Annotated in this window: 50 protein-coding genes, 1 tRNA gene, 1 other RNA gene and 2 pseudogenes (1 of these 54 running past the window's edge); 24 read left to right on the top strand and 30 right to left on the bottom strand. The window is 56.3% G+C overall.

Annotated elements, in window-relative coordinates; genetic code table 11:
* The 5 genes from MED193_RS02840 to MED193_RS23040 all read left to right on the top strand — a co-directional run.
* On the top strand, positions 1 to 252 hold the 3' end of the coding sequence (locus MED193_RS02840) for a type I secretion system permease/ATPase (RefSeq protein ID WP_009808124.1). 1,521 nt of this gene lie to the left of the window's left edge; 252 of the gene's 1,773 nt are visible here — the last part of the coding sequence; the start codon falls outside the window, past its left edge; its stop codon occupies positions 250 to 252.
* On the top strand, positions 249 to 1,922 hold the full coding sequence (locus MED193_RS02835; RefSeq protein ID WP_009808123.1) for a calcium-binding protein: 1,674 nt from the start codon (positions 249 to 251) through the stop codon (positions 1,920 to 1,922). Before MED193_RS02840 ends, MED193_RS02835 begins: the two co-directional genes overlap by 4 nt.
* 14 nt (positions 1,923 to 1,936) lie before the next feature.
* Positions 1,937 to 3,265 (top strand): HlyD family type I secretion periplasmic adaptor subunit, encoded by a 1,329-nt coding sequence (locus MED193_RS02830; RefSeq protein ID WP_009808122.1) that lies wholly within the window; start codon positions 1,937 to 1,939, stop codon positions 3,263 to 3,265.
* Between the two features lie 4 nt (positions 3,266 to 3,269).
* Positions 3,270 to 3,683: a hypothetical protein gene (locus tag MED193_RS02825; RefSeq protein ID WP_009808121.1), complete on the top strand. Its 414-nt coding sequence runs from the start codon at positions 3,270 to 3,272 to the stop codon at positions 3,681 to 3,683.
* A 142-nt stretch (positions 3,684 to 3,825) separates the two neighbouring features.
* Positions 3,826 to 5,901: a vanadium-dependent haloperoxidase gene (locus MED193_RS23040; protein WP_254655425.1), complete on the top strand. Its 2,076-nt coding sequence runs from the start codon at positions 3,826 to 3,828 to the stop codon at positions 5,899 to 5,901.
* On the opposite strand, the gene MED193_RS02815 is transcribed toward MED193_RS23040, so the two are convergent.
* Positions 5,891 to 6,922, bottom strand: a complete 1,032-nt coding sequence (locus tag MED193_RS02815) for a HAMP domain-containing sensor histidine kinase (RefSeq protein ID WP_246059161.1) — start codon at positions 6,920 to 6,922, stop codon at positions 5,891 to 5,893. The genes MED193_RS23040 and MED193_RS02815 overlap by 11 nt on opposite strands.
* Positions 6,923 to 7,489: 567 nt before the next feature.
* On the opposite strand from MED193_RS02815, the gene MED193_RS02810 reads away from it, so the two are divergent.
* The 7 genes and pseudogenes from MED193_RS02810 (at position 7,490) to MED193_RS02775 (ending at position 14,533) form a co-directional block, all read left to right on the top strand.
* A complete protein-coding gene (locus MED193_RS02810; RefSeq protein ID WP_009808118.1) occupies positions 7,490 to 8,122 on the top strand; it encodes a response regulator transcription factor in 633 nt (210 codons plus the stop codon).
* 33 nt (positions 8,123 to 8,155) lie between these two features.
* A pseudogene (locus MED193_RS22505) lies at positions 8,156 to 8,380 on the top strand (transposase); the annotation flags it as partial.
* A 130-nt stretch (positions 8,381 to 8,510) separates the two neighbouring features.
* Positions 8,511 to 9,640 (top strand): IS3 family transposase gene (locus MED193_RS02800; RefSeq protein WP_085978290.1). Its coding sequence is split into 2 segments (ribosomal slippage): positions 8,511 to 8,775 and positions 8,775 to 9,640, totalling 1,131 coding nucleotides; the frame shifts between segments, so codons are not numbered across the junction.
* 368 nt (positions 9,641 to 10,008) lie between these two features.
* Positions 10,009 to 11,076, top strand: coding sequence for an integrase core domain-containing protein (locus MED193_RS02795; protein WP_039965793.1), 1,068 nt, complete (start codon positions 10,009 to 10,011; stop codon positions 11,074 to 11,076).
* Between the two features lie 163 nt (positions 11,077 to 11,239).
* Complete coding sequence (locus tag MED193_RS02790) at positions 11,240 to 12,787, top strand: FG-GAP-like repeat-containing protein (protein WP_039965792.1); 1,548 nt, start codon at positions 11,240 to 11,242, stop codon at positions 12,785 to 12,787.
* An 88-nt stretch (positions 12,788 to 12,875) separates the two neighbouring features.
* A pseudogene (locus MED193_RS02785) lies at positions 12,876 to 13,085 on the top strand (transposase); the annotation flags it as partial.
* A 318-nt stretch (positions 13,086 to 13,403) separates the two neighbouring features.
* A protein-coding gene (locus MED193_RS02775; RefSeq protein ID WP_085978289.1) for an IS3-like element ISRosp1 family transposase occupies positions 13,404 to 14,533 on the top strand; the annotation gives its coding sequence in 2 pieces (ribosomal slippage) (positions 13,404 to 13,635 and positions 13,635 to 14,533; 1,131 coding nt in all).
* Positions 14,534 to 14,662: 129 nt separating this feature from the next.
* On the opposite strand, the gene MED193_RS02770 is transcribed toward MED193_RS02775, so the two are convergent.
* The 10 genes from MED193_RS02770 to MED193_RS02725 all read right to left on the bottom strand — a co-directional run bounded on the left by MED193_RS02770 (position 14,663) and on the right by MED193_RS02725 (position 23,417).
* The gene (locus MED193_RS02770; protein ID WP_009808113.1) at positions 14,663 to 15,106 is read right to left on the bottom strand and encodes a nucleoside deaminase; all 444 of its coding nucleotides are present in this window, start codon (positions 15,104 to 15,106) and stop codon (positions 14,663 to 14,665) included.
* On the bottom strand, positions 15,103 to 15,996 hold the full coding sequence (locus MED193_RS02765) for a polysaccharide deacetylase (protein WP_039965789.1): 894 nt from the start codon (positions 15,994 to 15,996) through the stop codon (positions 15,103 to 15,105). The genes MED193_RS02770 and MED193_RS02765 overlap by 4 nt, the downstream gene beginning before the upstream one ends.
* 5 nt (positions 15,997 to 16,001) lie before the next feature.
* Positions 16,002 to 17,087 (bottom strand): ABC transporter ATP-binding protein, encoded by a 1,086-nt coding sequence (locus MED193_RS02760; protein WP_009808111.1) that lies wholly within the window; start codon positions 17,085 to 17,087, stop codon positions 16,002 to 16,004.
* Entirely contained in the window at positions 17,084 to 17,884 is an 801-nt protein-coding gene (locus tag MED193_RS02755) for an ABC transporter permease (protein ID WP_009808110.1), read from the bottom strand. The genes MED193_RS02760 and MED193_RS02755 overlap by 4 nt, the downstream gene beginning before the upstream one ends.
* Positions 17,881 to 18,744 carry an ABC transporter permease gene (locus tag MED193_RS02750; protein WP_009808109.1) on the bottom strand — a complete coding sequence of 288 codons (864 nt, stop codon included), beginning with the start codon at positions 18,742 to 18,744 and terminating at the stop codon, positions 17,881 to 17,883. The genes MED193_RS02755 and MED193_RS02750 overlap by 4 nt, the downstream gene beginning before the upstream one ends.
* A 71-nt stretch (positions 18,745 to 18,815) precedes the next feature.
* Positions 18,816 to 19,955, bottom strand: coding sequence for a PotD/PotF family extracellular solute-binding protein (locus MED193_RS02745; RefSeq protein ID WP_050757566.1), 1,140 nt, complete (start codon positions 19,953 to 19,955; stop codon positions 18,816 to 18,818).
* A gap of 148 nt (positions 19,956 to 20,103) precedes the next feature.
* Complete coding sequence (locus MED193_RS02740; protein WP_009808107.1) at positions 20,104 to 20,988, bottom strand: LysR family transcriptional regulator; 885 nt, start codon at positions 20,986 to 20,988, stop codon at positions 20,104 to 20,106.
* 73 nt (positions 20,989 to 21,061) lie between these two features.
* Positions 21,062 to 21,994, bottom strand: a complete 933-nt coding sequence (locus MED193_RS02735; protein WP_009808106.1) for a ribose-phosphate pyrophosphokinase — start codon at positions 21,992 to 21,994, stop codon at positions 21,062 to 21,064.
* Positions 21,995 to 22,046: 52 nt separating this feature from the next.
* Positions 22,047 to 22,667: a phosphoribosyltransferase family protein gene (locus MED193_RS02730; RefSeq protein WP_009808105.1), complete on the bottom strand. Its 621-nt coding sequence runs from the start codon at positions 22,665 to 22,667 to the stop codon at positions 22,047 to 22,049.
* A 12-nt stretch (positions 22,668 to 22,679) separates the two neighbouring features.
* The gene (locus MED193_RS02725) at positions 22,680 to 23,417 is read right to left on the bottom strand and encodes a BtpA/SgcQ family protein (protein WP_009808104.1); all 738 of its coding nucleotides are present in this window, start codon (positions 23,415 to 23,417) and stop codon (positions 22,680 to 22,682) included.
* A 306-nt stretch (positions 23,418 to 23,723) separates the two neighbouring features.
* Here MED193_RS02725 and MED193_RS02720 point away from each other — a divergent pair, with 306 nt between their 5' ends.
* Entirely contained in the window at positions 23,724 to 24,407 is a 684-nt protein-coding gene (locus tag MED193_RS02720; protein ID WP_039965787.1) for a DUF1989 domain-containing protein, read from the top strand.
* Between the two features lie 730 nt (positions 24,408 to 25,137).
* Here the strand turns inward: MED193_RS02720 and MED193_RS02715 are convergent.
* The 8 genes from MED193_RS02715 to MED193_RS02680 form a co-directional block, all read right to left on the bottom strand.
* Positions 25,138 to 25,227, bottom strand: a tRNA-Ser gene (locus tag MED193_RS02715).
* A 235-nt stretch (positions 25,228 to 25,462) separates the two neighbouring features.
* Entirely contained in the window at positions 25,463 to 27,994 is a 2,532-nt protein-coding gene (locus tag MED193_RS02710; RefSeq protein ID WP_009808101.1) for a DUF3772 domain-containing protein, read from the bottom strand.
* Positions 27,991 to 29,025 (bottom strand): cysteine synthase A, encoded by a 1,035-nt coding sequence (locus tag MED193_RS02705; protein WP_009808100.1) that lies wholly within the window; start codon positions 29,023 to 29,025, stop codon positions 27,991 to 27,993. The genes MED193_RS02710 and MED193_RS02705 overlap by 4 nt, the downstream gene beginning before the upstream one ends.
* Before the next feature lie 70 nt (positions 29,026 to 29,095).
* Entirely contained in the window at positions 29,096 to 30,220 is a 1,125-nt protein-coding gene (locus MED193_RS02700; protein WP_009808099.1) for an NUDIX domain-containing protein, read from the bottom strand.
* Between the two features lie 27 nt (positions 30,221 to 30,247).
* Positions 30,248 to 30,688, bottom strand: coding sequence for a TrgA family protein (locus MED193_RS02695; RefSeq protein ID WP_009808098.1), 441 nt, complete (start codon positions 30,686 to 30,688; stop codon positions 30,248 to 30,250).
* A gap of 77 nt (positions 30,689 to 30,765) precedes the next feature.
* Positions 30,766 to 31,989 (bottom strand): aminotransferase class V-fold PLP-dependent enzyme, encoded by a 1,224-nt coding sequence (locus tag MED193_RS02690; RefSeq protein ID WP_198133846.1) that lies wholly within the window; start codon positions 31,987 to 31,989, stop codon positions 30,766 to 30,768.
* 278 nt (positions 31,990 to 32,267) lie between these two features.
* Positions 32,268 to 33,263 carry an acryloyl-CoA reductase gene (gene acuI, locus MED193_RS02685; RefSeq protein WP_009808096.1) on the bottom strand — a complete coding sequence of 332 codons (996 nt, stop codon included), beginning with the start codon at positions 33,261 to 33,263 and terminating at the stop codon, positions 32,268 to 32,270.
* A gap of 30 nt (positions 33,264 to 33,293) precedes the next feature.
* A complete protein-coding gene (locus MED193_RS02680; RefSeq protein WP_009808095.1) occupies positions 33,294 to 34,397 on the bottom strand; it encodes a dimethylsulfoniopropionate demethylase in 1,104 nt (367 codons plus the stop codon).
* A gap of 280 nt (positions 34,398 to 34,677) precedes the next feature.
* Here MED193_RS02680 and MED193_RS02675 point away from each other — a divergent pair, with 280 nt between their 5' ends.
* The 4 genes from MED193_RS02675 to MED193_RS02665 all read left to right on the top strand — a co-directional run bounded on the left by MED193_RS02675 (position 34,678) and on the right by MED193_RS02665 (position 38,057).
* Positions 34,678 to 35,409, top strand: coding sequence for a FadR/GntR family transcriptional regulator (locus MED193_RS02675; RefSeq protein WP_009808094.1), 732 nt, complete (start codon positions 34,678 to 34,680; stop codon positions 35,407 to 35,409).
* A gap of 152 nt (positions 35,410 to 35,561) precedes the next feature.
* Positions 35,562 to 35,912: a transfer-messenger RNA gene (gene ssrA, locus MED193_RS22500) on the top strand.
* Between the two features lie 246 nt (positions 35,913 to 36,158).
* On the top strand, positions 36,159 to 37,445 hold the full coding sequence (gene chrA / locus MED193_RS02670) for a chromate efflux transporter (RefSeq protein ID WP_254655424.1): 1,287 nt from the start codon (positions 36,159 to 36,161) through the stop codon (positions 37,443 to 37,445).
* Positions 37,446 to 37,580: 135 nt separating this feature from the next.
* Positions 37,581 to 38,057 (top strand): SspB family protein, encoded by a 477-nt coding sequence (locus tag MED193_RS02665; RefSeq protein WP_009808092.1) that lies wholly within the window; start codon positions 37,581 to 37,583, stop codon positions 38,055 to 38,057.
* Positions 38,058 to 38,275: 218 nt separating this feature from the next.
* Here the strand turns inward: MED193_RS02665 and MED193_RS02660 are convergent, their stop codons facing one another.
* Entirely contained in the window at positions 38,276 to 38,893 is a 618-nt protein-coding gene (locus MED193_RS02660; RefSeq protein ID WP_254655423.1) for a hypothetical protein, read from the bottom strand.
* 213 nt (positions 38,894 to 39,106) lie between these two features.
* On the opposite strand from MED193_RS02660, the gene fumC reads away from it, so the two are divergent.
* Genes fumC through MED193_RS02645 form a run of 3 tightly spaced genes read left to right on the top strand, consistent with a single transcriptional unit; the run spans position 39,107 to position 40,919 of the window.
* Positions 39,107 to 40,501 carry a class II fumarate hydratase gene (fumC, locus tag MED193_RS02655; RefSeq protein ID WP_039966576.1) on the top strand — a complete coding sequence of 465 codons (1,395 nt, stop codon included), beginning with the start codon at positions 39,107 to 39,109 and terminating at the stop codon, positions 40,499 to 40,501.
* Positions 40,501 to 40,689, top strand: coding sequence for a DUF4169 family protein (locus tag MED193_RS02650; RefSeq protein ID WP_009808088.1), 189 nt, complete (start codon positions 40,501 to 40,503; stop codon positions 40,687 to 40,689). Before fumC ends, MED193_RS02650 begins: the two co-directional genes overlap by 1 nt.
* Entirely contained in the window at positions 40,686 to 40,919 is a 234-nt protein-coding gene (locus tag MED193_RS02645) for a ribbon-helix-helix domain-containing protein (protein ID WP_009808087.1), read from the top strand. The genes MED193_RS02650 and MED193_RS02645 overlap by 4 nt, the downstream gene beginning before the upstream one ends.
* Here the strand turns inward: MED193_RS02645 and MED193_RS02640 are convergent.
* The 3 genes from MED193_RS02640 to MED193_RS02630 form a co-directional block, all read right to left on the bottom strand.
* On the bottom strand, positions 40,910 to 42,298 hold the full coding sequence (locus MED193_RS02640; RefSeq protein WP_009808086.1) for a cytochrome P450: 1,389 nt from the start codon (positions 42,296 to 42,298) through the stop codon (positions 40,910 to 40,912). The genes MED193_RS02645 and MED193_RS02640 overlap by 10 nt on opposite strands.
* Positions 42,295 to 43,536 (bottom strand): hypothetical protein, encoded by a 1,242-nt coding sequence (locus MED193_RS02635; RefSeq protein ID WP_050757614.1) that lies wholly within the window; start codon positions 43,534 to 43,536, stop codon positions 42,295 to 42,297. The genes MED193_RS02640 and MED193_RS02635 overlap by 4 nt, the downstream gene beginning before the upstream one ends.
* A 206-nt stretch (positions 43,537 to 43,742) precedes the next feature.
* A complete protein-coding gene (locus MED193_RS02630) occupies positions 43,743 to 44,495 on the bottom strand; it encodes a cytochrome c biogenesis CcdA family protein (protein WP_039966573.1) in 753 nt (250 codons plus the stop codon).
* 115 nt (positions 44,496 to 44,610) lie between these two features.
* Between MED193_RS02630 and MED193_RS02625 the strand changes: the two genes are divergently transcribed.
* Positions 44,611 to 44,856, top strand: coding sequence for a sulfurtransferase TusA family protein (locus MED193_RS02625; protein WP_009808083.1), 246 nt, complete (start codon positions 44,611 to 44,613; stop codon positions 44,854 to 44,856).
* A gap of 63 nt (positions 44,857 to 44,919) precedes the next feature.
* On the opposite strand, the gene MED193_RS02620 is transcribed toward MED193_RS02625, so the two are convergent.
* From MED193_RS02620 to purC, 7 genes are all read right to left on the bottom strand, one after another.
* A complete protein-coding gene (locus MED193_RS02620) occupies positions 44,920 to 45,312 on the bottom strand; it encodes a DUF4440 domain-containing protein (protein WP_009808082.1) in 393 nt (130 codons plus the stop codon).
* Between the two features lie 94 nt (positions 45,313 to 45,406).
* Positions 45,407 to 48,547 (bottom strand): ribonuclease E/G, encoded by a 3,141-nt coding sequence (locus tag MED193_RS02615; RefSeq protein ID WP_009808081.1) that lies wholly within the window; start codon positions 48,545 to 48,547, stop codon positions 45,407 to 45,409.
* Between the two features lie 628 nt (positions 48,548 to 49,175).
* Entirely contained in the window at positions 49,176 to 50,513 is a 1,338-nt protein-coding gene (locus MED193_RS02610; RefSeq protein ID WP_009808080.1) for a sigma-54 dependent transcriptional regulator, read from the bottom strand.
* A gap of 34 nt (positions 50,514 to 50,547) precedes the next feature.
* Positions 50,548 to 52,320 carry an ATP-binding protein gene (locus tag MED193_RS02605; RefSeq protein WP_009808079.1) on the bottom strand — a complete coding sequence of 591 codons (1,773 nt, stop codon included), beginning with the start codon at positions 52,318 to 52,320 and terminating at the stop codon, positions 50,548 to 50,550.
* Between the two features lie 36 nt (positions 52,321 to 52,356).
* A complete protein-coding gene (purQ, locus tag MED193_RS02600; protein ID WP_009808078.1) occupies positions 52,357 to 53,025 on the bottom strand; it encodes a phosphoribosylformylglycinamidine synthase subunit PurQ in 669 nt (222 codons plus the stop codon).
* Positions 53,025 to 53,255 carry a phosphoribosylformylglycinamidine synthase subunit PurS gene (gene purS, locus MED193_RS02595; protein WP_009808077.1) on the bottom strand — a complete coding sequence of 77 codons (231 nt, stop codon included), beginning with the start codon at positions 53,253 to 53,255 and terminating at the stop codon, positions 53,025 to 53,027. The genes purQ and purS overlap by 1 nt, the downstream gene beginning before the upstream one ends.
* Before the next feature lie 110 nt (positions 53,256 to 53,365).
* A complete protein-coding gene (gene purC / locus MED193_RS02590) occupies positions 53,366 to 54,127 on the bottom strand; it encodes a phosphoribosylaminoimidazolesuccinocarboxamide synthase (RefSeq protein WP_009808076.1) in 762 nt (253 codons plus the stop codon).
* 307 nt (positions 54,128 to 54,434) lie between these two features.
* On the opposite strand from purC, the gene MED193_RS02585 reads away from it, so the two are divergent.
* From MED193_RS02585 to bmt, 3 genes are all read left to right on the top strand, one after another.
* Entirely contained in the window at positions 54,435 to 54,761 is a 327-nt protein-coding gene (locus tag MED193_RS02585) for a DUF1476 domain-containing protein (protein ID WP_009808075.1), read from the top strand.
* 224 nt (positions 54,762 to 54,985) lie between these two features.
* On the top strand, positions 54,986 to 56,953 hold the full coding sequence (locus tag MED193_RS02580) for a phosphatidylglycerol lysyltransferase domain-containing protein (RefSeq protein WP_009808074.1): 1,968 nt from the start codon (positions 54,986 to 54,988) through the stop codon (positions 56,951 to 56,953).
* A 164-nt stretch (positions 56,954 to 57,117) separates the two neighbouring features.
* On the top strand, positions 57,118 to 57,671 hold a 554-nt coding region (gene bmt / locus MED193_RS02575; RefSeq protein ID WP_009808072.1), incomplete at its 3' end, for a betaine--homocysteine S-methyltransferase.

Genomic DNA, 57,671 nt, shown 5'->3' with positions numbered 1-57,671 from the left:
GAGCGCGCGGTCAGCCATGCGATCCAAAGCATCCGTGACCGTGGCGGCATCGTGATCGTCGTAGCTCACCGCCCAAGTGCACTGGAGAACGTTGATCTGGTCGGTGTCGTCCAGGATGGCGCCCTCAGCCGTTTTGGCCCCAAATCCGAGATCATGCGGGTCAAGCCGGCATCCCCTGCCCCGACCCCTACGGCAGCCCCGACAGTGGAGCAGTCGCCAGTCGCTGCTGTTCGAGAAACTACAGGCGCATGATTGAGGTCAAGTCATCCAAAAAGGCCAAGACGCCGGGAACGGCGCGTCTTGAGGATATGGTGTCTTTACGGGAAACCGTATCGGCCATTCCCAAACGCAAGATCGGCATGGGCGTGACCGTGATGTTCGCTCTGATCGCCTACATCAAGACCTTGTTTGGCGGCTCTGAGGTTGCGGCGCAAGCCACGCCCGACACGCCCCTCGGGGCCGCCGATAACGCCGCGCCCATCTGCGAGACGGATAATTTGTCGGCCAACAACAGTGGTCGTATGTCTTATGGTAACGCCGAATTGTTTCGCACTAGTGACCGCAGCGGCCAGGATGGCGGTTTTGATGCCACCACGTTCGAGCGCGGCCCAAACTCTTCGGTGTTGTTGCCCGCAGATCTGTCACTTGAAAAATTTCAGGCGCCAAACATCACGGCGGCGGCAGTCAATCTGCAACCGACTTTTGCGCCTGCAAATCCCGGGGGCGGTGGTGAGGACGGTCTTTTCCCAGATACCGACATTCCTGCCGGAGGTGGTGGGCCGGCGGATCCTGGTGGTGGGGGTACAGAGATTACGTCACCGTTGCAGGAAGACGCAGAACCCGAAGAAGAAAAGCACGAAAGTGACGCAGACGTGGACTGCCATGATACCGCAGCCGCAGACTGTGGTGACAAAGTTGACCACTCAGATGGCCCCAACCCAGATGAGGAGGCATCCTGCGACGACGCCAAAGTTGATGAGTGTTGGTCGGAGAGCTGCGATCAGCACAACGCAGCAGATGACGACTGCCTGGATGATCCGGTCACGCCGCGCGGCGATGTTGTGTATGGTTTTGATACGCCTGATCATATTGGCGGCAGTGAAGATAATGACCTCGTCTATGGTGGCGATGGTTCCGACGTTCTTCTTGGGTATGGGGGCGATGACTTTTTGATCGGCGCAGCTGGCGACGACACCATCGACGGTGGTGAGGGTGATGACCGAATTTCCGGTGGCCATGGTGAGGATCTCCTGGCTGGCGGTGCGGGGGATGACATTCTTTCCGGCGGTGCGGATGACGATGTTCTTCGGGACGGTCATGGCGCAGACCGCCTGTTTGGTGACGCAGGCAATGACACGATTTACCTTGCTGATGATCTGGAAGCTGATCAGGTTTATGGTGGTGCGGGTGACGACATACTTGACCTGACTGCTGGTGATCGGGCAGCGCGTGTGGATGTAGCTGCTGGCACGGTCACGCGGGCTGACAGCCCCACCGATACCTTCGATGGCATTGAAATTTTCACAGCCGGTGACGGGGCAGAAGTTTTCGATCTGTCCGGGTTCTTTACGCCTGGTGCAACCAGTGTGTCTGAAACCGTGTTCCAGATCCGCAACTTTGGTCACGACGATACGTTGGTTTTTGCTGACGATATCCGTCTTGCTCTGTCCGACCTTCAACAGATTGATGACAGGCGCGATATCAAGAACGACGGCTCTGATTTTGAGGCGCGCATCACGTCCTTTGATCCGGAAGCTGGGGCTGAGGAGCACGGACGCCCTGGTTTCCGCCAAGGTGATCAGGATGAGCTGATGGTCCGCCGGATTGATCTGCGTCTCGAACAAGAGACGGACGTCACCGAAATCGAACTCTGGGTCACAAGTGACCTGGGCAACAAGCAATCAGACGACTTCACATCGTGAGCAGGAGAACGACCATGTCACGCAAGACCACAGACCCAAACGCCGCAAAGAACGCGATTTATTCCTTTCGCGGTCATGTGATCACTGGTATTTTCATGGCCGGGCTTCTGGTCGCCGCCGTGTTCGGGTGGGCAGCGAATTCCAATCTGGTCAGCGCGGTCGTTGTCAGCGGCGAAGTTTCCGTCGATCGCGACCTGCGCGTGGTCCAGCACCGTGATGGTGGTATCGTCAAAGACATTCCCGTCAGTGCCGGCGATCATGTCCGCAAGGGCGATATTCTACTCCGGCTTGACGACACTTCGGCCAGTACTGAGCGCGCAATCCTTCATGGGAAAATCGCTGAACTTGCCATTCGCAAAAGCCGGCTGGAGGCACAGCGCGATCTGCATGAGGAATTTTCGACGCCTTCAGGTCTTGATGAATTTATCGTGTCCCCTGCTGCGCTGCAGGCCATCTATGTGGGTGAGCATCGTATTTTTGAGGGCAACCTCTCGTCGTTCATCCGCCGCAAGGAACAGATCGACCTCGGAATCGAGCAGGTCCGCACCGAAATCGATGGCCTCGAAGCCCGCCTTGACGCCAAACAGGATGAAATCCTCCTGGTTCAAGCTGAGAGTGCGCGTGTTGAAGATTTGTCCGAGCGTCAGCTTACGGTACGCAACGTTGCCTTCTCTATTGAACGTGAAAATGTCCGGCTGCGTGGCGAACACGGAGAAATTCTGTCGGCATTGGGCCGCGCCCGCAGCCGCGTCAGCGAGCTCGAGCTGGAAATCCTCTCGATGCAGGAAACACTGCGCACCGATGCACAACGCGAATTGCGGGAGATCGAAACCCAGCTGTCGGAACTCACCGAAAAGCGTTTCGTCATCGAAGACACCCTGTCGCGCACCGCAATCCGCGCGCCGATCTCGGGACTGATAAACGATATGAACGTGAACTCTGTGGGCGGCGTCATTAGCCCCGCCGAAATTCTGGCCACGATTGTGCCCGAAGAGGCGGAACTGGTCTTTACAGCCCGCGTTCCGGCGGCGTCGATCGAACAGGTCGATACGGGACACGCGGCGCGGATGCGCTTTGTCGCCTTCGACCAGAACGAAACCCCAGAGATTGAAGGGACCGTGTCCTATGTTGCAGCTGCCGCGACAAGCGATCCGCAAATGCCTGGTGATTTCTACTCAATCAAGGTCGACGTGACGCCCGATCAGCTGGCCCGCCTCGGTGGCAAGGAGCTGCGCCCAGGCATGCCGGTCGAAGTCTATGTCACCACGGCCGAACGCACAGCCCTATCCTATCTCGTCAAGCCCTTCAGCGATCAGTTCGCGCGAGCCTTCAAGGAAAGGTAAACCCATGCTGCGCAATATTCTTCCAACTCTGGCACTTCTGGTGGCCTCATCTGCCACCGCTCAGGAGAAGAACATGACATGGAAGGCGCTTGAAGGTGACAGGCTGAATTTGAATGGCATGATTATCAACGTCCATGGCATCTCTTGCCCGCCACCAATCCTTGCATCTGGCATGAGCGCCAAGCGGCTTGCTAACACGTTTTTGCGCGGTGGTGTGGTGGTCTGTGCCACATCACTGACCGAGGATGGGAGCGAGTTCGTGGATTGTGCCAAACAAGGCAATAACGGACTCACGCTCAGTCAGATGTTGGTATTCAGCGATCTGTGCATACCGCTGCGCGATCAGGAATGCTTGCCGCTATTTATAGATGCGCTGCCGACTTATGCGCTGCCGCCGCCACGCCCGCGTGACGGTTGATCAGTATTTTCACAGAAAAGCTGACTCGCAACGTTGACAGCGGAGCTGTACAAGCCGGATAAACGGCTGAGATAAGAAAGGCGATAAGATGACTCTGGCTATGGACTGCAAAAAGCGAAATCGGGATATCGAGGAGGACAGCATGTCGGAAGAATCGTTTCAGATCAGTTTCACAAGAGACGGTGAGACACGTGTGATCACGCTTGAGGGTAGCCGCAAGGACTACGAATTCGAGTACGAAGACCTCGAACTTGAAATCGAAGCGCGTGAGGGGGATTTTGAATGGGAATTCGAGGATGTGGAGAGCTTCGAATTCCTGTCTTTCGGCTCTGAAGACGATCTGGTGGATTCTGGTGTTAGCAGCCCCGAACCTGATCGGGTCGTGACATTGTCTGGCCCCCTGCATGATTTCGATTTTCTGCTGCAGGATGGTGCGTTGGCGGTTCGCAATCGGTTTGATGGTGAGATTGAATCGCTTTCGGAATTCGATAGCTTCGTTGCGGGCGTGGAAACATTCCGGACGGCCGACATCTTGGCACAACTTGAACAACCTGGCCCCGACCTTTTGGCTGAAGGTGGCCCACGTCTGATGATGGTCAATACTCCAGAGGCCACTCCAAGCGTCATCTGGGATCAGATTTTGCAATCGATCATTGTCGAAAGCGGTGGCGGACCGACCAACGCGTCGCAATCCTTCTCGATTATGCATACCGCAATCTATGATGCGCAGGCCAGTTATGACCCGGTCGCACAACGTGTTTCCATCGATATCGAGGGCGACAATCTGGAGCTCTCAGCTCTGTCCGATGCCTCGGATACAGAGATCGAAACCGCTATGCATGTCGCGGCCCATCGTGTGCTGTCGGAACTCTACCCTCAGTATCAGGAGAAATTCGATCAGGTACTGTCACAGCGTCTTGAGCTAGATGTCTCTGATGACTCGCAGGCTTACGAGGTGGGGATTGATGCAGCGCAAGACGGTCTCACCCCGCGTCAGGCGGAAGCGGCACGGCTCGCCGCGCAGTCTGAGGGGTTCTATACGCCAGTCAATTCTGATCCCGCGCCAGAAACCCGTAAGGACATCGCGCGCTGGACACCCGAAAAGCAGGGTATTTTGTCGCCCACACCAGATGCGCTGCAGACATTCCTGACGCCCGAACTCAGCCTTGCTGAAGGGTTCGCGCTCCCTGAAACGCTCAATGGAGAAACTGACACGGTGCTGACCCGTCCGGATGGCCCAGAGCCGTTTTTCACGCTAGAGCATGTGGATACGTTGCTTGATTTCCAGACCCGGACCATGACTCTTGCAGCTCCGGCAGAGATAAATGGCGTGGCGGTGGCGGCCGGAACTACGATACCTGTGGACAAATTCCTGATCGGTCCCGTCATCAACCCGGCCTTCATCGCTCAGGCTGAAGCCATCGTTCAGACCAGTGCGACGCTGACCGAGGATCAGAAAATGGTTGCTGAATTCTGGGAAGATGGCCCCGGCACCAGCTTCCCTCCTGGTGCCTGGATGACGCTTGGGCAATACGTATCGCAGCGCGACGGGCATGACGCAGCCACTGACGCGCTTTTGTTTATGACGATGGGTAATGCCATGTTTGATGCGGCAATTGCGACATGGGATGCCAAAGCGTTTTTTGATTATGCTCGGCCGGTCACCGTGATCCGCGACCTGGGACATCTTGGTCTGATTGGGGAGCAAGGTGTTGACGAACTGACCGGAGAAACGGGATTTGTGATCCAAGCACTTGGTGGCATTGACCCCGACACTGGCACCAGCTTTGGCACCCGAACGATCCTTGCCGAGAACTTCATCACCTACCAGCTGCCTGGAGGCGAACAGTCACCACCCTTCGCAGAGTATACCTCGGGCCACAGCACCTTTTCGGCAGCAGGGGCGGCTGTCTTGAAGGCGTTTACCGGATCAGACCATCTTGATGCGCATATTACCGTGCCTCCTGGCACCAGCGCATTTGATGCGGCACTGCCTGGAGATGTCTATCAGTTTCAGTGGGATACGTTTTCCGAGGCAGCCATTGATGCCGGTGCGTCTCGGATTTATGGCGGAATCCATTTCAGCGATGGCAACCTCGATGGCTTGAGTGCTGGGGCAGATATAGGTGCTGATGCCTATGCGCTGGCTGTAGATTTTGCCAGTGGCACTGCGCAACCAGAACAACAGCCGTTCTTCGATGAATTCTTCATCGCCTGAACAAGGGACGACTTAGCGGCCGGATCCCGGCTTCGTCTAAGGAGGTTGGTCGCTTGATTGGGATGATCAGGCTTTGCGAACAGGCGCTTTCGCTGATGTAGTCGCAACCGGCGCGCGTAGCCATATACTCGAGGATGTCACCGGCCAGTTTTATTCGCTCAAATGGCCCCGTCACGGCGCCGTTCGCCGTATTGCAAGGTGCTGTCTTTCCTACATGTGTGGTCCTGATCAAGATCCGGTCTGCGCCCTCGTGGGACGTTTGGATTGAGACGTGGGTCGCAGCATCTCCCGAGGACATACGGGCGATTTCTAGCATCGAGAACATCAATTGCATCAGGATCTCGCTTTGTGTCGGTCCGATGGATAAATGCGGCCCCTCGCAGCGAATATTCAGGCTGTTTCCATTGGCTTGGAACATGAACTCAAAGCGCTTATGCAGCTCTGCGGCCAATCCCTGCAGATCGGTGGGCCGGCCTGTTGGAAGTGAGGCCTCGGCGTCAAGGGCACTGAAGGCGACCACACGTTCGACGCGCAATTGCATCCATTGCAGCGCCTCCTGGCGCGCGGTCTCTAATCCGGCGGCGAGAGATGGATCCTCACGCGATGCCATGGCAATGCCCTGCAAAGCGTTCAGTGTATTTCTCAGATCGTCGCTCACCATGTCGATAAACCGCAGCTTAATGGTATTTGATCGCTGCAGCGGCCTTATCAAAAGCCAATAAAAGACTGGTGCCATGATACAGAACAGCAATAGGGCATCCAACGCCGCTTCGCCCCAGACATGCTCTGTCAGCCAAGTCAGCTGTTTTTCGACTTCGGCCAGCGCAAGCATGATGCAGAGCTCGGCCCCGACGAGGGTGATCAGAACAACGAGGACTTTACTGAGTGAGGTATCGCGCGACATGGTCAGCATGGATCTTTGGAAGGGACTGGCACGAACGCCCAAGACTCGCGTCCAGCGAGGTGCAGGCTTCGTCCTGCCAAGAAGCGTTTGCCGATGATCCTGAGGGCTGACTGCCATGTGCGTAGCTCCGGTCCTTGAGGCGCACATGGTGCGCACTGTTACGTCGTAACGATCGGTATCATGTTCCGAATCGCACATCCATGATATTTGAGGCTGTTCCGAGCGACAAACAACACGCTTCAATGGAGTTGGACCAAAGTCCAAGGTCTCGCTAGACCATAGGCTTTAAATGTGTCGCATGATTTAAAGCGCCCTCGACACAATTTTAATGCACTTCCCGACTTTCGCCTTGATCTGGATCAAGTCTGAACTCACGGAGCCATCAGAAAAGCAACTCAATATTACTGGCATAGATATATTTTTTGGTAATTTACCCGTTGGTCGAGCGTGACGTTCCGACCTGTGGGGTAAGACGAATCGTGACTTTCGCCCGGCCGCATACGGGACGAAGGTCTCTCAACTCTCCAAAGATAGCTTGGATTCAATCGGTCGAAATGCAATAATAATTTTCAGGTGTTTAGATGTCCGTTTGGGGTTTGGGGAAAGCGAGAATCTGGACTGACTTTGAAAACAGTGCCGACACCGCTTCTGTCGCGGGGAAAGGCAAACTTTGGGGGAAGATTGATGTATAAAACGATGGTGATTTGCGATCACGTATTCACGCGTGCGGGTTTCCAGCACCTTATTGAGCCGTGCGCAGGTTTTGATTTGCAGGCGGCTGCTGCCTATAGCCCCGAAATCGTCGAGACGTGCTCCCGCGATGGATATGAAGTGGTGATCGTTGACCTTGGATCCCTTGATCAGCCGATGAAGGTTCTTCGCGCCTTTCGCAAGTCGTGCGACATGGTTCGTATTCTGGCCTTCTGCTCTCAGAAGGGTATAGACATGGCGGTTGACGCGCTAGATGCGGGGGCATCGGGCATTCTGACCTATAACAGTGAAATGTCTGATCTGCGTGCCGCGGCACGCCGTGTCATGAACGGCGACAACTACGTGCAGCCCGACATGGCGATGGATATCTTCGCCAAGCTGCGTCAGGCCGAAGCCAAGCGCAAAGAAGCCGAGCGTCTGCGTCTGACCGCCCGCGAAAGCCAGGTGGTCCGCCATCTCATGCAGGGCATGACCAACCGCCAGATCTCGGCCGAGCTCAACATCAGCGAGAAAACCGTCAAGCATTATGTTGGCTCTCTCAAGGACAAGTTTGGTGCGGCCAACCGCCTCGAAGTTGTACTGGAAGCGCAACGCCTCGGAGTATGACCTTGATGGCAACCGCATCCGGTCGCCACGGACGAAGGATATCTGAAATCCAACAAGAATGACCGAAACGATGCGGAGGCAATCTGCGAGGCGGTCAGCAGGCCGTCCATGCGCTTCGTGCCACCAAAATCGTCAGAACAGCTCGAGATCCAGGCCGTTCATCGTATCCGCCAGAGGCTGGTGTCAGATAGGACACGGCTGGTAAACCAAATCCGAGGTTTGTTGGCAGAGCATGGTTTGGTTATCGCCCGCGATATCTCACGCCTTAGAGCCTGATTTGAAACTATTTGAGTGAGTTCAGTCACTTGTGATTCTGTTCGGTTGAAGTGGTCCGGCAAATTCGGACAGCGTGCTAAGATGTATCCAACCCGATTGAATGGATACAAGAATGACAAAGCGACGGAATTTTTCAGACAAGTTTAAAGCGACTGTGGCCCTTGAAGCATTGCGCGGTGACAAGACGGTGCAGGAGATTGCATCGAAGCGCCAGCTGCACCCTACGCAGGTGAGCACGTGGAAACGGCAGGCGATTGATGGCATGGTCAACGTTTTCTCGGACAAGGTCAAAAAGGCTGAGAACAAAGACGGCGAAATCAAAGAGCTTCATGCCAAGATTGGTCAGCTGGCGGTGGAAAATGATTTTTTGTCACAAGGGCTGAAGCGATGAGCCTGTCTGAACGCCGCGAGATGATCCGCAAGGACAACACCGACCTTAGCCTGACGCGCCAGTGTAAGCTGCTCAAGATCAGCCGTTCCTCAATCTATTACACGCCTGTTGGCTTTGATCAGGCGACGATTGATCTGATGCATGAGATTGACCGGATATTTACGAAGTATCCGTTCTTCGGCAGCCGCCAGATCGCGGCGTATCTGCCCCAATCAGGGTTCTCGGCAGGACGGCATCGCGTGCGTCGCCTGATGGGCATCATGGGGCTGCAGGCCATCTACAAAGGGCCGAACACCAGCAAGAAGCACCCGCAGCATAAGATCTGGCCATACTTATTGAGAAAGCTGTCGATTACGCGGCCCAACCATGTTTGGTGCAGCGACATTACCTACATTCCAGTGAAGAACGGGTTCCTGTATCTGGTGGCAATCATGGATTGGGCAACACGCAAAGTGCTGTCCTGGCGGCTGTCAAATACGTTGGATGCCAGCTTTTGCGTTGAAGCACTGGACGAAGCCATCGCCAAATATGGCAAGCCCGAGATCATGAATACGGATCAGGGTAGCCAATACACGGGCGCGGATTGGATCAAGACGCTGACGAAGGCCGATATCAAAATCTCTATGGATGGGCGGGGCCGCTATCTGGACAACATCTTCATCGAGCGGCTCTGGCGATCCCTGAAGCAGGAGGCAGTGTATCTGCACGAGATCACCAACGGCTTTCAAGCCAAAAGGATCATCGACGACTGGATCGGCTTTTACAACGCAGAGCGGCCTCACACCGCCCTCGACAAGCGCACGCCAGACGCGGCATACTTCGAACAAAGTGAAACACGAAAAGCGGCATGAACATAAACCAGATGCATCTTACGGAGGGAGCCAAACTGGCACCCAACTCTCTCTCGCCCCAACCCATTGAAATCATTGAATCCAAATCGCGAACCAGTTTGACATGCCTCAAGACGGTCTGGCAACAAACCGATCAACGTATATTGAGAAGATAACTTGAGAACGGTGCCGCTAGGTGATGCTCAGCATTGCGACAACGCATATCAGCGGGCCTAAGAACCCTGACATGCCCCCTGCCCTCGCAAAATTTCGGCCTTTTACAGACACAGACGTTTTTGACATCTATGAGAGGGGTGCCAAAATGTAAGCTTGGCCCATCACTTTGAGATAGCAGCATTTTTTTAAAAGCTGCGTTGAGGACTTGCAAGATGCATTCAACCCTTTCCCTCGTTCTGGTCTTTCTAAACAAGTTCTTCACACCGCGCCACAACGCGCAATTGCGACTAATGAAGGCTCAGGTTGCGATCTTGCGGGCGCGCATCCCGACACAAAGGATCATTCTGTCGCCCGCTGAAAAAGCCGAGCTACTCCGCATCGGGGCCGAAATCGGCCATGATGTCGACGGGCTCATGGAGGTGGCAAAGCCAGCAACCTACAAACGGTGGCTCGCGCAAATGCGCGCGGGGCGGCCCTTCAAGGCAGTCGGACGGCCGCGTCTAACGCAAGAACTACGCGACGTCGTCACCCGAATTGGATCAGAAAACCTCCTATGGGGGTACAAGCGGATCGTGGGCGAGTTGAAGAAGTTGGGGCTTTATGCCGGAGCCAACTCTGTAAAACGCATCCTAAATGAGGCAGGCATCCACCCCAGCCCGGAGCGGCGGAATAAGAAGCCTGCCCTGCCATGGAGCACATTTATCAGCGCGCATATGGAAAGCATGGTCGCTTGTGACTTCTTTACAAAGACTGTGTTCACCCTCCGCGGGCCTCGCACAGCCTATGTACTGATGTTCATTCATCTTGGCAGCCGCCGCGTGTACTGCAGCGCTCCAAGCTATTCCCCAGACTCGGCGTGGGTGACGCAGCAGGCACGCAACACGTTGATGTGGTGCGCTGAACAGGGGATCTCACCGAGTTTCCTGATCCGTGATGCGGACACCAAATTCAGCGCCAGTTACGACGCAGTCTGGACCTCAGAAGGCGCTCGGATCATCCAGACCCCGCACAGAGCGCCAGACGCCAATGCCTTCGCTGAATCCTTCATCGGCACCATCAAGCGCGAATGCCTGGATTTCTTCGTCTGCTTAAGCCGGTCCCAGCTCGACTACATTCTGCGGACCTGGGTGCGCCACTACAATGTTGATCGCCCGCATCGCGGACGGGACATCGGCAACAACGTGCTTCAAGTCGATTTTCAACCGATCCGTGATGGCCCGATCCGGCGCAACCGCCAGCTTGGTGGCATTGTCACGTCATACACTCGCGATGCCGCGTGAATATCAGAGCCAACACGAGGATTGATGACGTCGAATTCATCTTGTCGAGTTTCGTCACGGAATCTAAAAAAATTATTCCAAGTCAATGAGGTGGGGGGACTACCTTACTAAAACTGTATTATTTGTGTACATTAGAGGAAGAGTAAACTTAAGAGAGAATTACATGAAGAAATCGTTGATTGCCGCATGGGTAGCACTGACGCTTCTCGCAACTCCAGCCCAAGCTCAGCAAGAAAAATATCTTATCAGAGAACTTCAAAAAATGCTCAACTACTTGGGTTATGAAGCTGGAGAGGCTGACGGGATTTCCGGTTCCCAAACTCGTTCCGCTCTGGATCGCGCTGCCACCTCAACGGGTACCAATTTTTCTGGGAAAACATTAAAAAAAATAAATGCGGAGCTGCGCAAACTGGTATCCACAGCAAGAATGACGTCAGGAAGGCCCAAGGTGACCGACGAATTCGCGCTGAGCCAGTCAAAACAGCATTGGTTCAATCGGTATCTTTATCCAATCGACTTGGATGGCGACAACTTAGATGAATTGATTATTGCTGGGTTCGAAAGCCAAGGACAAAAGCACTCGGATATCAGTGCTAGCCGCATCGCAATTTTTGCTTGGAGGGGGTTCCAGCTTGTTGAAGTTACCAGCGATTGGCTCAACGAAGTCGAAAATGTCTTCTTTGGCGTTGGGGACATCGCAACGGGAGATTTCAACGGCGATGGTACGGTTGATATTTTCCTGAGCGCCTACACTGACAGCGACAAAAAAGTTGACGCCTACGTACTGTACAACGTTGGCGGCAGGTTTGAACGACAGAGGATCGACCGCGCAGGGTGGCAACATGGTGCAGCAGTTGGAGATTTGAACGCCGACGGTATTTCAGACGTGTTTGCAGCAGGCTACCACGGCTCATATGCACTATACTTGGGGACACTTGATGGACTTCAAAAGTACAAGTTTTCCTCTCAAAGATATTTCGGTGGATCGGGGGCTGCGTTCGGAAAATTCTTGGGAACGAGCGAAGTGCTTCTTTTGTTAACCGATAATGCGGGACGCAACCGGTCACCTAGATTGGATTCCAATCTCTATCGTGTCATCCTCGACAAGAAGAGAAAAACGGCAAAATTGGAGCTGATTGCCCACCTTCCCCATCCAGAGTTTGAGGGGCGAGAGTGGGACCATTTTTTTTCAGCGAGCAGTCGACGCTCACATGAAATACGCGCTCGCGCAATTGATCTAAACGGAGACAGGTTTGAAGACTTGATGATTGTCTCGACAGGTGTCTATTCAAAAACCCGAACTGGCCTTCATTTGTCCGCGATTCAGCTCATCGAAAGCACTTCTAGTGGATTTGAGAACGTTACGCACAAACGTGTTATTGGTCACAATTACATAGCCGGGCCGCCTTATTCACCAGTGTTGCGAGACTTGGATGGAGATGGCGATATGGACATCTTTATTAGCGAACAAGACTCGCATGGTTTTGCGGATTCTACTGACGTGTTTCTGCAAGATGAGAACGGTATGTTCGTGTCGATCGGCAGCGACGCGCTTTTATCTGTAATGCCTGCGTCAGCACACGCGGATATTGCTACGGCAATGCGAGGCCCTAATGGCAAAATGTACTTTGTGCGCACTCAAACGAAAAGAAAGTTGGGATTGCCTACCCATTCTTTGGTTTACGCAGTAATGGCGTTTGACAAGGGCTGAAATGTAGTGGTTCAGATATGTCGGTTTGAGGTGCCCCTAGATTTGTAGACGCTTTGCTTGGTAAATTTGGAAGCAAAGGACGACACAAATGTCAGGGCAAATTCGCTACTCAGATGAGTTCAAGATCGACGCTGTGGCGCAGGTCACTGAGCGTGGCTATTCGGTCAAGGACGTGGCCAACCGGCTCGGGATCAGCACCAAATCGCTGTACACCTGGATGGCTCAATTTTCGAAGCCGCAGAGGCAGACCGATCAGGAGGCCGAAGTTCGCCGTCTCAAGAAAGAGCTCGCCCGGGTCGGGACAACTGCGGATAGAACGGTCTGCAATTACCGTGCATAGCATAAGCCGTGGGTCTATCTTCTGGGCAATCCTTGGCAATGATGCTGAGTAGCCGTGAGGGAATTGTCGATTATTGCGAGCCGAAGGAAATCCACTCTGTGAACTACATCGCAGGCCTTGAATACACCAGACCTCTTAGTACTTTTTCACCTTCAACATCTATCCAACAAACCCCCTCAAGGCGCGCAAACTCTAAGATTTTTTTCCACTCTTTGGACCTGTCACGGTTTGATGCCGCTCCTTTGATAGCATTTACTGCAACAAAGGAGATGAACTATGGGACTGAAACGGACAGACGAATTTCGACAAGATGCGGTGCGCATCGCATTAACCAGTGGGCTGACGCGTAAGCAGGTGGCTGACGATCTGGGTGTTGGCATGTCGACGTTGAACAAATGGATCACTGCACACCGAGACACAGACGTGGTTTCCAAAGAGGATTTGAGCCTGGCTCAAGAGAATGATCGACTTCGACGGGAGAACCGGCTCCTGAAGGAGGAGAGGGAGATCTTAAAAAAAGCCACCCAGTTCTTTGCGGGCCTAAAGCAATGAGATTTAGGTTTGTCGAAGAACACAGGGGCAGCTTTCCAGCCGCCCGGTTGTGCGAGGTCGTCGGTGTCAGCGCACGCGGGTTACGCGCATTCCGCAGTCGCCCAGCCAGTCGTAGGCAGCGATCTGATCTGGTCACGCTGGCTCATATCAAAGAGCAGTCGCGGCTTAGTTTGGGGAGCTATGGCCGCCCACGAATGACCGAAGAGTTGAAGGAGATCGGTTTGAACGTGGGCCACCGTCGTGTTGGCAGGTTGATGCGCCAGAACGGGATATCTGTTGTCAGAACACGCAAACACAAGGTCACGACAGACAGTGACCACAAGTTCAATATCGCGCCGAACTTGCTGGATCGAAACTTCTCAGCTGACCTGCCAAATCAAAAGTGGGCGGGGGATATCAGCTATGTCTGGACCCGCGAAGGCTGGCTGTATCTGGCCGTGATCCTCGATCTGCATTCAAGGCGTGTTATCGGCTGGGCCGTGAGCAATCGGATGAAACGCGACTTGGCGATCCGGGCGTTGAATATGGCCATCGCGTTCCGGCAGCCGCCCAAAGGCTGCATCCATCATACGGATCGCGGGTCGCAATATTGTTCCCATGACTACCAGAAAATCCTGCGCCAGAACGGCTTCAAAGTATCGATGAGCGGTAAGGGTAATTGTTACGACAACGCCGCCGTCGAGACGTTCTTCAAGACCATCAAAGCTGAACTGATCTGGCGGCATCCTTGGGAGACCCGTCGGAAGGCTGAAATGGCGATCTTCGAATACATAAACGGGTTCTACAATCCACGCCGCCGTCACTCAGCACTGGGCTGGAAAAGCCCTGTCGCCTTCGAACGAAAGGTGGCTTAAACGAGCACTTGGGGCGGCACTAAAACGCGACAGGTCCAAACAGTATCGGGAACCAATCTGTCCGAAGGCGGGCCCGGCACATCGAATTTCCAAGACTTATTGACCAGGGAGGTTGCGTGCAGGACGCAATTACTCTGCGATGTCCTCAGCCCATAGTTCCGGCTCTTCATCGATAAACCTACGCATCAGAGCGATGCAATCCGGGTCATCTGCGACGATCACTTCAACGCCCTTCGAGCGCAAGAACTCTTCGTTGCCACCAAAGTTTTTGTTTTCACCGATCACCACGCGCGGGATACCGAACTGAATGATTGTCCCGGTGCACATCATGCATGGGCTAAGCGAGGTATAGAGCGTGGTGTCGCGATAAGTCTTCTGGCGGCCGGCCTTGCGCAATGCATCCATCTCGCCGTGGGCAATCGGGTCGCCTTTTTGCACCCGCTGATTGCGCCCCTGTGCTACAACCTCTCCACCGCGCGCCAGCACTGAACCTATCGGGCACCCGCCTTCGTCAAACCCGGCTTTGGCCTCCTCGTAAGCAATGCGCAGCAGGCGTGTGTCGTCAGCGTTCATGTGGTGTCCCCCAGGATTGGCCCGTCATAATAGGGCAGCCGCTCAACGCTTGGCGTCCAGATGCCGTCCTTCTGCAAATGGTCCATATGATCGGCAATTTCGTCAAGGGTGGCAAACCAGACGTCTTTGGTTTCCTGTGTTTTGGCAATCCATGCTTCGACCTGTTTCCAACGGGCCAATCGCCCGGTCAGGAATGGGTGGATGATCAGCATGAAGAAACCACCGGCGTCGTACTGCGCCTCGAACTCCTCCCAGAACCCGGCCAAGCCCTGAGACGGCCCGCGCACCGGCATCATGTACCCAATCTCGTCGTAATGTGCGAAAGGTGGCCAATCGTCGGTCCCCCAATGTACGGGCATTTCGTAGAGAGACCCGCCCTCGGTATCCAAACGATAGGGGATGTCGTCAGCCATCATTGAACTGTCATAGCGAATTCCGTGCTCGATCATCAGATCGACGACTTCGTGAGTGATATTGTAGACCGGTGCACGGTAGCCACGAGGCTTTTGCCCGCAAATGCGCAAATGCGCATCGAGCGTGCGCTCGAACCACTCGCGCTGCTCTCCTCGTGTCTTGATAGGATCCTCGTGCAAGTAGCCGTGATGCCCGATCTCATGGCCATCTTTCAGGATCGCCTCGGCCACATCCGGGTAGGTTTCAAGGCACCAGCCAGGGATGAAGAACGATTGTTTCAGCCCCAAACGACGATAGGTGTCGAGGATGCGGGGCAGTGCAACCAAAGGACCATAGCGGCCCATCGAGATGGGATAGAGCCGGTCATGGCTGTCCTCAGGCTTAGCGATATGGATCAGGCTGTCCGCATCCATGTCAAAGGTGATTGCCACGGCACATTTGGCGCCATTTGGCCAAGGAATGGGGTTTCGAAGCACCTCGGTCAGCTTTCGTTCAACACATGGGCGCTTTGGGTGTCCCAGGACAGCCAGATCTCATCGCCCGAATGCAGATCGAACTTGGACAATTCGCGTTCCTGCATCTGGACCTTGAACTCGTGGCCCTGCGCGTCTTCCAGAAACAGGGTGACCATGGAGCCGACAAATTCCTCAGAGATCAGCTTGCAATAGGCCTTGTTCCCACCGTCGGGTTCCTCGGTTGCGATGTGCACCAGATCGGCGGAGATCACGAAGCTGGCGTTGTGGTCTTCGACCAAATTCACCTCGTTCGTGGGCACGGTGAATTCACCAGAAGGTGTCGTGATCCGGGCCGTGCCGCCGTCAACAGATTTGACTTTGCCCGCCAGAATATTGTTGCGACCCACAAACTCGGCGACAAACTGGTTCGCAGGCGCACGATAGATTTCCTTGGGTGTGCCGATTTGGCCGATCTCGCCCTTGCCCATAATGATGACGCGGTCTGCCATGGCAAAGGCTTCGGATTGCGAGTGGGTCACATAGACGAATGTAATCCCCAACTCGCGCTGAAGGTCAGTGAGCACAGCCTGCATGCGGATGACCAAATGCGCATCCAGAGCTGACAGCGGTTCGTCCAGAAGCAGGATTTGTGGCTCCATCACCAGTGAACGGGCCAATGCGACGCGCTGCTTTTGACCACCTGACAAGGTCGAAATATGGCGGTTCTCAAATTCGAGAATTCCCATCTTGTCGAGCCATTTGAACGCACGCTCTTTGCGTTCCGCCTTGTCAACGCCGCGCATCTTGAGCCCAAATTCGACGTTCTCACGTGCCGTCAGAAAGGGAAACAGCGCGAGCGATTGCCACACCAGCGGTGTGTCGCGCTCATGCGGGGCGACATCATTCATTACCTGACCGTTCAGACGAATTTCGCCAATGCTCGGCGCCTCAAGGCCCGCGAGCATGCGCAAGGTTGTGGTTTTGCCGCAGCCAGACGGCCCCATGATCGCGAGGAACTCGCCCTCGCGGATTTCGAAATCCAGTTCCTTCACAGCAACAAAATTGCCGAAGTGCTTTTGTACTTTGTCAAATACAACCAGAGGTTTGGTCATGATTGGATGCCCTTTATTTGCCGGCTGGCGAAGAAGAGCTGCGCCAACACAACCAGCGTCATTGAGGTGAGGAACACGAAAGTGCCGATCGCGTTGACCTGCGGATCAATGTTGCCCTGCACGATTTCGAGAACGACCACGGGCAGCGTGCTGTTCAGGCCGGAGACGAACCACGAAACAGCAAACTCGTCGAACGATACGGCGGCGGTCAGGAAAAGGCTGGAAAATATCGCAGGCTTGCAGAAAGGAATGATCACATGACGCATGGTCTGCCATTCCGATCCACCCAGGTTCCAGGCTGCAGATTCCAGATCAGGGTCCATCTGGTTCAAGCGCAAACGGATGACGGCCATCGCAAAGGGCGCGGTCAGCACGCTATGCGCGATAATGATTGAGTAAAGCTGACCCGACATCCCGATCTTGGACAGCCACGCGAGCATTGCCAGCGCCATGATGATCAGCGGGATCGTTGGCGGCAGCAGGATCAGCGCAAGGTAGGGCCCCTTGAAGCGGAAGTTGTAGCGGAAATCGGAGTAGGCTGTGCAGAACCCGAGGAACGTCGCGATCACCGCGGTCGAACAGGACACGATCAGGCTGTTCCGCGCGGCTTTCCAGATGTCGGGATCGGCCAGCACCTTTGCATACCACTCGGTCGAGAACTCTCCGAGAGGGATCGTCGGGAAGCGTTGCGAGTTGAAGGAAAAGATCATGCTAAAAATGATCGGCGCAAAGACGAAGGCGAAGATCAGAACAACATAGATGCCAAGGATGAAGTTGAGGGACCGGCTCTGTTTCATTTCGCGCCTTTCCCCTTGCGGTAGGCCAAGGCGATGCCGGTGAAGGCGATGGCAAAGAGCGTGACCATCATCATGATCGCGACCACGGCGGCGCGGGGCCATTGCTGGCCGGATTTGGTGGTATCAAGGATCAAGATCGGCAGGGTCGGCTCCTGCGATCCGCCCAGATAGAAGGGGGCGACAAAGTCACCAAAGGACAGAATAAAGCAGAAGATCGCGGCGATAATCAGCCCGGTCTTGGACAGCGGAATGATCACTTGCCAGATCGTGCGCAGGGGCGAACAGCCCAGATTGCGCGCGGCCTCAATCAGGTTCTTGTCGATGTTCGCCATCGTGACGGTTTGCAGGATGACGACCAGAGGCAGCGTCAGGGTCATATAGCCCACCAGCGTGCCGAAGTTCGTGTTCAGCATCGTGTAGGGGCCCAGGCCGACATAACCCAGCATGGCATTGACCACGCCGCTTTCGGACAGGATCACGAACCATGAAAAGGTGCGTACCAGATAGCTGGTGAAAAACGGAATGATCAGCAGGAAAATCGCCCAGCGTCGGGTGCTTTCAGAAGCGCGGAAGGCCAGTGCAAAGGCAGCGGGAAAGGCGATGCACATCGCGCAGACAGTGGACAGCGTTGCGATGCCTATCGTGTACCAATAGCTGTCCCAGAAGAAGCCTCGCGTCAGCATCCGTGACCAGTTCACGAACTCGAACGCTTCGGTCATGCGGTAGTTCTTTACCAGGAAGAACGACATCGCGACCATGAACAGGACCGGCCCGACAAAGAAGATCAGCTGCCAGAAGATGATCGGCAGCCGCCAGGTCAGCGCATAAAGGTTTGGGCGTTGTTCAGGATTGGATGACATGGGACTTTCGCGTGTCTGGGAAAATGGGGCGGCCACAGGGCCGCCCGCTTTGGTGTCTTTAGGCCGTCAGATCAGGCGCTCTTGTACTCGGACCAGAAGTCGTTCCAGTCCTCCAGCGTCTGCTGCTGGGGGATGTCGCGGTAGTGAATCCGGCCTTCCTTGATCAGCGTGATCGGATCCTGCGAATCACCATCAATCTGATGCGAACGCTTGGCTTCCGCCATATCTGCCTCGACCAGGGCCGCGCGGCCCGCTTTGGTGACGCAGAAACCAGGGTAGGCTGCCATCTGAGCAGACTTCACCTGACCAGCAGGAGACATCATGTACTGGATGAACTTCTTGGCTTCATCCGCTTTTTCGCTGCCCTTGCCGATGGAATAGCTTTCGGTGAACTGGATGCCGCCCTCCTTCGGGATCACGGAGGCCACGGGCGCGCCGTCTTTTTCCAGAACGCCGGTGATCCAGTCGCCGATGCCGCACATCGCCTGCATCTCACCGTTCTTGAGGCCGTTGAACGTGCCGCCATAGTCAAAGAAGCCGCCAACCTGTTTGCGCAGGCTCATCGTGGTTTCTTGCACCTTCGCCCATTGGTCGTCGTTCAGGTCCCAAAGGCCTGCGCCGTTGCCGTCATAAAGGCTCATCATGCCCAGCGTGGGCAGATGCCAGTCGAAATGGCCCACTTTGCCTTCAAGTTCTGGCTTCCAGAAGCAGGCATAGCTTTGGGCTTCTTCCTCGGTCACGGAATTCTTGTTGTAGGACACGCCCAGATGGCCACCGCGCAGGATCATGGAGTACATCTTGCCGTCTGCCCAGTGGCCGGGGAACTGCGAGAAGTCTTCATGCAGCATGTCATCCAGCGGATAATCTGCCGCGTTCATTTCTTCGATGTAGCCAGCTGCGTTCAATTGCTGCACAAATTCAGCGTCCGACAGGATCAGATCGTAGGTACCAGGAGGCGATTGCGCGATCAGTGCCAGCATGTTGTCGCCACCAGCGTAGTACTTTGGCACGAACTTCACATTGTTGGCTTCTTCGTATTCGGCAACAACGTCTGGCTCACCATGACCGTACCAGGCGAGCATGTTGATCTCAGTCGTCGCAGCCCAAGCGCGGCTGACAAAAGGTGTTGTCAAAACGGCTGCACCGCCGGCTTTCAGAAGCTGGCGGCGGTTCAAGCCAAATAGTGATGAAGTTACGGTCGGTCTGTACATTTGTGTCTCCCATTTGGTCGCTCTTTCCCAGCAAAAGAGCATTTGATTTTTCGCTGAACCATAGTGTTCAGTCCGATTTTTTTTTAAAAGGTATGGTAAAACAGGACTTTTGGGAAATTTATCGTTGATATGCTCATATAATGAGCGGTTATGCATCAACGGCACTCGAAGAACGCTGCTCCAAGGTGTTGATCATGGCATCCATGGCAGCGTATCCGCCTGCGCCCAACTGAGCCTGTCGTGCGAAAAGCCCGATGTGCAAAGGGGCGAGAACCGGCAGGCCGTCTTGTTCAGAGAACGTGCGCATACCGCTTTGGACCGTCGGAGCGGTGAGGCAAGAAAGGCCAAGGCCATCCTGGACCGCACGTTGAACGCCGCCAATGCCGGGGCTGGAGTAGGCTATGCGCCAACTCTTTCCTGCCAACTTCAAAGCAGTGGCCATGCGATCGCGGTAAACACAGCCATAGGGATGAGCGACGAGAGGGATATCGGTGTTTTCCGGGATTTCGAATGCGTTGGCACCAACCCATGTTGGTTGTTCCTTCCAGTTGCGGAACAAAAACTGTTGGTCGTCACCGTCAAACAGCGCCACGGCGATGTCGATTTCGTTGCTGCGCATTGCCATCAGCAGATGCTTTGAAAGGTCACATCGAATTTCGATCTGTGTATCCGGGAATTGTCGGACGACATCTGTCAGGCAGGCTTGCAGGGTGTTTACTGCATAGTCCACAGGCAACCCGACCCGCAATCTTGCAGCAGGATCACGTTGCTCAAATTCTGCCATCGCCAGATCGTTCAGGCGGAGGATCTGACGCGCATGTATTGCCAGGGCCTCACCCCGTTCCGTCAGCGAGATCTCTTTGCCTTTCCGCGCAATAAGCGGATAGCCAACAGCTTCTTCCAAGCGCTTCACTTGAAGGCTGATCGCCGGTTGTGTCCGGCCGAGTATCTCGGCCGCGCGCGTGAAGCTTGCCACTTCAATCACGGTGATGAAGGCTCTCAGGAGCTCTGTTGAAAGGTTGACCGCGCCCATACAAAAACATTAGTGCTAAAAATTAGGCGCGGGCAACGATAAATTTGCTTTATGTAATCCGCTTGGTCACCCTCTATTCGAACAACACGCTGACAGACTCTCCATTGGCGATACGCGTGATGGCCTTGGCGAACATCGGCGAAATTGAAATCTCGCGGATTTTCGATGATGCAGTGACCGCGTCGGTTGCGCCAATTGTGTCGGTGATAACCAAGGACGATAGATCAGAAGCGTTGATCCTGTCGACTGCTTTGCCGGATAAAACACCATGGGTGATATAGGCAGAAACCTCTGCGGCTCCGCTTTCCAAAAGGGCCGTTGCAGCACTACAAAGTGTACCGCCAGAGTCGATGATGTCGTCGACCAACATACATGACTTGCCTGAAACGTCCCCGATGATGTTCATCACCTCAGACGAGCCGGGCTTGTCGCGGCGCTTGTCCACGATTGCCAGGCCAGTCGAGAGACGTTTCGCCAAGGCGCGGGCGCGCACTACGCCCCCCACGTCTGGTGAGACGACCATCACATTGTCTCGGTCCTTCTGCTTTTCGATATCCCGGACGATTTCCGGCACCGCATAAAGATTGTCCGTAGGGATGTCGAAAAATCCCTGAATTTGCCCTGCGTGCAGATCCATTGTCAGAACCCGATGTGCACCCGCCTGAGTTATCATATTCGCAACCAGCTTCGCTGTGATCGGCGTTCTGGGTGCTGATTTGCGATCCTGTCGTGCGTAGCCAAAATAAGGGATCACAGCGGTGATGCGCCCGGCGGAGGATCGGCGCAGCGCGTCGATAAGCACCAGCAGTTCCATCAGGTTGTCGTTGGCGGGATAGGAGGTGGATTGAATGACATAGACATCATCTCCCCGCACGTTTTCCTGTATTTCAACAAAGACTTCTTCATCAGCAAACCGGCGCACATTGCACTCTGCCAGAGGGACACGCATATGCGCGGCAATCGCTTCGGCAAGCGGACGGTTACTATTTCCACAGATCAATTTCATCTGTCGAGCCCCTCGTGAGTGAGTGTGTGATGATGTGCGCCAGAGAAGTCCCCTAAATTGGGAACGCCATCTCGGGTTTGTAAGTCTTGAAGCTTTCAAGATATTGCGCGTTTGCCTGACGCTGCCATTCGGTGCCGGGCTGGATCGCGGTGACGACCTTGTATTTTTCCCGGTAGGACTTTGTGTTGTCATTCTCTTCCATGACAATCGCCACCATGCCTGCAACCGTGCCCTTTTGCTGCTCAACCAGCTGGACAGCACCATGCATCGTGCCGCCCGTTTCGACCCACTGATCCACCAACAACACCCGCGTTCCCGGTGCAAAGGCCGGCAGGCGCATTTCCATCGACTGGGTTTGACCCGAGTAGTTGGTCATAGACGCGCTGTCTGTGTCCACGCAGAGCTTTCCGGGTTTGCGAATGGGCAGAAATCCTTTTCCGATACGGGCCGCAATGCCCGCCGCTAAGACGAAGCCCATCGCATCGAGGCCAGCGATGACGTCAATCTCATCGGCATCTAGATCGGCAACAAGGTCGTCAAGCAAATCATGATACGCTTTGCCATTGATGTAGATCGAAGTCGGATCGAGCCATGCAAACTTGTCGCCTTTGGTGTTCGGTGCCATCAGCGAAAAGTACCAACGATCGTATCTGGGTCCTTTGTCTTGAGCCATCTTTTCTCTCCCTTATGTCTGTGTGAGGTCCATGAGCCGCTTCAGGCGCTCAGGATCGATATTGTAGAAATCGCCGTCATGGTTGATGCCGGTCGCGACCATGAAAAGGTCTACCGCATCTGCGTATTGTGCTGCGTTTTCAGGTGTGATGCCGGATGCAAGGCCAAGCGCAGTGTCGCCGCAATGCTCGCGGAATGTGTCGATCTTGCTCACGTCGGCTGCATGACCGGTCGCCACGCCGGAGGTTACAACGACGTCCATGTAATTCGTCGCGATGCGCGCGCTTTTGCCATACTGTGCTGGATCGACGTCTCGCTGCTTTTTGAACGCGGTGCCGCCGATATAGAGCCCGGTCCAACCGCTGGAGTCGCGGATTGCGTCGATCTCATCTGCTTCGGGCTGATCATGCTCCGCGCGGCGTTCATCCATACGTGCGTCGTCGGCCCAGTAGCCATCGACCTTGCACCCATTTTTTTGCAGTTCCCCGAGAATGGGGAAGGCGTATTTGCCGGTCACGGCGAGGAAATTTACGCCAAGCCAGATATCGGGGAACGCCTGCCGCATCTCCTTGATGATTGGGACCAGCTTCTCCTTCTCGAAGTCATGGTTGATCAGAAAAACGCCCGAGCAACCGCCAGCAACCGCTGTTTTGATGTTTTGCTCTGCCTGTTCGCTGTCAAGGACATGAATTACAGGAAGGATAACTGGACCAGTTGCGCCAAAATTCTGTTTAAAGTCGTTTCGATCCATCTCAATTCTCAATCTCGGTTGTTGCTGGGACGCTACCATTGGCAGTGGGATTTAGAAAATTTATTGTGCTTATTCGTTCATATGATTTGGAAATGAAGAAAGTGAATTGCTAAGAGACCGCCGGCGGTCCTGCAAACCAAGGAATATCAAACTGGACCACGCAAGGGGGCTGATCGCCAGAACGTCTTAGTGAAGGTGCGCGTTTGGTTCATTCCAATGTGCTGAGAGTTGTCTATGCTCCTTTGTGCATGGTCCCTCGCCGACGCAATGCAAGTGTCTATACATAATCCATGAAAGCCCCTGCCAATGGCATCGTTCGACCCCTCTAGTCCTGATGGTACGAACCGCAGTCTTGAGATTGCTATTTCCGCTGACGGTACACCTAAAATGAACCACACCTACACGATCGACGCGCGATGCGGTGTGGCGGTGCGTGTCCGCGCAGGGCAGCAGCTGGCAGTAATAAACCCCAGCGGCCATCAAGTGTGCGATTTCTGGGTATTTGCAGCAGATGATGTGGGCGAGTATTCTTCGATGGAGCATTTGCACACCGCGTTAGGCTCGATCTTCCCTAAAGTAGGTGACGGTGTGACCTCCAACCTGCGTCGCCCATTGATGACAATCATGGAAGACACATCGGTTGGTGTGCACGACACGATCATTGCGTGCTGCGATCATGCCCGGTACCAGCAATTGGGCTGCACGGTATATCACGATAATTGTGCTGATAATCTTCGACAGGCGCTGATGGCCATCGGCCTCAAAGCGCCTGCTATTCCCGCCCCTTTCAATCTTTGGATGAACGTACCTGTGAAGGCTGACGGAAGCACCAGTTTCGCGCCGCCAGTGTCAAAGCCGGGTGATCAAATGGCCTTTCGCGCCGATATGGACGTCATCGCCGTGATGTCGGCTTGCCCTCAAGATGTCACGCCGGTCAACGGCGTGGGTGTCGCGCCAGACATTCTGGAGTTCTACGTCACAGGCACCTAACGCATCCGACCAATTCAAAAGGAGTTGATTAATGCCGTCGCTGAAGTTGCGCTGTCATTGTGTCAAGAGCTTACGGCGATAGATCTCAGCTCCGATGGCGCTTGCATAGCTGGAAAAGGCGACGCTTAGAGGTTGCTCGCGCAAGGTTCAGCACTTGGAACGATGGGCTCACCTCGGTCATGCAGCAGTGTAGCAGACTCCTGGCGCTTGACGCATTCTGAATGTCCGCTCTGGCGGCTTGGGCCGCAACGCAGCGATGGCTGTGCTGCAAGAGCGAATGAATGCTGCGCCAGCAACATGGCTAAACATCAATGTCGGCAAAGTCCGCAGCCCAGTCGTTCGTTCAGGCCGCAGCGAATGTCGGCTCCTCGATACTCGGGCGTCAATCCGCCAATCGCGCCTAGCATGGCGATCGGGTCCTGATCCCATCAAGATTTCGCACCAACGCGCACAACCACGCCGCCTTCGGGTGTCTCTGTTCGCATTGATAGCAGTCGAGCCCCCTTCAACTGCGGCGCAACCTATTTCCGCCAAGTATCTGAAAAGAAATACACTTTTTAATCCGTCTCGATTTGGGTGAAGGGCGGTTGAAAAGAGACGCGGGGCGTTCGGAGACCAATTTTGGACGAGCGGTCAGTCTCCGAAAGTCGGATGGACGCGCTAAACCCCTTTGAAACAAAAAGAAAAAAGGCCCACACTGGGGCGTCGTCTCGGGTTCGCGAATGGTTTGTGGCGGAGAGACAGGGATTCGAACCCTGGAGACGGTCTCCCGCCTACACACTTTCCAGGCGTGCGCCTTCGACCACTCGGCCACCTCTCCGTTGGGCGGACTTTTGACCGATCAGAAAAGGAATTGCAAGTCCCGTTCTGACAAAAATCACACCTTTTTCAAAACCTTTTTCAATCAAACAGATGCAGGACCATCTTGGGCCTTTTCCCATAGCCTAAAACCTGTTTTCAGGCCGCTAACATCGATCACCGGCCAGCCCTCTCTCTGGCCATAGACCCTCTGACTGGCGTCATAGCGGTTTCTCCTGATGAAAGGACAAAACCGCTTAGCGGTCGATGTCGGGCTCTCCATCCGCTTCGCTGGCCTGCAGATCATCCAAATCCGGGCCTGCTGCCCCCCCTTCTGAACCGCGAGCCTCGCGATCTTGGCCCGGCTCGGGCTCTTGAGCACGTCCCGCCACAAGCGCCTCCGGGTTTCGAATCCAGAGATCCCGCTGGGCAAAGGGAATTTCGATATCCTCCGCAGCAAACCGCTTTGCGATTTCAAAATTGAGATCCGATTTGACCGCCAGCACCCAATTCACATCTCTCAGTATTGCGCGGATCTCAAAATCGAGACTGTCCGCCCCAAACCCTTGGAAAATCACGCTGGGCGCCGGATTCAGCAGAACCATAGGATGGGACTGGGCAATCTCCTTCAGAATTGCCTCCACTCGGCGGGGATCGGTGCCATAGGCCACCCCAACCGGGACAATCACCCGACCCACCGTATTGCCACGGGTGTAGTTGGTGACGGTTCCGGTGATCAGATCCGAATTGGGTACAATGACATCGCTGCGATCAAAGGTCTCTATCCGGGTGGAGCGTACAGAGATGTCACGCACATAGCCCATAAGGCCGCCCACTTCGATCCAATCTCCCTTGGAAATGGGGCGCTCAACCAGCAAGATAATGCCAGAAACAAAGTTGGATACGATGGTTTGCAGCCCAAAACCGATCCCCACTGAGAGCGCTCCCGCGACAATCGCAAGGGATGAGAGATCCAGGCCAGCCATAGAAATGGCGACCAAAGCGGCCAGAAACACCCCGACATATCCGAGCCCTGAAACGATCGCATTCTGCCCACCTGGATCAATATTTGTCTTCGGCAGCAATGAGGTCCGCAGACTGCTTTGCACGACACGGGTCACCCCGTAGCCAATGGCGAAGACCACAACAAAGCTTAAGAAGGCAACCGGAGAGATCTGCGTGTCGCCAATCTGAAAACCCAGCAAAAACCGCGACCAGATCTCGGTCAGATCTGCCACCCGCGCCCCCCAGATCAAGGCAAGAACTGGCAGGGATAGCAAGGACAGGGTAAAACCGATGGCCACTAAGACAAGCGAGTCCCGCGCGGCCTCCCCTTGGCGTGAGGCAAAGCCGTACAGATCCCCAGCGAAACGTTGCAGCACAAAGAGCGCCGCCAAGAGCAGTAGGGTCTGGATTGCCGGGTAGATCAACGCTTCGGCGGCATTGATGTAGCCTATCGCCGCCAAAACCGGCGCAACAACACCCAGGAAAAACGCGCCGCGCCGAACGACCTCGAAGACCCGGCTCGCCCCAGCCGATATCCGGGTCTCTTGCTCTGGGTCGCGCTCTTCTTGGGGCGCACGGCTGCGCGCCCCCCCGATTTTATGGAGCCGGTACAGAACCAATGCCGCCACGAGGATCAAGGGGAAACTCAGCACGGCCTGCGTGTCCTGGCCGGTGTTTTCGAGCAGATACAGTTGGATCAAGAGATCCTGCAGCACCAGTGTAACGGCCAGAAGATCAATCATTAGGCGGGCTTCGCCCCGGCGTACAACGGCCAGGGGGAGTAGATTAACCTCTCTGGAGGTTTTGAACAGCTGATCCCCAAGCCAATGAAATGAAAGCAGAATAAAGGCCCAGGCTGGAAGGTGCTCCAGCATTAGGGTGGCACGCACCCCCAGAACCCCAGCCAGCTCCAGCGCTGTTGCCAGCAGCATAATGCCCAAGAACGGTAGGGCCACCTGCAAGAGGGAAACAACAAAGGTCCAGAGGCCAGTCCCACGGGCGCCAAGTCCCCGCAGGTGTTCGCCCAATCTGCGTGCCCAGGAACGCCCCCAGAACAGCAAAAAACTGCCAAGCAAAACGAGAGCGAGAAGGTCCGGCATCCCGCCCCAAATCTTCTCGATCGTGGTATCACTGCCGATCTTTGTTCTGGTTTCCAACCACAGGGTACGTCCCGCCCGAAACAACGTCTCAAAGGCAGCGGGCCAGAGTTCGGGATTGAGAGGCGATGGGCCGCGCTCCAACAGATATCGCGTTCGGCGTTCGCGAATGATAGTATCAACTTCGGAAACCAACCCATCCGCGCGGCTAAAGGCCTGCTCTGCGACAATGCGCGGGACGTTCAATTGGTTGAGCTGAAGGGTAAGCTGGCTGCGCAGAATCGCGATATCTTCGGGCTCACTCTCCCCATCGGCAGGGGCAGCCCCGAGCGCCTCTATCTGCTTATTCAGCGTCTGTATTCGTTGTGTGTTTTTACTTCTTTCAGCCTGGAACTGCTGGCGGAACTCAGCCAGTTCCTTGCGCAGCTGCTCAAAGGCGGCTGTCGAAGCACGACTGCTGTCAATGGCCCTCTCTGCCCGCAACGCCGTGTTTTGCCAGTCTTCCAGATAGATCTGCTGCTGGGTTCTCTCCTGCGCCCAGGCGCTGCCAGAGAGCGCCACGCTCCCCAACACCGCAAGACAAAGCCAAAGGGCAAGAGCACAGATCAGACGCCAGCTAAGCGCGTGAGGCCACAGATCTGTGGCCCCCTTGTTCGCTTGTGCATTCTGCCCAAGAACCCGGCTCATACGTCCTCAAACACCCCGGGGATAGAGGCAGGGGCATGGGTCATCCAATCTGGCACTGGAAGGTCTTTTTCGCGCAGGAAGTCTGGATTGAACAGTTTTGACTGATAGCGCGTCCCATAATCGCACAGGATTGTCACAATGGTCTTGCCCGGCCCCATTTCCTTGGCCAAGCGCACAGCCCCGGCGATGTTGATCGCAGAGGATCCCCCGAGAACCAGCCCCTCTTCGTGCAGCAGATCAAAGACATAGGGCAGCGCCTCAGTGTCGGTAATCTGGTAATTGAAATCGGGTTTCAGCCCTTCCAGGTTCTTGGTGATCCGCACTTGGCCGATCCCTTCAGCGATCGAGCCACCCTCCATGGCGATCTCGCCGGTGGTGTAATAGGAATAAAGTCCAGCCCCCATGGGATCCGCCAGAGCAACCTTGACCCCCTTGGGCTGCAAGACCTCGGCAACCCCAGCCAGGGTACCGCCGGAGCCAACCGCACAGGTAAAGCCATCGACCTTGCCATCTGTCTGTTCCCAGATCTCAGGACCGGTGGTTTCTACGTGGGCCTGGCGGTTGGCAACATTATCGAACTGATTGGCCCAGATCGCACCATTTGGTTCGGTTTTGGCAAGTTCATTGGCCAAACGTTCAGAGTAGCGGACAAAATTGTTCGGATTTCGATAAGGCGCTGCAGGCACCTGCACCAATTGCGCCCCAGCAAGGCGCAGCATATCCTTCTTTTCCTCGGATTGGGTTTCCGGGATCACGATCACGGTCTTGAACCCCATCGAGGCACCAACCAGAGCCAACCCGATACCGGTATTGCCAGCGGTTCCCTCGACAATGGTCCCACCCGGTTTCAGATCACCGCGTGCGATGGCATCTTTGATAATATAGAGCGCAGCACGGTCCTTGACCGATTGCCCGGGGTTCATGAACTCCGCCTTGCCCAGAATTTCACATCCGGTCTCATCGCTTACGCGGTTCAGACGGATCAGAGGAGTGTGGCCAATGGCGTCGGCCAGATCGCGTGCAATGCGCATGGTATCCCTTTCGAATATTCTCCTAAGATGTAACCAAGGCAACTGAGCTCTACAAGATGGGAAGCAGAGGTTAGCCGGCCTGGGCGCGCAACCGATCCCGATGACGAGCCAGCCAGAGCGCCGCCGTGATCAAAGGTATATCCTGATAGCGATGGCTGTCGACGCCTGCCATCAGAGCGTCAAAACTGATTATTTCACTGCGCAGATCTTCGTTTTCACCCGCGACCCCGCCGCCTCCTCTGATATCGGAAAGGTCCGTAAGGCCAACATAAATATATATAAATTCACCCGACGACCCACTAGAGGGATAGGCTTGGGTAACCTCTTCCAACTGTGAAACCGTCACACCGGCTTCCTCCATTGCTTCGCGACAGGCCGCCTGCTGGGGCGTTTCGCCCGGGTCAATCAGCCCGGCCACCGGTTCCCACATCCAAGGACGCGTTTCGCCCGCAATATAGGTGGCGGCCCGAAACTGCTCGACCAAGAGCACCTGATCGCGCAACGGATCATAGGGTAACACCACCGAAGCCCGCCCCACCAGGGCCACGCCTCGGTTTATCACCGGGCTCATGCTGCCATCATAGCGGCGGAACTTGAGATCCATTTCTTCCATCGCAAAGAAATTCACATAGGCCCGCTTATGGGTCTCAACTTCTACGTCGCGCGACAGATCATGCGCCGGATCCTCTGGCCTCGACTGGGCCATCAACCAGGCAGAGGCCCGGCGCCGGATCGAGGGAAACGACTGCCGCATCTGCTCGGGTGTAACTCGGCCCTGATACGCCATTACCTCCTCTGCTGCGCGCAATGTCAAAGCCCCTGACTCGGCAATCCAAGCCTCAAGGTCCCAGGGCGCACTGGCCTGCCACTGCCCCGGTGTCGGGAAATAGACCTGCGCCGCAGCGGTCGCGCCCTCGGCAAGCGATACCGTGATCGGCTTCAGGACATAGTCAAAGCCCCCTTCATAGAAATCCAGCGCAGCCAGGTCTTGCGCGCTCAATCCGCGCACCAACAGCCCGATCGCGGTTTCTCCCTCCGCTTCTACAATCATCGGAAAGATCTGGTCTTTCACCGCGTAAACGGCATGGTCCGGCAGGCTCGCAACAGTGGTGTCAAGCCCTGCTCCGCCACGCCCCAAAACACGCTCCAACAACGGAACATAGCGAAGTGTCCCGTAGAAAAATAGATCAATCACGCTCTTTAACCCATTGTTAAGTATAATTTACGGCCAGCGCCTGTGAACATTTTCAGCCAAGAGGCCCGCCAAGCAACCGCCAATGACCAAGGGCAACAGGACCGAGGGCACCGCAATTACAAAAAAGTATTCCAAGGACAGCGTGAAGATCGCCAAAAGGGCCTCAAAAGGCCCCCCATAGCGGTTGCGCATGGCTCGATCAAACATCTCCCAGGCGCCCTGAATGAACAGCGCCCACAGCACCATCACCGCGGCACCTGTCAATCCGTTGTTAATGGCCGGCACCACCCCATAGCCAACGCGCCGTCCCATAAATATCCAGCCTGTCAACAGGCCAAGCGCGACATTAATATGAAAGAAATACCCAAAATCAGTACCTTCGGGCATCAGGGGCACGACCTGAACAGAGATAACAATGGCCAGCAGACCAAGGGCAATAGCGGCAATCAGTCGGGCTGCGGTGGGCATTTACATACAATTCCTTCGGGACTTGGGCTGGAAATCAGGGTAAGGTCTGCCCTGCGCGCTCTGTCTATCAGAGTTAACTACAAGACCTGATCGAGGGCATTGATTAATTTGTCCACCTCGCCTTTGCAGGTGTAATGGGTAAAACTGACCCGCAACACGCCCTGATCCGGGTCAACACCCATGGCCTTGAGCGCGCGACCTGCATAGAAATCGCCGCCTCCCGCCATGATCCCGAAATTGGCCAGCTCCGCCGCCACCTCAAGTGCGGGACGGTTCAAGGCCAGGGCCACAGTAGGCGCCCGACGCGCCGCCTCGCTTGGGCCCAAGAGGCGCAGGTCATTGCGCTCCTTGACGGCATCCAGCAGGGGTTGAAGCAGCTCAACCTCATGGGCACGCATCAGATCATGGACAAATGCTCCCCGCGCAGTCGCGCCCTCACTTGGGCCAGAATGATGATCACAAAGCGCATCGAAGTAGTCAGCCATGCCCGCGCTCGCGGCAACCTGCGCATGATCCGGTCCTGCAGGGGTAAAGCGTTTGTATAGGCAGTCGGCGTTGAAAAAATGCCCCTGATTGGGCAACAGCGCCCCAAGTTCACGTCGCATCACCATGACCCCCTGATGGGGACCAAAGGTTTTATAGGCAGAAAACAGGTAGATATCAGGCCCAAGGTCGCCAACATTTGGGAGCCCGTGCGGCGCATAAGAGACCCCATCAACGCAGACAAAGGCCCCAGCGGCATGGGACAGCGCGGTGATCTCTGTGACCGGGTTGATCTCTCCGACCACATTGGAGCAATGGGGGAAACAGACCAGGCGCACCTTATCGTCCAACAGAGCCTCCAGCCGGATTGGGTCAAGATGGCCGGTCTGCGGATCGATTTCCCACTCACGCACCTCGATCCCTTCATCCGCCAATCGACGCCAGGGGCCGGTGTTAGCCTCATGGTCCTGATTGGTCACAATGATTGCCTCTCCCGGCTGCAGGAACTGGCGAAAGGCCTGGGCCAAAACATAGGTATTTTGCGTAGTGGAGGGACCAAAGCTCAGCTCATCGCTCTCCACCCCCATTAGGGCCGCGATCCGCTGGCGCGCTTCGTCCATTTCTGCACCCGCAAGCCGCGAGGCCTCATAGGGGGCATAGGGCTGGACTTTGCGCTGGGTGTAATAGCGTGTCAGCCGGTCGATCACCTGGCCACAGGTATAAGAGCCGCCCGCGTTCTCAAAAAACGCCTGCCCCTGCAGGCTAGGTTCCTGAAAGGCAGGAAACTGCCTGCGTACAAAATCAATATCCAGCGCCATACCCATTCCCAATCTCGCTTCCCAGTCTCACGTTCAGGCCCTGTGTCGCAGTCCTGTTCGCAAGTCATACTCGTAGCAATGGATGCCGTCCCAAGGGCAAGAGGTCAAGCCTGGCCACGATAATGCATGAAAGGAAGCCCCCGGGGACAAAACGTTAGGCACTATCAGTGCCCAAGCATGTCAGTCTGGACAACAACACCGCCCCCGGACCAGAGGCCCGGAGGCGACAATAGTCAGTTGCGCGAGGCTACATGAAGAATGGGCAGGTCGGAACCTGCTCAGGCATTCACATCCACCACCACGCGCCCTTTGACCTGACCTTTCAGGATGTCGGCCCCCAACTGGGGCAAGTCAGATAGAACAGCCGGTGTCACCATCGCTTCCAATTTCTCCATCGGCAAATCAGCCGCCAGCCGCTGCCAAGCACGTAGCCGGTTGTCATAGGGCTGCATGACGGAATCGATACCCAGCAGATTGACCCCACGCAACAGGAAGGGAATGACGGTGGCTGGTAGGCCAGCGCCCCCCGCCAGGCCAACAGCCGCAACCGAAGCCCCATATTTCATCTGCCCCAGAACCCGCGCCAGCATTTCACCGCCAACCGCGTCAACACAGCCGGCCCAGGTCTCGCTCTCTAGCGGCCGTTTGACCGTTTCGTTCAAATCCTCGCGCGCAACGATCTGCGTCGCCCCCAGTTCGCGCAGATAGGCCTCGGTTTCCGGGCGCCCTGTCACACCCGCCACTTCATAACCCAGATTGGCCAAGATAGCCGTCGCCACCGAGCCAACGCCGCCCGCAGCACCAGTGACCAAAACCGGCCCCTGTCCCGGCTTAAGGCCGTGATCCTCCAGCGCCATCACCGACAACATCGCCGTCAACCCAGCGGTGCCTACCGCCATGGCCTGCCGACTATCAAGGCCGGACGGCAAAGGCACCAGCCAATCCGCATTGACCCGGGCTTTCTGGGTATAGCCTCCCCAATGGGCCTCTCCCACGCGCCAGCCGGTCAGAACCACCTTATCGCCAGGCTGATAGCGATCATCCGCGCTGTCTTCGACGGTGCCGGCAAAATCAATTCCAGGAACATGGGGGTACTTGCGCACCAATCCACCGCCCTTGGGACTGAGGCACAGACCATCCTTGTAGTTTACCGTGGAATATTCCACCGCAACGGTGACATTGCCTTCCGGCAGCTGATCAAGTCCGATCTGCTCGACCGAGGCCGTGGCCAAACCGCTGTCTTCATCCTTGTTCATAACCACTGCATTGAACATTTCAGTCCTCCTAATTCATTTATAAGGATATCAAATCCAGAATTTTTCGCGCACTGTCGCCTGACGCATACCATCTGGGGTTTCAACTTCCAGTTTGGCACCCGCATCCCAATGGGTCATCCGCACCATGCCAATGGCGACATTGGTGCGAAAATCCGGAGACCAAGCAGCCGAAGACACCCGCCCCACACGCTTACCACCCGCATAAAGCGGCCAGAACTCTGTACAGGCAGGCACAGGCTCCCCCGCAATCGAAATGGCTCTGATTTGTTGCACGGGGCCTTCTTTGGCCACCCGCAACAGAGCATCTCGCCCGATGCAGCCGATAGCGGTATGGGTGTCGCAAAACCGACCGAGCCCGCATTCATGTGGCGTATTGTCATCGGTCATATCATTGCCGTAGCTCAGCAATCCACCCTCAATGCGCTCAATCAAGTTCGGGCAGCCTGCGCGCACCTCCAAATCCTGGCCTGCCTCAAACAGCTTGTTCCACAACGGCATGCCGATCTCACTGTCTTCGACATAGATCTCAAACCCGCCCTGCTTGGAATATCCTGAGCGCGCGATCACCAGGTCCCGCCCCTGAAACTGAAAGGTGCCAAACCGGAAGAAGCGAATAGAGCGAATACTCTCGCCAAAGACCCGCACCAAAAGCTCTTCGGATTTTGGCCCCTGGATCGCCAGCGGCGAGACGTCCGGCTCATCAACCAGGACATCCAATCGCCAACCATTTGCAATGCCCTTGACCCAATAGAGCAGATCACTGTCCGCAATCGAGATCCACCAACGATCCTCTGCCAGTTTTACTGCAACCGGGTCATTCAGCATGCCACCTGTTTCGTCAACAATGGGAACGTAATAGCACTGCCCCGGCAGCATCCCGCGCAGATCGCGCGGTGTCAGCATCTGCATCAGGCGGCCTGCATCGGGCCCCCGCAGTTCCACCTGACGCTCACAGGAGACATCCCAGATCTGCACATGCTTTTTTAGGTGATGGTAGTCCGCTTCAGGGCTTTCAAACACCGTCGGCAACAGCATATGATTGTAGACAGTGTAGGCCTTAACCTGGGCAGCTTCGACCCCTTCTGAAAAAGGTGTTCTACGCAAACGCCGCGATGGGGAAATAAATGCCATAGCTCTTCCTCCTAGCTACTGGAAACGCTCATTATTCAGGTCTGTCAGCGCGAATCTCGCCCTTTGGTCTGATTGGTCTGGTCTTGCTTATGCCGGTCGCCCAAATGGCTACATACCCCCCTCTGGCCCTCGATCTTCCTCAGATCAGGTTGCGACAGATCAGTGGCCTTCAGGGCTGCCTCCAAGTAGTAATAGAACCGACTCACTCCTGAGCACTTAAATGTCAGACTTTTAAATGTCAGACAAATAAAAACGACAGATCAGAGTACATGGACCCGAAATGAAAATTGATCCAACAAGTTCAGCCGATCTGTCGGTGCAAATCGCCCAGTCCATCAAAGCGGCGATCATCAATGGCGACTTGATTGTTGATCAAAGACTTCCATCAGAATCCGAACTCGCCGATCAATTCCAAGTCTCTCGCCCCACCGTGCGAGAGGCGCTGAAACGCTTGGCAGCACAGTCTTTGATCCGCACGCAGCGGGGGGCAACAGGTGGTGCCTTTGTCAATCGTTTGAGCTTTGAAGACGCCTATGCCCAACAGGTGACAACATCGACCCTGCTGCTGAGCATGAATGAAGTTAGTTTTCAAACCGCCTGCGAGGCGCGCTATGCGCTGGAACGTGCCTGTGCCCCCCTGTCAGTCCTGCGGCGCAATGCGGACCAGCTGGCCACCATGCGATCCGAAATCTTCCGACAAGGCCAGCCCGATCTCTCGGATGAGGCCTTCTGCGCCTCAGACGTTACCTTTCATCGCGCCCTCGTTGATGCGGCGGCGAATCCGGTACTGTCATATCAACTGGCAGGCGCGGTCGAGGCCATGCAACCCCTGATGAATATGATCACCTTTTCCGCACGTGACCGTGCTCGCATCGTCGCTCTGCACTCTCAAATTGTCGAGGCCATCGACCAGCGCGATGGCACAGCAGCCACTGATGGTTTGCAGGCGCTAGAAACGGAAACACTCAACCTCGCACAAAAGGTCTTTGAAACCCGGTCAGCCAAGACCTAAACTTGGGCGGCGTGGCAGGCCATTACTCTTCATTTGGCCCCAAATATTCCGGGGGTGCCGGCGCATAGCATCGGCAGTGGCTGGACCCATAAGCCAGCTCAAATACCTTGGCGCAAAGAAAATAGAAGTCCTTGGCAAAAAAGGGCGCTTCACCACTTCAAATTCGCCCTACAATCCCTTATGTTACAGATGTTCCTTCGGGAACTATGGACATAAATGCGCTCGTAATAAACGGATCGGACCCGGGGGCGGTACCCGGCGACTCCACCAAACATGCTTCATTTGGGCATCATGGGGTCGAAACAGGATCGACGGACGTCTAAAGGGGTTAGCTTTGTCTCGGCTGTCTGCCACCGTTATCGGCGAAAACTGTACAATTGCAAATGACAATCGTGCTCCGGTAGCCCTGGCTGCGTAAGCAGTTCGGAAAACCGAAACTTAAGTCCTTTCGCCTAGCAGCGACTGGCGGGGTTCGCAGGTACCTGGCAACAGAAACCTGCACTTCCCCCCATATTTCATCTTACCCTTCAATCTAAGGCTCCCCCTGTTCTGGCTTCTGTTTTCTTAGGTCCCTGCGCCATCGTCCGGCGCACGCCACCGGTGAACGCCTGTGGCTCTGCTGCTTTCTTGACAAACCCCAGCCCTGATCGCATCACTGCGCCAGAGGGCGTGATCCTCACACCATGAGGCCAACGCCAATGCCCCCGAGCGGGCCCCAGGAGACACACGATGAGCCAAGGAACCAACCGGTGAAAACAGTGTCTTGGCGCGAGATGTGGCGTACCTTTGGCAAAATAGGCCTTATGAGCTTTGGCGGTCCGGCGGCCCAAATCGCGGTGATGCATCGTGAACTTGTAGAAAAACGCCCCTGGCTGGACGAAGAGAGCTTTCTGCGCGGCCTGTCCTTTTGCATGTTGCTGCCTGGGCCAGAGGCCATGCAGCTGTGTACCTATACCGGCTGGCGGTTGCGCGGTGTACTTGGCGGCGTGCTGGCGGGACTTCTCTTTGTCCTGCCAGGAGCGCTGGTGATTGCCGCTTTGGTCTGGCTTTACGCTGTATTTGGGGCGCTGCCTCCCGTGCAGGCCGCATTCCTTGGCATTAAGGCCGCCGTGGTGGTCATTGTTCTGCAGGCACTTTGGAAGTTAAGCCACAAGGCCCTGAAACACCGCAGGGATTGGGGACTGGCGGGATTTGGCTTTATCGCGCTTTTTGCCTTTGGCCTGCCCTTCCCCCTGGTGATCCTGGCAGCTGGGCTCTTTGGCCTGATGACGATGGCAGGCTCCCGCCAATCCCATACTCCCCCCCCTTTCACAAAGGCAGCACCAACCATTGGGGTCCAACACACCCTGAACACGGTACTGATCTGGGGCGGACTCTGGCTCCTGCCACTGATCTGTCTCAGCCTATTTGGAGGCAGTTTTCTTGCCAGTATCGGCTGGTTCTTTGCCAAGTTGGCCGTGGTCACCTTTGGGGGCGCCTATGCTGTACTGGCCTATATGAGCCAGGCCGTCGTGCAGCAACACCAGTGGATCAATGCTGGAGAGATGATCGATGCGCTTGGCCTGGCCGAAACCACCCCAGGCCCGCTCATTCTCGTGACCCAGTTTGTGGCCATGCTGGCGGGGCTGAAACAGGGGGGACTGGCGCTTTTCCTGGCCGCAGGGGCTACTGCGCTCTGGGCGACCTTCATGCCCTGTTTTCTTTGGATATTTGCCGCTGCCCCCTATGTGGAGCGCCTCGCTGCCCTACCTCGGCTGGCCTCGGCCCTAAAGGCAATCACTGCCACCGTGACCGGCGTCATCCTCAACTTGATGGTTTGGTTTACACTGCATGTCCTGTTTGAAGAGGTCACCCAGTTGCAAAGTGGCCCCCTGACAATGCCCTGGCCAGATCTAACCAGCCTGAACATCGCAGCGCTGGGGCTGACCCTCGCAGCGGCGCTGGCCGCATGTGTTCTGCGGGGGCGACTTTTGGGGCAGCTCGCAGTGATGGCCCTCGCAGGCCTCGGCACCCAATCGATACCGTCTATTCTATAGCGAAACGCCCGCCCCACAGAGGAGGTCACCCCCTTTGCTAAAGGTTCAAAATAATGACAAAAACGGGCCCAGATCCCCTTTAGTTTCTGGCAGAATCTTCTATGCTGATGCAGCAATTTAACAGGGGTGTCTTTCATGTCCCGCGAGATCGACTACGGCAATCTGATGCACTCCGCCATGCGCGGCCTCATTCGCACCGTCCTGCAGGATGTTGCGGATAAAGGTCTGCCTGGCAACCATCACTTCTTTATCACCTTTGACACCAACCACCCGGATGCCCAGCTGGCAGATTGGCTACGGGATCGTTATCCTGGCGCCATGACCGTGGTGATGCAGCACTGGTACGACAATCTAGAGGTTGGCGAGGATGGGTTTGGCATCACGTTGAACTTTGGTGACGCGCCAGAGCCGCTCTATATTCCTTACGACGCGATCGAAACCTTTGTGGACCCTTCGGTGGAATTCGGCCTGCGGTTTGAGGCCGCTGAAGAGAGCGATGATGAAGGTGACGATACCGTTGATCACCTTGATGATGAAGACGAAGCTGCCGATGTGGCAAAGCGCCCATCTGAGGGGGATGTTGTCTCTCTGGATAGTTTCCGCAAACCCTAAGGCCCGTTTGATTTTGCCCGCCCAGCTTTTGGGTGGGGCACGGTGATACAGCGAGGCGGGTTTGCAACCTCTGGCCTTTCAGAAACTGTTCACCCCGTCTGTTGGCCTTGAACGAGGGGTTGTTCCTATCCAAAAGAACTCTCTGAGGCAATTGACGCCTGATTTATTCATTTGAGACAGGTCAGTTCTTCGCCCCATCGCCCCCTTTTCCGGGGATGTCACCGCCTTAACAGATCGGCCTCTATCTGGCGAACAGGGAGCCCGTTTACGCGGGCGGTGAAAACCAACGACAGACCTTCAGGCGTCACCCTGCGGTCATATTGCTGCATCTCATAGTCGCCGTTTTCATGAATAAACATTGAAAATACTGTCAGGGTGTCATGAGACAGGCGCGCCCAGACATAGGGCTGCCCTTTCATGGGATCCTGTTGCACCTCATGTCCAAAAACATTGCGCTGCATCGCGGCTGAATAGATACCTTCGCGTTCGCTGGGGATGAATTCAACTGTGTAGGCTTTTTCCTTACGTCGCCCATCCCCCTTTTCCGTAACAGTACTCCACTGCACCACAAAGCCTTTAGCAGTCCGGGTCAGGACGACGCTCAAATCCCGCAGATCCTTTTCGCCATCACTGTTGACCACCTCGACCGAGCCCGCATAGCTGCCCCAGAAATCGGATATGTCATGGGCTGAGGCCCGTACCGCAGTGCCCCAAAGCAGGGCCAGGGTCAAAAACATCAGGGACAAAAGCCCAAGTCCCTTCCCCCGCAGAGAAGACGTTGATCGGATGGCATTTTCTGCAGGCTTTGCCTGTCTGGTTGCGACCGTTTGGATCACTGTGATCTCCTACTAGCGTGTCAAGAGCGGGGGCTTTGATCCCACTCTAAAGATCTCAGCGCAGCTGGCAATGATATGGAACAAGCCAACTCCGACGAATTCTCCCTATACCCTGGCTGATGATAAGCTATGCTGCGCGCAAACGGCCAATTGCGTCGCGTCGACGCAGCGTATAAACGGCATGCAACGGCATACCAGACGGAGATAGACAAGATGTCAGACACCCGCACCGAGACCGACAGCTTTGGTCCGCTAGAGGTTCCTACAGACAAGTATTGGGGCGCTCAAACTCAGCGTTCGATCATGAACTTCCCCATCGGTTGGGAAAAGCAGCCTGTCGCGATCGTGCGCGCGCTGGGTGTGATCAAAAAGGCCTGCGCCATGGCCAACAAGGCATCGGGCAAGATGGAAGACCGCATTGCCGATGCTGTCATCGCAGCCGCAGGCGAAGTGATTGAGGGCAAGTTCGACGACAACTTCCCCCTCGTGGTCTGGCAGACCGGCTCTGGCACCCAGTCCAACATGAATTCCAATGAGGTCATCGCCAACCGCGCAATCGAGATGCTGGGCGGCGTGATCGGCTCCAAGGATCCAGTGCACCCCAATGACCATTGCAACATGGGGCAGTCCTCGAACGATACCTTCCCCACCGCCATGCATATCGCAACTGCCATGTCGGTACGTGACGTGCTGCTGCCCGGTCTGGAAAAACTCGCCAAGGGTCTTGAGAACAAATCAGAAGAGTTCAAAGACATCATCAAGATTGGCCGGACACACACTCAGGATGCGACTCCGCTGACTCTGGGACAGGAATTTGGGGGCTATGCCCATCAGATCCGTCAGGGCATCGCCCGTGTAGAGTTGGCCATGCCCGGCATCTACGAGCTGGCGCAGGGCGGCACCGCTGTTGGGACGGGCCTGAACACTCAGAAAGGCTGGAGCGAAGAAGTGGCAGCCAATATGGCAGAGATCACCGATCTGCCTTTCGTCACCGCTCCCAACAAGTTTGAAGCCCTCGCAGCGCATGACGCCATGGTCTTTCTGTCGGGGGCTCTCGCGACCATCGCAGGCAGCTGCTACAAGATCGCCAGCGACATCCGGTTCTTGGGCTCCGGCCCCCGGTCCGGTCTGGGTGAGCTGATCCTGCCGGAAAACGAACCAGGATCCTCAATCATGCCCGGCAAGGTGAACCCCACCCAGGCCGAAGCGCTGACGCAGGTGGCGGCGCATGTCATGGGCAATGACGCAGCGATCAAGTTCGCCGGCAGCCAAGGCCACTTTGAGCTCAACGTTTATAACCCGATGATGTCCTATAACCTTTTGCAGTCTATCCAACTGTTGGGCGATGCCACCGACAGCTTTACTGAACGGATGCTGAACGGTATTCAGGCCAATGAGCCACGCATCGACAAGCTGATGAAAGAGTCGCTGATGCTGGTGACGGCTCTGGCCCCGACCATCGGCTATGACAATGCCACCAAGGTTGCCAAGACCGCCCACAAAAACGGCACCACCCTCAAAGAAGAGGCCATCGCGCTTGGCTTTGTGGATGAGGCGACCTTTGATGCAGTTGTCCGCCCTGAACAGATGATCGGTCCCAAGGACTAATGGGTAAGCCGGTAAATCTGAACCGGTATCGGAAGACACAGGCGCGGGCCAAGGATAGGGCCCGCGCCGACGAAAACGCTGTGAAATTTGGACGTAACAAGCTGGACAAAGAGCTGGAAAAGGCCCGTGCCGCCAAGGCAAAGCGCGATCTTGATGGCCACCTTAACGGCGACAAGAGCGATCCATGAACAGCCGCCCCCGCAAGCATTCTCTGACGCTGCGCGGGCACAGGACCTCGGTCTCATTGGAGGATCCTTTTTGGCTGGCCTTTCGCCAGATTGCCACGCGGACCAGCCGTCCAATCAATGAGCTAGCCGCAGAGATCGACGAGGCACGCGGCGCTGACTGCGGTCTGGCCTCTGCTATTCGTTTGTTTGTCCTGCATGATCTGCAATCCCGGCTTCCCACTCAAGAGTGATCTGCCGCAGTGCGAGGCGTAAACTGCAACCAGATCCCACTCTTGGAGCGTACCGTCAAATGCGCCACAGGCACAGGTTCAGCGCCCTCAACGCAAGTGATTTTGAAATGACGCAGGATCATCGACAAGATCAATGCCCCCTCCACCATGGCAAACCCAGCACCCGGACAAACCCGTGGCCCGGCGGAGAACGGAATATAGGCTTCTCGCTGGCACTGTTTGCCATTTTCCGTTTGCCAGCGGCTGGGATCAAATCCGTCTGGATTATCCCAAAGCCGCTCGTGCCGGTGCAAATGCCAGGGGCTCAGCACGATCTGTGCCCCCTTTGGCACTGCGCGGTTGCGAAACTGCACCGGGCAAGTTGCTTCCCGTACCATCATTGGCACCGGTGGATAGAGCCGCAGGGCCTCGCGAAACACATCTCGCGACAGGCGCAGTTTTGATATGGCTGCGAAACTCTCATCCGCCAGCGCCTCGGCCTCTTGTGCCAGCTGTTCCTGCCAGTCCGGATAAAGCGCCAACAGGTAGAGCGACCAGGCCAGGGCAGAGGCACTCGTCTCGTGGCCAGCGAGAAAGAAAATCGCCACCTGATCCACCATCTCCTGCGCATCAAACCGCTCTCCGGTTTCGGGATCCGTGGTGGTCATGATCTTGGTGGCCAGGTCCTCGGGGGCTTTCCCTGCCTTGATCTCTGCCATCCGGGATTCGGTCAAATCGGTGATCAACGCGCGAATAACATTGGCATTGGGGCGGGTTCCGCGGCGAAAAAACCGGGGCATCCATTTGGGGAGCGGCACAAAGGCCGCGAGGTTCAGCAAAGGCTGGCTACGCTGATAGTCGCGAAACCGGGTGAAAACCTCGCTCGCCACTTCGTTCTCTATCGGGATAGAAAAAAGCGTTCGAAAGATAACATCCGCCGCCACATGGCTCGTCACTTCTTCGACCTCGATATTCCTACCCTGCCCAACCCGCGTCTGAAGGCGCAAGATAGCCGAATCCGCTGCCGCCCGCATGGCCGGATAGGTGACCTTGAGCCGCCCCCCTTCGAAGGCGGGATCAATGATGCGTCGCTGGCGCTTCCAGGTCTTTCCATTGGTTAGGAATACCGAGCTTCCCAAGAGCGGCTTTAGCCCTTCCGCAATCCGGTCAGACTTGGGAAAATCATCAGGCTGCTCTTTCAACACCCGTTTGATCAAGTCAGGTTGGTTGATCAGATAGGAGCGGAAGCTCGGGGCGCGAAACTCTGCCATCCAGGCCCGGTAGAGCTTTCCGGGTTGCGCAGACAGGATATCCTCGCGAAACAGTTTTACATAGCGCCAGAGCGAGACCCGAGAGGGCCGCGCTGCGGGTTTGGGGGGCTGTCTCTTAGGCCCATTCATTGCGGTTTCACCGAGGTATATTTGGAAACGGGCACATCAATCCTGCTGGCAGAGGCCTTGCGGGATTTATACCTTTGGCGCAGGGTCTGCGCACCGGCCGTAATACGAAAATAGTCGTAGTCTCCCGGACGGTCAAAGGCGCATAAATACTGGAAATGCAGGCGAAAAAATCGCCAACGCAGCTCCGCCCAACGTGCCGGGCTTAGCGTTTGGGTAAAGGCTGCGGAAAACACTAATGGCCAGCGTTTATCCGCCGGAGCCACCCCACTGACCGCAACCGGATCACAGAGTGCAAAGGCGCAGCCATCTCCCGGCGCTGAAACATCTATCCAGGCGATCTCTTCCCGCTGAGACAGGTAACGCAGATCTCCGCGCAACCGACTGGCATGGGGCAGAAACGATACCATGGGGACCACTTGACCAAGGGTCAAAAAGCCGATTTCCGGGCAGGGATCAGGCAGCCCCTCGCGGATTAAATCGGCCAGAACCGACACCCCGACATGGGCCCCAGAAGAATGCCCGACGACCAAGAGCTCATCAATATCGCCAGCTTGCAGCGCTGCGCTGATTTCCCTTTTGAAACCCGCGATACGTGCTTCCAGATCCTTCGGGTTTTCGCCGCGTGACGCCGCAGAATAGGCATAGTCATGCATCAGGTAATAGGCAAAGAATTTGCCGTCCTGCTTTTTGAACCATCTGAGCAAGGCAAGAGCTGCAACCGCCCCGATCCCCCAACCGGGCAGCAAAGCGAGCCCCTGCCCCCTCTCAACAACCAATGCCATTGCTGCGGACCAGCCCGCCACACAGGCCCAAAGCAACACAAGCGCCAAGAGCGCCTGTATCAGGAGCATTGCGACCGGATATAGCGCCGCGATCACCGGACCTTTGCGCAGCCGCATCAAACGCCCCAGCGTGCCAGAGGAGATGTAAATCCAGGCGGTTCGGATCAGTTGCAAATAGGTTCCCAAGATCGAGGCATCCATACTGTCACGCACAATATCGGACCAAACGAGTACGCTGAATTCCGTGCGCACCTCCTGCCCGTCGATCTCTGCTGAGACCTGCCAGCCATAGGGACGCTGCCCAGTGCCGCCAGGCGCCGGGGGTTGCGGCGTGAGGGACAGATCATAGTTGCTTATCTCTGCCTGGGCCGCGCCCTCCTTGCGGTACAGCTCGCGGTAGCGGCGCGGATGGATGGGATCATAGCCGGGAATATAAAACACCCGCCGCGCCCGCACCGGTGCAGCCTCTATAGTCTCGCTGGTTCGCAGACCCTGCCCTGTTGCGCCCGCCGTCGTGCTGTCCATTCCCTGGCCTCATTGCATATGTCAGCAAGAATAGGCGAGGTTTTCGACCAGAGTAAGGCCGCGACCGGCTTAAGGCAGAAAAAATCCCTCCCCCTCACTCTGTCAGGGAAGGGCAATATTAGCCCGCGCCAGCGGCATTAGCCCAAGGTTGCGAGGAAAGGGAAGGCTTCGAGCAGCCACCAGGAGAAGGTAGAGAACAGCCCGGTGACGAGCATAAGGCCCACCAAGAGCAGCAGCCCCCCCATGAGTTTCTCAATCAAACCCATATGGCGTTTCATCTTATTCATTACCACCATGGAGCGGTTGAGGAAAATTGCCGCCAGAAGGAAAGGTACCCCAAGGCCAAGAGCGTAGATCCCCAACAACAGGGTGCCCCGGCTGACCGAGGCCTCAGAGGCGGCCAAGGCTAGGATTGCCCCCAGCTGTGGGCCAATGCAGGGCGTCCAGCCAAAGGCAAAGGCCAGCCCGAGAACATAGGCCCCGACCACCGAGCCTCCTGCCTGCCCGGCATCAACACGCGCCTCACGATCCAAGATAGGAATCCGGAAGACCGAAAGAAAATGCAGACCAAAGATGATCACGACAACGCCAGAGGCGCGGGCAAACCACTCCTGATTTTGCAGCACAAAAGCCCCAAAGAAGGAGGCGGTAAACCCCAACAACAAAAAGACCGTCGACAGTCCCAAGACAAAGAACAGCGCTGACAGTATTACCTTGCGCCGCGCCGCTTCCGTGCCCTGCATTTCTCCGATGGAGACACCACTCATATAGGCGAGATAGGGCGGCACAATCGGCAGCACACAGGGCGACAAAAAGCTCACCAAGCCGCCCAGAAGCGCCACAAACATTGCAGGCAAGAGCCCCGCATCTATGATCTCAATTCCAAACATCTCGTTCCCCAAAACCAGGCTTTCATGACCCATAGACCAGCCGGTGGCAAAGGTCACGGGGGGCATTGGTCACATCCTTGTGGACAGGACGTGAGCGACGGATTATCTGAAACCTATGACAACACCTGCCCCTCAGAATGATGCCACCCTGGATGCCATTGGGCTGCTCTGCCCCCTGCCTGTGCTAAAAGCGCGCAAACGGCTGAAATCCATGGCTGAAGGCGAAGTATTGCAGGTTCTGGCAGATGATCCTGCTGCCATCATCGACATCCCGCATTTTTGCACCGAATCCGGGCATGCTCTGCTTGGCCAGTCGGCAGTAGAAAGCCATCAGATCTACCACATTCGCAAAGGCGGCTAAGCCACTCACCCTGTGTGGTTTTACGTCTATGGACCCCTGTAAACACTGAAAAGCCGAGGCCTTTCAAACGGGTATGGCCCCTGCAACAGGCGTGTCCTGGCTAAAGATATTGATCCAGCCTTCGTTTTGACGCTGCCAGATGGAAGACACATACATCTCCTCCTGCGCTTCGGCATTTGGGCGTAGGTATCGGGCCAAATAGGACAGGCACACATGATTTCCACCCAGCGACAATAGTCTCGCCTCATTCAGCTCAAAAGAGACCACTGTCGCGCCTTCGCTCAGCTGATCACAATGCTCACTCCGAGTGGCAAAACCGCTGGGGTACACGCCGAGGAAATCTGCGTCGAGCGCCGCCTTGTCAGCTGCGATATCCCCTGTGACCAAGGCCTGCCAGACCCGCGTCTCGTGTTCGAGAATCTCGCTCAACAGATTTGGATCTCCGTTGCTTGTCACCGCTACAGCCCCTCTGTTCAATCGCCTGCTCCCGATAGGCAGGCCCAAAAATCATCGGCAAAGAAAAAGGCGACCCAAGGGGCCGCCTATTCTCTTATCCAATGGACCACCATCCGCGCCGCTTGGGCTTGGGCGGAGCGGCAGGTTCCGGCTCGACGGCGGGCGCGACCTCAGGCTCCGCGTTTTCAGCGGGCTTCTCAGCAGCTTCGGCAACCGGCTCAGCCGCTTCCGCTGCAATCACATCCTGCTCTGCAGAAGGTGCATCAACGACCTCTGCCGCCGCAGTGGCCTCTTCAACGGCGACTGTTTCCGCTTCTGGATCAGCAGGTTCAACAGCAGGTTCCGCCACCACATCCTGAGCAGGCGCTTCAGAGGCTGCGGCCTCTGCCGATTCAGCAGGCTCAGCCACAGCTACATCCTCGACGACAGAGGGGTCCGCTTGTGCCACGGCCTCAGCAGGCGCTGCAGTTACCGTATCAGCCGCAGCTTCAGGAACAGGCTCGGCCTCCAACGCGGGCTTGGCCTCCCCCTCTGAAGGCGCACTCTCGCCGCCTTGCTCCGCGGGTGTCTCTGCTCCCTCAGCTGTGTCAACAGAGGGGGCGTCACTCGCCTCCGTCTTTTTGCTGCGAGAGCGGCCGCCACGGGTGCGGGTACGCTTACGGCTCGTTTTTTTCTCCTCGGATCCGGCCTCTTCACCGGTCTCAGATGCGGGGTTTTCCTCTCCCTCTGCTGCATTCTCAGCTGCAGTTTCGGAAGCTTCTGAACCGCCCCCAGCCTCAGAGCCATTGCGATCGCTCTCAGAGTTTTCTCCGCCATTGCCTGACTTGCGGCGGCGCCGACGACGGCGCTTACGCTTTGGCTTATCTTCGCCATTGCTCCCTGAATCGGCCACCGCGTCTGAATTTTCATCCTGCGGCAGTTCGTCTTCGTCGGCTTCTGCCTCATCCGCATCGACCTGCGCCATCAATGATGTATCCGCAGACACAACCGGAGCCGCTGAAACGGCGACAACACGGGTTGCGGTTTTGAACTTCTCCAGAGTGAAATCGGGGCTAACCAGATGCGCATCCCCTTCAATACGGACCGACAGACCATAGCGCGCCTCGATCTGGGCGATATGCTCCCGTTTCTGGTTCATGAGATAGTTAGCGATATCTATCGGACAACGCACCAGAACCTCCCGCGAGCGGCGGCGGGTGCCTTCTTCCTCGATCTGACGCAGGATCGACAGGGCCATACTATCATCCGAACGGATCAACCCGGTGCCGTGGCAATGTGGGCAAGGCTGGGTTGTCGCCTCGATCATACCAGGGCGCAGACGCTGGCGCGACATCTCCATCAGGCCAAAGCCCGAGATCCGCCCCACCTGAATGCGGGCGCGATCGGTCTTGAGCTTGTCCTTCATACGGTTTTCAACGGCGGCGTTGTTCTTACGCTCATCCATATCGATGAAGTCGATCACGATCAGGCCAGCAAGGTCACGTAGGCGCAGCTGGCGAGCAACCTCTTCGGCGGCCTCCAGGTTGGTGTTAAGCGCCGTTTCCTCAATGGAGGACTGTTTGGTCGCCCGGCCAGAGTTCACATCCACCGCCACCAAAGCCTCGGTGGTATCGATCACGATATAGCCACCTGATTTCAACTGCACAGTGGGGTTGAACATGCCACCAAGATAGCTTTCGACCTGGAAGCGTGCAAAAAGTGGCAAGGTTTCCTGATAGTTCTTCACGTTCTTGGCGTGGGACGGCATGATCATCTTCATGAAGTCCTTAGCGATGCGGTAACCGCGCTCGCCTTCGACCAAAACCTCGTCAATCTCACGATTATAGAGATCGCGGATCGAACGTTTGATCAGGTCACCTTCTTCATAAATCTTGGCCGGAGCGACGCTTTTCAAGGTCAGCTCGCGGATCTGTTCCCAAAGCCGTTGCAGGTATTCATAGTCACGCTTGATCTCTGCCTTGGTCCGTTTCGCACCGGCTGTACGCACAATGAGACCCGCGCCCGAGGGCACGTCGATTTCAGTGGCAATGTCTTTCAGTTTCTTACGGTCAACTGCGTTGGTGATCTTGCGGCTGATGCCACCGCCGCGCGCGGTATTTGGCATCAGAACACAGTAGCGGCCGGCCAGCGATAGATAGGTCGTCAGAGCCGCGCCCTTATTGCCGCGCTCTTCTTTGACAACCTGCACCAACAGAACTTGGCGGACTTTGATCACTTCCTGTATCTTGTAGCGCCGTGGGCGTGGCTTCCGTGCCGGACGAATGTCTTCGCTATCGTCTTCGTCAGCAACAGATTCAATGCTCTCATCTTTTGCACTGGCATCCGAAGGCGCCTTTGCCTCTTCCTCACTCTCACCGGAATCGTCCCCGGCCGCTGTGTCAGTGTCGGCATTGGCATCGTCACTGCCTGCTGACTGAATAACGGCATCACCAGACGATGCCTCTGCAGCAACAGGCGCCTCGGAAACGCTTGCCTCTTCCGCAACAGGCTCTGCGGCCGTATCCTCGGATGCCTCTTGAGCCGGGGTTTCTACAGCATCAGGCTCGTCAGTTTGGCTTCCGGTTTCAACACTGACGGCGGGTTCTGGAGAGACCTGTTCTGCTGCGATACCTTCTGCGCCGTCGGGTTCTTCGACTGGTGTATCAGCGACCCGTTCCATCGGCGAAGAGCCTTCTGGAACTTCGGCCAATTTGGCCTCATCGCTTTCCACTTCATCCACCAGGTCGATGGTTTCCATACCAGCGATTTCCGAAACCACTGGGGTTTCATTCTCGGTGACATCAGGTGTCGCAGCCGGTTCGGCCTTGGCCGGGGCAACCTCTTTGGTCTCTACAGCATCGCCTGAATTGACCTTGGCCGCCTTGGAGCGTGACCCCTTGCGGCCACGAGAGCGCGAACGGGAAGGTTTAGACTCTTCTTCGTCATCACGGGCGCGCTGTGCTTCCGCATAGGCGCGCTCTTCTTCCATCAGGGCTTCGCGGTCAGCAACTGGGATCTGGTAATAGTCTGGGTGGATCTCCGAAAAGGCCAGAAACCCGTGGCGATTTCCGCCATACTCCACAAAAGCGGCCTGCAAAGACGGCTCTACTCGTGTGACTTTTGCCAGATAGATATTGCCAGCTAGCTGGCGTTTATTCTCAGATTCAAAGTCGAACTCCTCAACTTTGTTTCCGTCGACCACCACAACGCGGGTTTCTTCCGCGTGGGTGGCATCGATAAGCATCTTCTTTGCCATGTTTCCTTAGTGCACCTGCCCTGCGCAGACGCAGGCCTTCCCTCATCAGGGGGCCGCGCATGTATTGGGGGGTGTCTTGTCAGGGCGATCTGGGACGGCGCACAACAGGAGATAGCCCTGGAACTGATGTCCGGTCCTCGTGCCTGTATGCTCTTCGCTCGCGCGCGCGTCATCGCGTTTCTTCTCCGACAGGTCGGGAGGGCCCGTTGCCTGCCTTGTTATTCCTCCTTGATTTTTCAAAGAGGCGCTTAGCTGCTCCGTTTGGTTTCGGAGCCAATCGGTCTGTCTTGCATTTGCGGTCCATGCCGTGGTCGGGTCGTTCCGACTTTCCGGTCACGCCGTAAAGATCTGCGAGACAGCGAATCTCAATCATTCCTGGGCGGGTAGATAAACCACATCCCATAGGGTCACCATAAGACCAGCGCAGCGGCAATGACAATGGACATTCGTCATTCCTGGCCTGTCGAAACGGCAACAAACCGGGTAAAAGGCAAAATGATGAATGTTTGATGAACAAACCTAGAGCGAATGCAGGCAGATCGGACTGCCCACAGGCCAAATCACTGAGGTTACACCAGAAAGCCCGCTTACCCACAGGGCAACCTCTGCGCCATGGGTAAGATCGTGCCTATCCCAGATAGTCAGAGCGTTGCAGCGCGTACTTAGCCATCTTCTCATTCAGGGTCCGGCGCGGCAAGCACAGCTCTTCCATGACGCTGGCAATGGACCCCTTGTGACGGCGCATGGTGTTGTCGATCAACATCCGCTCGAAGGCTTCGACATATTCTTTCAAGGGCTTGCCTTCTGTGGTCATTACAGGCTGCATCTCTTCATGATCCGACATCAGTAGCGACGCGATCGTTCCGGAACCGCGTCTTGCCTGCAGCACCGCACGTTCGGCCACATTGATCAGCTGGCGCACATTTCCTGGCCATGGGGCCTGCAGCAACTGGGCCGCCTCCTGCGCCGAGACCTGTGGAGCATCACAGCCGTATTCCTCTGCAAACTGCTCGCAGAGCCGGGTAAAGAGCGTCAGAATGTCTTCGCCACGTTGGCGTAACGGTGGCACCATGATCCGCAGCGCTGCCAGACGGTAAAACAGATCCGGGCGCAGAGCGTCTTCGCAGGTTTTCCCCGCCTCTTGCAGGTTAGAGATAGCAATAATCCGCGTCTCCCCCGGCATCCCCTGTTCATTGATCGCGCTCAGGAGTTTTGCTTGCAGCGCCTCGCTAAGCGCCTCAACCCCTTCCAGCACCAATGTGCCGCCGCGCGCCTCTTCCAGGGCAGGCAACAGGCTGTCTTCGGGCTGCATTGGGCCAAACAGGCGTTTGGACAGGGCTTCTTCCTCCAGCGCGGAACAAGAAATCAGTACAAACTTTTTTCCGGCCCGGCTGCCAACCGCATGCAGCGCGTGGGCGACAAGCGTCTTTCCAGTGCCGGTTTCTCCATCGATCAGCACATGACCATCCGCCTGCCCAAGGTCGAGAATATCTTCGCGCAGACGTTCCATCACCGGGCTCATGCCGATCAATTTCTTCATGATCTGACTGCCATCCGACAGCTCACGGCGCAGAGCCCGATTATCCAATGTCAGACGGCGGGCGCCGGTTGCGCGTTTTGCCAGCTCTGACATGCGGTCAGGATTAAAGGGCTTTTCCAGAAAATCGAACGCCCCGACGCGCATCGCCTCAACTGCCATGGGGACATCACCATGGCCAGTTATCATGATCACTGGCAGGCCACTGTCGCTGCCCATCAGTTTCTTCAAGAACTGCATCCCATCCATGCCTGGCATTTTGATATCGGAGATCACAATACCCGGGTAATCTGCCCCCAGCTCCTTGAGCGCCTCTTCAGCGCTGGCAAAGGTTTCCGTGTCATAGCCCGAAAGTGCCAACCACTGGCTGATCGATTGACGCATATCCTGCTCATCATCCACGATCGCGATTTTCATGGCCTGTGCCATAGGGCACCCCCTTCTCTTTGTTCTGTCTGGGCCGCTATTCAGCGGCCTCAATGCCGTCCGCAAGAATCGGCAATTGCATCTCAAACACGGCGCCGCTTTTCTGCCCGTTACGCGCGGCGAGCCGTCCCCCTAGGTCGTTCACGATCCCAGAGGAGATAGCAAGCCCCAGCCCGACACCGTCCCCGGCCTGTTTGGTGGTATAAAACGGATCAAACAGGCTGCCAAAATCCTCAATCCCAACGCCATTGTCGCGCACCGTCAACGTCGCCGTCTCCCCTGCGGCCAACAGGATTTCGACCTCGGGCTCTTCCACTGATTTGGTAGCATCCAACGCATTGCGCAAGAGGTTGACCATGACCTGTTCCAACCGCATGCGATCCGCCATAACAAAAACCGGATCTTCCGGCAGGAGGCGCGTGATCTTGACATGGCGCTGGCGCAGCTGTGGCTCCATCATCGACAGGCTGGAGGCAAGCGCATCGCCAAGGTTTACAGGGCTAAAGGCATCCCCGCCCTTTCGGGCATAGGATTTCAGCTGTCGGGTAATGGCCCCCATGCGCTCGATCAGATCATCAATCCGTCCAAAGGAGGCCAGAGCCTCGTCAGGGCGGTTACGGTTGAGCAAAAGCCGCGCACCTGCCAGATATGTTTTCATCGCCGCCAAGGGTTGATTTAGCTCATGGCTGACAGCGGCTGACATCTCCCCCAGGGCGGCCAGTTTGGAGCTCTGCGCCAGGCTTTGTTCGGCCACGGCGAGTGTCTTTTGCATGCGCTCTCGCTCGGCAATTTCCCGCTGCAACCGCGCATTCAATACGCGAAGCTCCGCCGACTCTCGCTGAAACAGCGCCATCCTAAGCGCGGTCTTACGGCTTAGCGCATAAAAGGCCAGCGCCAGCAGTATGGCGAATCCCATGATCTCAAGGGCCAGAACCGCGTTCACCTTCTCCCGGATCGAGGCAAAAGGTGTAAAGGAGGTCATCCGCCAGCCCTGAAAGGGCACCCGGTTGTCGAGGCGCATCACCGCCTCCCCCTGAAGATAGGCATCGGGTGGCAGCGTGCTCCAGTCTGCGGTCGCCCGGATGGCGCGCTGAATGGCACTTTCGGGCGTTTGCAGCAGCAAGGCCTCTTCCTCTTGCAGCCCCCGCCAGCGAGCCTCGGTGGCCAGCACGATATTACCCTTGCTATCGGTGACCATCACCGCATCCGAAACCCCGGCCCAGGCGCGCTCAAACTTGCGCAGATCAACCTCAATGACGATAACACCCAAAAGACCAGAGCTATCCACCATGCGGCGCGAATAGGTAAAGCGGTAGCCGCCGACCTCACGCTTGATCACAGAGAAAACAGTGGATTTGGCCCGCGCTGCATCGACAAAATAGGCTTCATTCCGGTGATTTTCACCCAGACGGTTTCGGTTGGTCGCCGCGACCGTGCGCCCATCACTCGCCATGAGCATAATCGAGTTGGCGCCAATTTCATCAATGAAAGACAACAGCCGCTGTGTCGACAGAGAGAAGTCCTGACTTTGCAGCGCCGCGATCAGGGTCTGGTCCCGTGCCAAGAGCTGCGGCACAATAGCATGGCGGCGCAATTCACTGACAAGGTTACCAGAATACAGCGCCAACCGTAGCTCGCCACGGTTGCGGGTACTGTCGGTAAAGCGATGCGTTAATTGCTGATTTGTCACCCAGACGGTGACGGCCGCAACCGCCATAAACAGCAAAAGCGCCAGCCGCGCGCCCCAGGGAATGGTGCGCGATCCGGTTTCATTTGCGGGGGGTGGCTTAGAGGTCTGCGGCGCATTCATAGGGTAATCCTATTCCTGACGCCGCAGGAGCTCAAGTCACGCGGTGGCGAGGATACCCGCCAATGCGCGAAAGACTGCCGTTCCATCGGTGCCACCGTGACCTTCGTCAGCGGCGCGCTCCGGGTGCGGCATCATGCCAAGCACACGTCGGTTCTCCGACAGGATACCAGCGATATCGTCCACGGATCCGTTTGGGTTGTCGGCATAGGTAAAGGCAATGCGGTCCTGATCCTTCAGCGCGGCAATGGTATCGGCATCGGCAAAGTAGTTGCCATCGTGATGGGCGATTGGAATGCCGATCACATCGCCTTTGGCGTAGCCCTGGGTAAAGACGCTGTCCTCGGTCGCAACCTGCAGGTCCACAGTGCGGCAGATATATTTCAGTCCAGCATTGCGCAGCAGCGCCCCCGGCAGCACGCCGGTTTCCGTAAGGATCTGAAAGCCATTGCACACCCCCATGGCATAGCCGCCACGGTTGGCATGTTCAACAACCGCCTGGCAGATGGGCGACTGGGCCGCGATGGCACCACAGCGCAGATAATCCCCATAGGAGAATCCACCAGGAACCCCTACGATATCAACGCCTTCGGGCAGCACGCTGTCCTTGTGCCAGACCATTGAAACATCAAAACCGGCTTGTTCAAAGGCAACCGCTAGATCGCGGTCACAGTTGGATCCGGGAAATACGACGACGGCTGCTTTCATCACTTCATCTCGATGCTGTAGGATTCGATCACAGTATTAGCGAGCAGCTTTTCGCACATCTCGGTCACATCAGCTTCGGTCGCATCGGCTGCCAGATCAAGATCAATCACCTTGCCCTGACGCACGCCTTCAACCTTGTCAAAGCCCAGAGCCCCAAGCGCGTGGCGCACGGCCTCACCCTGTGGATCCAGAACCCCGTTCTTCAGCATTACATGCACCCGTGCCTTCATCGTGTCGTTCCTCAGCTTCGATGGGAGCCGACCCCTGGTCGCGCCCTTTGCAGAAAATGTATTGCCCACCCCAGCCCATTGGACGGAGTGGGAAGATTCACCTTACCAGATCAGTTCACCAGCGTGGGTTTGCTGGGAGCTGGCGGATTGTTCGGCATCACGCCCAGACGACGCGCGACTTCGCTATAGGCGTCTGTAAGGCTACCCAGATCGCGGCGGAACACATCCTTGTCGAGCTTCTGTCCGCTCTCAATATCCCAAAGACGGCAGCTGTCGGGGCTGATCTCATCGGCCACCACCAGACGTTGGAAATCACCGTCATAGACTCGACCAATTTCGATCTTGAAATCCACCAGCCGGATACCGACACCAAACATCACGCCCGACATAAAGTCGTTCACCCGCAGCGCCAGGCTCAGGATGTCATCCATGTCTTGTTGACTGGCCCAGCCAAAGGCCGCGATATGCTCTTCCGACACCAGCGGGTCGCCCAGGCTGTCATCTTTGTAGCAGTATTCGACGATTGGCCGCGGCAGTTGTGTGCCCTCGTCAATCCCCAGACGTTTGGACATAGAGCCCGCGGCGTAGTTGCGTACGATGACTTCCAAAGGGATGATCTCGCAGGAACGCACCAGCTGCTCACGCATATTCAAACGCTTCAGGAAATGCGTCGGCACGCCAATCTGGCCCAGCCCCACCATGAAGTATTCGCTCAGCAGGTTGTTCAAAACCCCTTTGCCTTCGATCACGTCTTTCTTTTCGGCGTTGAACGCGGTGGCGTCATCCTTGAAATACTGCACAATCGTGCCCGGTTCCGGACCTTCATACAGAGTTTTGGCTTTGCCTTCGTAGATCTTCTTGCGACGTGCCATGAGGAGCCTTTCGAGGTAAAGGCCGGAATCCCGGCCCGGTTTCTTGCCGCTCTCATAGGGCAAGGGGGGAATTGCTGCAAGTATAGTGGCGCAAACCGGTCAAATTGAACTGGTTTCGGAGATCTAGCCCCAGAGAGATCGGGCCAGCCAGTAAGCTCTGGCGGTGCTTACTGGGTGCTTACTGCTGGAACGCTCAACCCCCTTTCGTGCCGAAAGCCTGTGCGCTGGCATATTGTCGCAATCCCTGTCCCCCAGCCAAATACACCCCATATTAACAACACGACGTTGCAACCATGGAGGACATGACATGACGACATTCGATGACCGCGCACAGGCCTTTGAGGCAAAATTCGCCCATGACCTAGACCTTCGTTTCCAAGCCCGTGCCCGTTGCAACAAACTGCTGGGTCAGTGGGCCGCGGATATTCTGGGGCTCGACGCAGCCCAGACCGAAGAATACGCCGCCGAAGTTGTTAGCGCGGACCTGCAACACCCTGGCCATGACGATGTTCTGAATAAGATCACGTCAGATATCGCCGCCCATAAACACAGCCAATTCACCGCCGAAGACGTAAAAAGGCAGATGGCAGAGTTTCTGAGCCAAGCCAGCGAGGAGGTGCTGGAAGCAACCTAAGCTGACGGAAAGCCACTGCATTTTGTGATGCCCTTCCAGCAGGGCATCACCCCGATAGGTTGCTGTAAATCATATAGTATTTGCCCATGCAATGGGTCGCACGGCAGAGGCATTCGGCAGAATATAAACCATATGCATCGCACTGGCGCGGTATTAACGTCACAAAAACCCCAGCTTGCTATTTTGGCATTTCTGCCCCTATCGGGCCCCGCAGAAAGAGCAAAATGCAGAGCCTCAAACTTCTCTCGGCAGCACCGCCCCTTCAGATCCTCCGCCTGACTGCCCCCTTTGCTATGGCGGCCCTGTGTCTCTGGGCCCTCTCAACCCGCATTGAACTGCCCTCCCTGGCGGCTCTTGGCAGCCTGCTTGGCCAATTGCAGCTTTGGCAATGGCTTGCGGCCTTTGGGGCCACCGGACTTAGCTTCTGGGCGCTGGGGCGTTATGATTCTGTAGCCCACAGACATTTGCAAACCGGCCTAGATGGCCCGCAGGCGCGCCGAGCGGGCATGGCGGCCATCGCCTTTTCCCAACTGGTGGGCTTTGGATTGTTCACCGGAGCCTATGCCCGCTGGCGTTTAGTGCCGGGGTTAACCGCTCTGCAGGCCGCACAGCTCACTGGATTGGTGGGTTTGACCTTCATGGCCGCCCTTGCGTTGCTTTGTGGCCTGGCAATGATCATGGTCCCAGTCTTCGCATGGTTCAGACCCCTTGGCGCCTTGCTGGTCACCCTCACTCTTGCCGGCGGCCTCATGAGCTTTGCCGCGCCTCGGCTTCGCCTTGGTGCCTTCTCCCTGCGCTGGCCCTCCCTGCCCGCAATGGCGGCACTCACGGTCTGGGCCTTCATGGATGTTGTGGCTGCAGGCAGCGCGCTCTGGATCCTGCTACCAGAGACGCTGGCGATCTCCTGGGCCACATTGTTGGTGGTCTATGCCATTGCCCTGGGCGCTGCCATCCTGTCTTCCGCTCCCGGTGGCACCGGCCCCCTAGAGCTGATGATCTTTACCCTGCTTCCTGCCCACGACAGCACCGGCCTGTTGGCAGCGCTCCTGGCATTTCGGCTGGTCTATTACGCCCTGCCCGCCACCATTGCCTGCATTCTGATGGTTTTGCCCGATCGCCTGAAATCCATGCGTGCCCCAGTAACGGATTCGGATCTCTTGGGAGCGCAAAGCTTGCCGGTCGAGCACCTGCCCTATGATCGACTGCGGGCTGAAACTGGGGTTATCCGTCAAAATGGAGGCCATATTCAGGCTTTTGGGTTTAACCAGCTGGCCCTGCTGGATAGCCCGCAGATCTCTGTCGCGCTGTTTGACCCGGTGACGGGCAACCTCGATGAAACCCTCGCCCCATTGCGACGTTATGCACGCCAACGCAATGCCACGCCCTGCATTTACAAATGTTCCGCCCGCAATGCCCTAGCCGCCCGCAAGGCTGGCTGGGTCGTCCTGCGCATTGCCGCCGAAGCGGTGGTTTCCCCGACATCCTTTAGCGAAGCTGGGTCCAGCCATCGCCAATTGCGCCGCAAACTACGTCACGCCGAAAAGGCAGGGATCAGCGTGCGCCCCGCTCCGCCCAATCTGCCGCTGGAACAGATGCAGGCGCTCGATCAGGTTTGGCAACAACGCCACGGCGGCGCACGGGGAACGACCATGGGCCGGTTTGAGGCCAATTACCTTGCGGGACAGCGGGTTTTCCTCGCCTGGCAGAACGAGCATATTATTGGCTTTATCACCCTGCATACAGCCTCCGGGGAATGGTGTCTGGATCTCATCCGCATTTGCCCTGATGCGCCAGATGGGACTGGCCATATCTTGCTGCGCGCGGCCATTGCCGCCGCCAAAGTGGAAGAAATCCCGCGCCTGTCGCTGGCCGCAGTCCCCGACCATCGCTTTGCCGCCCGCATGGATCCTGGTCTGCGCCGCTTCAAGGCCTGTTTCGCCCCCCAGTGGCAGCCCCGCTATATGACCTGCCCCAGTTGGTATGACATGACCATCGCTGGGTTTGAGCTCTACCGGCTGATCCATCACCCAGACCCCGTCCTGCAAGCCGCGCCTGCTGCTACACCCAGTGAGAGCCCTCAAACTAAAGAAAACGCATCGGAAGAAGGCAGGGCTGATGCTGCCTGGGACAAGCAGCAGCCCAAGGATCAATCGCAACAATACGACATGCCAAATTCAGCGCAGGCTTCGTAAGAGGCGTCAAAACAACAGGGGCGCCTCAATATGGGCCTCATAATCAAGTTGAGGATTATGCAATTGCGCTTTCACCGCTCCCATGACACAGCAGGACCAACCAAGCGGCACCGGGCCGCCCTGCCCCTGTGCACCCATCTCCTTTCCTTTGACAGGATTTCCCTATGACCACTTTCTTTGCTGATTTCCTTGCGGAAAAAGACGTTCTGCTAGCTGATGGTGCCACAGGCACCAACCTCTTTAACATGGGGTTGCAATCCGGCGACGCGCCTGAGCTTTGGAACACAGATGAGCCCAAGAAGATCATGGCGCTCTATCAGGGCTCTGTGGATGCGGGCAGTGACTTGTTTTTGACCAATAGCTTTGGGGGCACTGCTGCACGTTTGAAGCTGCATGACGCTCAGGGGCGCGTGCGGGAACTAAACCGCGCCGCTGCTGAACTGGGCCGCGAGGTCGCTGACAAAATGGATCGCAAGATCGCTGTTGCCGGCTCTGTTGGTCCGACCGGTGAAATCATGCTGCCCGTGGGTGAGCTGAGCCATGAGCTGGCCGTTGAGATGTTCCACGAGCAGGCAGAAGCCCTAAAAGAGGGCGGTGTTGACGTGCTCTGGGTTGAGACCATTTCGGCACCGGAAGAATTCCGCGCCGCTGCTGAGGCCTTTGCGCTGGCAGATATGCCCTGGTGTGGCACCATGAGTTTTGACACCGCTGGGCGCAC

The organism is Roseobacter sp. MED193, assembly GCF_000152965.1.
GTDB lineage: Bacteria > Pseudomonadota > Alphaproteobacteria > Rhodobacterales > Rhodobacteraceae > Pseudophaeobacter.
This window is presented reverse-complemented; position numbering and strand designations above follow the sequence as displayed.

Excerpts from the sequence above, each read along its gene's own strand:
- MED193_RS02830 (WP_009808122.1), top strand. The coding sequence starts at position 1,937 with ATGTCACGCAAGACCACAGACCCAAACGCCGCAAAGAACGCGATTTAT.
- MED193_RS02725 (WP_009808104.1), bottom strand. The coding sequence starts at position 23,417 with ATGGATCGAAACGACTTTAAACAGAATTTTGGCGCAACTGGTCCAGTT.
- MED193_RS02680 (WP_009808095.1), bottom strand. The coding sequence starts at position 34,397 with ATGGCATTTATTTCCCCATCGCGGCGTTTGCGTAGAACACCTTTTTCA.
- MED193_RS02745 (WP_050757566.1), bottom strand. The coding sequence starts at position 19,955 with ATGTACAGACCGACCGTAACTTCATCACTATTTGGCTTGAACCGCCGC.
- MED193_RS23040 (WP_254655425.1), top strand. The coding sequence starts at position 3,826 with ATGTCGGAAGAATCGTTTCAGATCAGTTTCACAAGAGACGGTGAGACA.
- MED193_RS02675 (WP_009808094.1), top strand. The coding sequence starts at position 34,678 with ATGAAAATTGATCCAACAAGTTCAGCCGATCTGTCGGTGCAAATCGCC.
- MED193_RS02610 (WP_009808080.1), bottom strand. The coding sequence starts at position 50,513 with ATGGCACAGGCCATGAAAATCGCGATCGTGGATGATGAGCAGGATATG.
- MED193_RS02640 (WP_009808086.1), bottom strand. The coding sequence starts at position 42,298 with ATGAATGGGCCTAAGAGACAGCCCCCCAAACCCGCAGCGCGGCCCTCT.
- MED193_RS02665 (WP_009808092.1), top strand. The coding sequence starts at position 37,581 with ATGTCCCGCGAGATCGACTACGGCAATCTGATGCACTCCGCCATGCGC.
- MED193_RS02795 (WP_039965793.1), top strand. The coding sequence starts at position 10,009 with ATGCATTCAACCCTTTCCCTCGTTCTGGTCTTTCTAAACAAGTTCTTC.
- MED193_RS02720 (WP_039965787.1), top strand. The coding sequence starts at position 23,724 with ATGGCATCGTTCGACCCCTCTAGTCCTGATGGTACGAACCGCAGTCTT.
- MED193_RS02825 (WP_009808121.1), top strand. The coding sequence starts at position 3,270 with ATGCTGCGCAATATTCTTCCAACTCTGGCACTTCTGGTGGCCTCATCT.
- MED193_RS02630 (WP_039966573.1), bottom strand. The coding sequence starts at position 44,495 with ATGTTTGGAATTGAGATCATAGATGCGGGGCTCTTGCCTGCAATGTTT.
- MED193_RS02790 (WP_039965792.1), top strand. The coding sequence starts at position 11,240 with ATGAAGAAATCGTTGATTGCCGCATGGGTAGCACTGACGCTTCTCGCA.
- MED193_RS02760 (WP_009808111.1), bottom strand. The coding sequence starts at position 17,087 with ATGACCAAACCTCTGGTTGTATTTGACAAAGTACAAAAGCACTTCGGC.
- MED193_RS02740 (WP_009808107.1), bottom strand. The coding sequence starts at position 20,988 with ATGGGCGCGGTCAACCTTTCAACAGAGCTCCTGAGAGCCTTCATCACC.
- purQ (WP_009808078.1), bottom strand. The coding sequence starts at position 53,025 with ATGAAAGCAGCCGTCGTCGTATTTCCCGGATCCAACTGTGACCGCGAT.
- MED193_RS02645 (WP_009808087.1), top strand. The coding sequence starts at position 40,686 with ATGAACAGCCGCCCCCGCAAGCATTCTCTGACGCTGCGCGGGCACAGG.
- MED193_RS02625 (WP_009808083.1), top strand. The coding sequence starts at position 44,611 with ATGACAACACCTGCCCCTCAGAATGATGCCACCCTGGATGCCATTGGG.
- MED193_RS02705 (WP_009808100.1), bottom strand. The coding sequence starts at position 29,025 with ATGCGCATTGCACGCGATCTGGCCGACGCCATTGGCCACACTCCTCTG.
- MED193_RS02730 (WP_009808105.1), bottom strand. The coding sequence starts at position 22,667 with ATGGCTCAAGACAAAGGACCCAGATACGATCGTTGGTACTTTTCGCTG.
- purC (WP_009808076.1), bottom strand. The coding sequence starts at position 54,127 with ATGGCACGTCGCAAGAAGATCTACGAAGGCAAAGCCAAAACTCTGTAT.
- MED193_RS02615 (WP_009808081.1), bottom strand. The coding sequence starts at position 48,547 with ATGGCAAAGAAGATGCTTATCGATGCCACCCACGCGGAAGAAACCCGC.
- MED193_RS02585 (WP_009808075.1), top strand. The coding sequence starts at position 54,435 with ATGACGACATTCGATGACCGCGCACAGGCCTTTGAGGCAAAATTCGCC.
- MED193_RS02835 (WP_009808123.1), top strand. The coding sequence starts at position 249 with ATGATTGAGGTCAAGTCATCCAAAAAGGCCAAGACGCCGGGAACGGCG.
- MED193_RS02750 (WP_009808109.1), bottom strand. The coding sequence starts at position 18,744 with ATGTCATCCAATCCTGAACAACGCCCAAACCTTTATGCGCTGACCTGG.
- MED193_RS02650 (WP_009808088.1), top strand. The coding sequence starts at position 40,501 with ATGGGTAAGCCGGTAAATCTGAACCGGTATCGGAAGACACAGGCGCGG.
- MED193_RS02605 (WP_009808079.1), bottom strand. The coding sequence starts at position 52,320 with ATGAATGCGCCGCAGACCTCTAAGCCACCCCCCGCAAATGAAACCGGA.
- MED193_RS02815 (WP_246059161.1), bottom strand. The coding sequence starts at position 6,922 with ATGGCAGTCAGCCCTCAGGATCATCGGCAAACGCTTCTTGGCAGGACG.
- MED193_RS02755 (WP_009808110.1), bottom strand. The coding sequence starts at position 17,884 with ATGAAACAGAGCCGGTCCCTCAACTTCATCCTTGGCATCTATGTTGTT.
- fumC (WP_039966576.1), top strand. The coding sequence starts at position 39,107 with ATGTCAGACACCCGCACCGAGACCGACAGCTTTGGTCCGCTAGAGGTT.
- MED193_RS02810 (WP_009808118.1), top strand. The coding sequence starts at position 7,490 with ATGTATAAAACGATGGTGATTTGCGATCACGTATTCACGCGTGCGGGT.
- purS (WP_009808077.1), bottom strand. The coding sequence starts at position 53,255 with ATGAAGGCACGGGTGCATGTAATGCTGAAGAACGGGGTTCTGGATCCA.
- MED193_RS02580 (WP_009808074.1), top strand. The coding sequence starts at position 54,986 with ATGCAGAGCCTCAAACTTCTCTCGGCAGCACCGCCCCTTCAGATCCTC.
- acuI (WP_009808096.1), bottom strand. The coding sequence starts at position 33,263 with ATGTTCAATGCAGTGGTTATGAACAAGGATGAAGACAGCGGTTTGGCC.
- MED193_RS02690 (WP_198133846.1), bottom strand. The coding sequence starts at position 31,989 with ATGGCGCTGGATATTGATTTTGTACGCAGGCAGTTTCCTGCCTTTCAG.
- MED193_RS02770 (WP_009808113.1), bottom strand. The coding sequence starts at position 15,106 with ATGAACGCTGACGACACACGCCTGCTGCGCATTGCTTACGAGGAGGCC.
- MED193_RS02695 (WP_009808098.1), bottom strand. The coding sequence starts at position 30,688 with ATGCCCACCGCAGCCCGACTGATTGCCGCTATTGCCCTTGGTCTGCTG.
- MED193_RS02710 (WP_009808101.1), bottom strand. The coding sequence starts at position 27,994 with ATGAGCCGGGTTCTTGGGCAGAATGCACAAGCGAACAAGGGGGCCACA.
- MED193_RS02735 (WP_009808106.1), bottom strand. The coding sequence starts at position 21,994 with ATGAAATTGATCTGTGGAAATAGTAACCGTCCGCTTGCCGAAGCGATT.